Annotated in this window: 47 protein-coding genes and 8 pseudogenes; 29 read left to right on the top strand and 26 right to left on the bottom strand. The window is 68.3% G+C overall.

Features of this window, described 5'->3' with window-relative positions; all coding sequences use genetic code 11:
- Positions 1-85: 85 nt before the first annotated feature.
- Positions 86-295 (bottom strand): hypothetical protein, encoded by a 210-nt coding sequence (locus tag Sfulv_RS28175; protein ID WP_173317243.1) that lies wholly within the window; start codon positions 293-295, stop codon positions 86-88.
- Positions 296-1,932: 1,637 nt separating this feature from the next.
- Here Sfulv_RS28175 and Sfulv_RS28170 point away from each other — a divergent pair.
- The 3 genes and pseudogenes from Sfulv_RS28170 (at position 1,933) to Sfulv_RS30895 (ending at position 4,203) form a co-directional block, all read left to right on the top strand.
- Positions 1,933-2,565 carry a hypothetical protein gene (locus Sfulv_RS28170; RefSeq protein ID WP_173317242.1) on the top strand — a complete coding sequence of 211 codons (633 nt, stop codon included), beginning with the start codon at positions 1,933-1,935 and terminating at the stop codon, positions 2,563-2,565.
- An 824-nt stretch (positions 2,566-3,389) separates the two neighbouring features.
- Positions 3,390-3,575: pseudogene (locus Sfulv_RS30900) on the top strand (transposase); the annotation flags it as partial.
- A 199-nt stretch (positions 3,576-3,774) separates the two neighbouring features.
- Entirely contained in the window at positions 3,775-4,203 is a 429-nt protein-coding gene (locus tag Sfulv_RS30895; RefSeq protein ID WP_246354085.1) for a transposase, read from the top strand.
- 126 nt (positions 4,204-4,329) lie between these two features.
- Here the strand turns inward: Sfulv_RS30895 and Sfulv_RS28160 are convergent, their stop codons facing one another.
- Together Sfulv_RS28160 and Sfulv_RS28155 are read right to left on the bottom strand one after the other, a co-directional pair.
- A complete protein-coding gene (locus Sfulv_RS28160; protein ID WP_173317241.1) occupies positions 4,330-5,097 on the bottom strand; it encodes a dienelactone hydrolase family protein in 768 nt (255 codons plus the stop codon).
- An 899-nt stretch (positions 5,098-5,996) separates the two neighbouring features.
- Complete coding sequence (locus Sfulv_RS28155) at positions 5,997-6,620, bottom strand: TetR/AcrR family transcriptional regulator C-terminal domain-containing protein (protein WP_173317240.1); 624 nt, start codon at positions 6,618-6,620, stop codon at positions 5,997-5,999.
- A 51-nt stretch (positions 6,621-6,671) separates the two neighbouring features.
- Here Sfulv_RS28155 and Sfulv_RS28150 point away from each other — a divergent pair, with 51 nt between their 5' ends.
- The 3 genes and pseudogenes from Sfulv_RS28150 to Sfulv_RS30885 all read left to right on the top strand — a co-directional run.
- Positions 6,672-8,156, top strand: a complete 1,485-nt coding sequence (locus Sfulv_RS28150) for an FAD-dependent monooxygenase (RefSeq protein WP_173317239.1) — start codon at positions 6,672-6,674, stop codon at positions 8,154-8,156.
- A gap of 179 nt (positions 8,157-8,335) precedes the next feature.
- Positions 8,336-8,501, top strand: a pseudogene (locus Sfulv_RS30890) (cytidine/deoxycytidylate deaminase family protein); the annotation flags it as partial.
- Positions 8,502-8,508: 7 nt separating this feature from the next.
- Positions 8,509-8,763 (top strand): annotated as a pseudogene (locus Sfulv_RS30885) (NF041680 family putative transposase); the annotation flags it as partial.
- 308 nt (positions 8,764-9,071) lie between these two features.
- On the opposite strand, the gene Sfulv_RS28140 reads toward Sfulv_RS30885, so the two are convergent.
- From Sfulv_RS28140 to Sfulv_RS28125, 4 genes and pseudogenes are all read right to left on the bottom strand, one after another.
- The gene (locus Sfulv_RS28140) at positions 9,072-9,983 is read right to left on the bottom strand and encodes a class I SAM-dependent methyltransferase (protein WP_173317237.1); all 912 of its coding nucleotides are present in this window, start codon (positions 9,981-9,983) and stop codon (positions 9,072-9,074) included.
- A 231-nt stretch (positions 9,984-10,214) separates the two neighbouring features.
- Positions 10,215-11,318 (bottom strand): NAD(P)-dependent alcohol dehydrogenase, encoded by a 1,104-nt coding sequence (locus Sfulv_RS28135; protein WP_173318286.1) that lies wholly within the window; start codon positions 11,316-11,318, stop codon positions 10,215-10,217.
- Between the two features lie 2 nt (positions 11,319-11,320).
- A pseudogene (locus Sfulv_RS28130) lies at positions 11,321-12,729 on the bottom strand (aldehyde dehydrogenase family protein).
- A gap of 9 nt (positions 12,730-12,738) precedes the next feature.
- Positions 12,739-13,494 carry a (5-formylfuran-3-yl)methyl phosphate synthase gene (locus tag Sfulv_RS28125; RefSeq protein WP_173317236.1) on the bottom strand — a complete coding sequence of 252 codons (756 nt, stop codon included), beginning with the start codon at positions 13,492-13,494 and terminating at the stop codon, positions 12,739-12,741.
- 581 nt (positions 13,495-14,075) lie between these two features.
- Between Sfulv_RS28125 and Sfulv_RS28120 the strand changes: the two genes are divergently transcribed.
- Positions 14,076-14,609: an EF-hand domain-containing protein gene (locus Sfulv_RS28120; RefSeq protein ID WP_173317235.1), complete on the top strand. Its 534-nt coding sequence runs from the start codon at positions 14,076-14,078 to the stop codon at positions 14,607-14,609.
- Between the two features lie 271 nt (positions 14,610-14,880).
- Here Sfulv_RS28120 and Sfulv_RS28115 read toward each other — a convergent pair whose 3' ends face one another.
- The 3 genes from Sfulv_RS28115 to Sfulv_RS28105 form a co-directional block, all read right to left on the bottom strand.
- A complete protein-coding gene (locus Sfulv_RS28115; RefSeq protein WP_173317234.1) occupies positions 14,881-15,330 on the bottom strand; it encodes a DUF6003 family protein in 450 nt (149 codons plus the stop codon).
- Between the two features lie 287 nt (positions 15,331-15,617).
- A complete protein-coding gene (locus Sfulv_RS28110) occupies positions 15,618-16,052 on the bottom strand; it encodes a DUF2267 domain-containing protein (protein ID WP_173317233.1) in 435 nt (144 codons plus the stop codon).
- Positions 16,053-16,402: 350 nt separating this feature from the next.
- Positions 16,403-16,837 carry an Hsp20/alpha crystallin family protein gene (locus tag Sfulv_RS28105; RefSeq protein ID WP_173317232.1) on the bottom strand — a complete coding sequence of 145 codons (435 nt, stop codon included), beginning with the start codon at positions 16,835-16,837 and terminating at the stop codon, positions 16,403-16,405.
- Between the two features lie 124 nt (positions 16,838-16,961).
- Here Sfulv_RS28105 and Sfulv_RS28100 point away from each other — a divergent pair, with 124 nt between their 5' ends.
- A complete protein-coding gene (locus tag Sfulv_RS28100) occupies positions 16,962-17,618 on the top strand; it encodes a type III effector protein (RefSeq protein WP_173317231.1) in 657 nt (218 codons plus the stop codon).
- Positions 17,619-18,211: 593 nt separating this feature from the next.
- Here the strand turns inward: Sfulv_RS28100 and Sfulv_RS28095 are convergent.
- Positions 18,212-18,886, bottom strand: a complete 675-nt coding sequence (locus Sfulv_RS28095; RefSeq protein ID WP_486388587.1) for a lytic polysaccharide monooxygenase auxiliary activity family 9 protein — start codon at positions 18,884-18,886, stop codon at positions 18,212-18,214.
- A gap of 382 nt (positions 18,887-19,268) precedes the next feature.
- Here Sfulv_RS28095 and Sfulv_RS31310 point away from each other — a divergent pair, with 382 nt between their 5' ends.
- The 4 genes from Sfulv_RS31310 (at position 19,269) to Sfulv_RS28075 (ending at position 24,100) form a co-directional block, all read left to right on the top strand.
- On the top strand, positions 19,269-20,039 hold the full coding sequence (locus tag Sfulv_RS31310) for a calcium-binding protein (RefSeq protein WP_173317229.1): 771 nt from the start codon (positions 19,269-19,271) through the stop codon (positions 20,037-20,039).
- Positions 20,040-21,061: 1,022 nt separating this feature from the next.
- Positions 21,062-21,208, top strand: a complete 147-nt coding sequence (locus tag Sfulv_RS28085; protein WP_173317228.1) for a hypothetical protein — start codon at positions 21,062-21,064, stop codon at positions 21,206-21,208.
- A gap of 93 nt (positions 21,209-21,301) precedes the next feature.
- Complete coding sequence (locus Sfulv_RS31640) at positions 21,302-21,754, top strand: transposase (protein ID WP_173317227.1); 453 nt, start codon at positions 21,302-21,304, stop codon at positions 21,752-21,754.
- Positions 21,755-23,254: 1,500 nt separating this feature from the next.
- A complete protein-coding gene (locus Sfulv_RS28075; protein WP_173317226.1) occupies positions 23,255-24,100 on the top strand; it encodes a class I SAM-dependent methyltransferase in 846 nt (281 codons plus the stop codon).
- A 183-nt stretch (positions 24,101-24,283) separates the two neighbouring features.
- On the opposite strand, the gene Sfulv_RS28070 is transcribed toward Sfulv_RS28075, so the two are convergent.
- Complete coding sequence (locus Sfulv_RS28070) at positions 24,284-24,838, bottom strand: hypothetical protein (protein WP_173317225.1); 555 nt, start codon at positions 24,836-24,838, stop codon at positions 24,284-24,286.
- Between the two features lie 1,208 nt (positions 24,839-26,046).
- Between Sfulv_RS28070 and Sfulv_RS28065 the strand changes: the two genes are divergently transcribed.
- The 3 genes and pseudogenes from Sfulv_RS28065 to Sfulv_RS28055 all read left to right on the top strand — a co-directional run bounded on the left by Sfulv_RS28065 (position 26,047) and on the right by Sfulv_RS28055 (position 28,959).
- The gene (locus Sfulv_RS28065) at positions 26,047-26,628 is read left to right on the top strand and encodes a carbonic anhydrase (RefSeq protein WP_173317224.1); all 582 of its coding nucleotides are present in this window, start codon (positions 26,047-26,049) and stop codon (positions 26,626-26,628) included.
- Between the two features lie 14 nt (positions 26,629-26,642).
- Positions 26,643-28,132, top strand: a pseudogene (locus Sfulv_RS28060) (SulP family inorganic anion transporter).
- Between the two features lie 302 nt (positions 28,133-28,434).
- Complete coding sequence (locus Sfulv_RS28055; protein WP_173317223.1) at positions 28,435-28,959, top strand: O-acetyl-ADP-ribose deacetylase; 525 nt, start codon at positions 28,435-28,437, stop codon at positions 28,957-28,959.
- Between the two features lie 428 nt (positions 28,960-29,387).
- Here the strand turns inward: Sfulv_RS28055 and Sfulv_RS28050 are convergent, their stop codons facing one another.
- Positions 29,388-30,536: a carboxylate-amine ligase gene (locus tag Sfulv_RS28050; RefSeq protein ID WP_173317222.1), complete on the bottom strand. Its 1,149-nt coding sequence runs from the start codon at positions 30,534-30,536 to the stop codon at positions 29,388-29,390.
- 626 nt (positions 30,537-31,162) lie between these two features.
- Here Sfulv_RS28050 and Sfulv_RS28045 point away from each other — a divergent pair.
- The 3 genes and pseudogenes from Sfulv_RS28045 (at position 31,163) to Sfulv_RS28035 (ending at position 33,667) form a co-directional block, all read left to right on the top strand.
- Positions 31,163-31,396 (top strand): acyl carrier protein, encoded by a 234-nt coding sequence (locus Sfulv_RS28045; RefSeq protein WP_344571527.1) that lies wholly within the window; start codon positions 31,163-31,165, stop codon positions 31,394-31,396.
- Positions 31,393-32,633, top strand: a pseudogene (locus tag Sfulv_RS28040) (beta-ketoacyl-[acyl-carrier-protein] synthase family protein). Before Sfulv_RS28045 ends, Sfulv_RS28040 begins: the two are co-directional and overlap by 4 nt.
- A gap of 53 nt (positions 32,634-32,686) precedes the next feature.
- The gene (locus Sfulv_RS28035) at positions 32,687-33,667 is read left to right on the top strand and encodes an alpha/beta fold hydrolase (protein WP_173317220.1); all 981 of its coding nucleotides are present in this window, start codon (positions 32,687-32,689) and stop codon (positions 33,665-33,667) included.
- A gap of 494 nt (positions 33,668-34,161) precedes the next feature.
- On the opposite strand, the gene Sfulv_RS28030 is transcribed toward Sfulv_RS28035, so the two are convergent.
- Both Sfulv_RS28030 and Sfulv_RS28025 read right to left on the bottom strand, forming a co-directional pair.
- Positions 34,162-35,724: an FAD-dependent monooxygenase gene (locus Sfulv_RS28030; RefSeq protein WP_173317219.1), complete on the bottom strand. Its 1,563-nt coding sequence runs from the start codon at positions 35,722-35,724 to the stop codon at positions 34,162-34,164.
- A gap of 528 nt (positions 35,725-36,252) precedes the next feature.
- Positions 36,253-36,564 (bottom strand): hypothetical protein, encoded by a 312-nt coding sequence (locus Sfulv_RS28025; protein WP_173317218.1) that lies wholly within the window; start codon positions 36,562-36,564, stop codon positions 36,253-36,255.
- Between the two features lie 842 nt (positions 36,565-37,406).
- Here Sfulv_RS28025 and Sfulv_RS30860 point away from each other — a divergent pair.
- Together Sfulv_RS30860 and Sfulv_RS29865 are read left to right on the top strand one after the other, a co-directional pair.
- A pseudogene (locus Sfulv_RS30860) lies at positions 37,407-37,529 on the top strand (IS5/IS1182 family transposase); the annotation flags it as partial.
- Between the two features lie 187 nt (positions 37,530-37,716).
- Positions 37,717-38,679, top strand: a complete 963-nt coding sequence (locus Sfulv_RS29865) for an exonuclease/endonuclease/phosphatase family protein (protein WP_218578070.1) — start codon at positions 37,717-37,719, stop codon at positions 38,677-38,679.
- Between the two features lie 105 nt (positions 38,680-38,784).
- Here Sfulv_RS29865 and yidD read toward each other — a convergent pair whose 3' ends face one another.
- Together yidD and Sfulv_RS28015 are read right to left on the bottom strand one after the other, a co-directional pair.
- Positions 38,785-38,868 carry a membrane protein insertion efficiency factor YidD gene (yidD, locus tag Sfulv_RS31635; RefSeq protein ID WP_218578096.1) on the bottom strand — a complete coding sequence of 28 codons (84 nt, stop codon included), beginning with the start codon at positions 38,866-38,868 and terminating at the stop codon, positions 38,785-38,787.
- Between the two features lie 146 nt (positions 38,869-39,014).
- Positions 39,015-39,890 (bottom strand): helix-turn-helix transcriptional regulator, encoded by an 876-nt coding sequence (locus Sfulv_RS28015; RefSeq protein ID WP_305961392.1) that lies wholly within the window; start codon positions 39,888-39,890, stop codon positions 39,015-39,017.
- Between the two features lie 531 nt (positions 39,891-40,421).
- On the opposite strand from Sfulv_RS28015, the gene Sfulv_RS28010 reads away from it, so the two are divergent.
- The 4 genes from Sfulv_RS28010 (at position 40,422) to Sfulv_RS27995 (ending at position 44,293) form a co-directional block, all read left to right on the top strand.
- Positions 40,422-40,784, top strand: coding sequence for an STAS domain-containing protein (locus Sfulv_RS28010; protein ID WP_173317216.1), 363 nt, complete (start codon positions 40,422-40,424; stop codon positions 40,782-40,784).
- A gap of 81 nt (positions 40,785-40,865) precedes the next feature.
- Positions 40,866-41,360: an ATP-binding protein gene (locus Sfulv_RS28005; RefSeq protein WP_246353263.1), complete on the top strand. Its 495-nt coding sequence runs from the start codon at positions 40,866-40,868 to the stop codon at positions 41,358-41,360.
- Positions 41,361-42,235: 875 nt separating this feature from the next.
- Complete coding sequence (locus Sfulv_RS28000) at positions 42,236-43,165, top strand: ATP-dependent DNA ligase (protein ID WP_173317215.1); 930 nt, start codon at positions 42,236-42,238, stop codon at positions 43,163-43,165.
- A gap of 195 nt (positions 43,166-43,360) precedes the next feature.
- Positions 43,361-44,293 carry an SDR family oxidoreductase gene (locus Sfulv_RS27995; protein WP_173317214.1) on the top strand — a complete coding sequence of 311 codons (933 nt, stop codon included), beginning with the start codon at positions 43,361-43,363 and terminating at the stop codon, positions 44,291-44,293.
- 1,101 nt (positions 44,294-45,394) lie between these two features.
- Here Sfulv_RS27995 and Sfulv_RS31740 read toward each other — a convergent pair.
- A pseudogene (locus Sfulv_RS31740) lies at positions 45,395-45,566 on the bottom strand (ISAzo13-like element transposase-related protein); the annotation flags it as partial.
- Positions 45,567-45,736: 170 nt separating this feature from the next.
- Here Sfulv_RS31740 and Sfulv_RS27985 point away from each other — a divergent pair.
- Positions 45,737-46,357: a hypothetical protein gene (locus Sfulv_RS27985; protein WP_173317213.1), complete on the top strand. Its 621-nt coding sequence runs from the start codon at positions 45,737-45,739 to the stop codon at positions 46,355-46,357.
- Between the two features lie 480 nt (positions 46,358-46,837).
- Here the strand turns inward: Sfulv_RS27985 and Sfulv_RS27980 are convergent, their stop codons facing one another.
- Entirely contained in the window at positions 46,838-47,317 is a 480-nt protein-coding gene (locus Sfulv_RS27980; protein ID WP_173317212.1) for a DUF2000 domain-containing protein, read from the bottom strand.
- Between Sfulv_RS27980 and Sfulv_RS27975 the strand changes: the two genes are divergently transcribed.
- Positions 47,316-48,176, top strand: a complete 861-nt coding sequence (locus Sfulv_RS27975) for a helix-turn-helix transcriptional regulator (RefSeq protein WP_173317211.1) — start codon at positions 47,316-47,318, stop codon at positions 48,174-48,176. The genes Sfulv_RS27980 and Sfulv_RS27975 overlap by 2 nt on opposite strands.
- A gap of 78 nt (positions 48,177-48,254) precedes the next feature.
- Here Sfulv_RS27975 and Sfulv_RS27970 read toward each other — a convergent pair whose 3' ends face one another.
- Positions 48,255-48,524 (bottom strand): GlsB/YeaQ/YmgE family stress response membrane protein, encoded by a 270-nt coding sequence (locus tag Sfulv_RS27970; protein WP_173317210.1) that lies wholly within the window; start codon positions 48,522-48,524, stop codon positions 48,255-48,257.
- 249 nt (positions 48,525-48,773) lie between these two features.
- On the opposite strand from Sfulv_RS27970, the gene Sfulv_RS27965 reads away from it, so the two are divergent.
- On the top strand, positions 48,774-48,947 hold the full coding sequence (locus tag Sfulv_RS27965; protein ID WP_173317209.1) for a CsbD family protein: 174 nt from the start codon (positions 48,774-48,776) through the stop codon (positions 48,945-48,947).
- 685 nt (positions 48,948-49,632) lie between these two features.
- Here the strand turns inward: Sfulv_RS27965 and Sfulv_RS27960 are convergent.
- Positions 49,633-50,037 (bottom strand): ATP-binding protein, encoded by a 405-nt coding sequence (locus Sfulv_RS27960; protein ID WP_173317208.1) that lies wholly within the window; start codon positions 50,035-50,037, stop codon positions 49,633-49,635.
- 153 nt (positions 50,038-50,190) lie between these two features.
- Positions 50,191-50,568 carry an STAS domain-containing protein gene (locus Sfulv_RS27955; RefSeq protein WP_173317207.1) on the bottom strand — a complete coding sequence of 126 codons (378 nt, stop codon included), beginning with the start codon at positions 50,566-50,568 and terminating at the stop codon, positions 50,191-50,193.
- A gap of 243 nt (positions 50,569-50,811) precedes the next feature.
- Between Sfulv_RS27955 and Sfulv_RS27950 the strand changes: the two genes are divergently transcribed.
- Positions 50,812-51,030 (top strand): hypothetical protein, encoded by a 219-nt coding sequence (locus tag Sfulv_RS27950; protein WP_173317206.1) that lies wholly within the window; start codon positions 50,812-50,814, stop codon positions 51,028-51,030.
- Between the two features lie 327 nt (positions 51,031-51,357).
- Here Sfulv_RS27950 and Sfulv_RS30850 read toward each other — a convergent pair whose 3' ends face one another.
- The 3 genes from Sfulv_RS30850 to Sfulv_RS27940 all read right to left on the bottom strand — a co-directional run bounded on the left by Sfulv_RS30850 (position 51,358) and on the right by Sfulv_RS27940 (position 52,273).
- The gene (locus Sfulv_RS30850; protein WP_246353262.1) at positions 51,358-51,810 is read right to left on the bottom strand and encodes a hypothetical protein; all 453 of its coding nucleotides are present in this window, start codon (positions 51,808-51,810) and stop codon (positions 51,358-51,360) included.
- Between the two features lie 84 nt (positions 51,811-51,894).
- Entirely contained in the window at positions 51,895-51,993 is a 99-nt protein-coding gene (locus tag Sfulv_RS31300; RefSeq protein ID WP_305961406.1) for a helix-turn-helix domain-containing protein, read from the bottom strand.
- A complete protein-coding gene (locus tag Sfulv_RS27940; protein WP_305961411.1) occupies positions 51,962-52,273 on the bottom strand; it encodes a putative transcriptional regulator in 312 nt (103 codons plus the stop codon). Before Sfulv_RS27940 ends, Sfulv_RS31300 begins: the two co-directional genes overlap by 32 nt.
- Before the next feature lie 456 nt (positions 52,274-52,729).
- Here Sfulv_RS27940 and Sfulv_RS27935 point away from each other — a divergent pair, with 456 nt between their 5' ends.
- Entirely contained in the window at positions 52,730-52,903 is a 174-nt protein-coding gene (locus tag Sfulv_RS27935) for a hypothetical protein (RefSeq protein ID WP_246353261.1), read from the top strand.
- Positions 52,904-54,387: 1,484 nt separating this feature from the next.
- Here the strand turns inward: Sfulv_RS27935 and Sfulv_RS27925 are convergent.
- Positions 54,388-55,596: a glycoside hydrolase family 64 protein gene (locus tag Sfulv_RS27925; RefSeq protein ID WP_173317203.1), complete on the bottom strand. Its 1,209-nt coding sequence runs from the start codon at positions 55,594-55,596 to the stop codon at positions 54,388-54,390.
- Positions 55,597-56,015 lie beyond the last annotated feature (419 nt).

Below are 56,015 nucleotides of genomic sequence, written 5' to 3'. Positions count from 1 at the left end.
GTCCTCACCGGCGGGAACAGCAGTACTCGGTGCAGACACCGAACGGTCGCGACCGGCTCGACATGCTCTTCCCCGCAGACCACGGTCAGGCCGTGGTCGTGGAGTCGACGGCTCGTACTGGCATCGCGACGCAACCGGACGCGAGCGGCTCAAGCCCGAGACCGTAGAGCACAGCCGCCCGGCCTGGACGGTGGAGCGCGTCCGGGAAGAACCCCTCCATCTCAACCGCCCCAGCGACATCGCCGTCCCTCTGCTCGCCGACTCGTTCACGGCCGCCAGCGTCGTCCTCGATCACGTCATGTCGTTGATGGCCTGGCCCACCGATACACACGAGCGCGCCCGGGCCTACACCGCGGGCGGGCGTCGCCTCGGAGCGGAGCCGGCGGAAAGGCTCATCGTCGAACTCCGGACAACCACCGGGTCGGCTGCGCCGCAGCCTACCGCCCTTCCCTCGCCGACAACATCCGCGCCGATGCCAAAGGCCGCTACGGCGGCGCGGAGCCCGGGTAGCGGGCCGGCGTCGAGTGGACGCTGCTGTGGATCGAGGACGCCGCCGGTCAGCTGACGGAAGGCAAACCGTAGGCAACGGTCGTCAGGGCGTGTCGCCGGAGTTGTGGCAGCGGCACACCACACCCGGGCCACCCGGTCAACGGTCAGTTCCAGACTGCGGCCACAAACTCCTGGACGGGCACGTCGACTGCGAGTCCGGGTGCGTCATGGACAAGCTGGTGACGTTCCCCGGCGGCCGGCGGCCATGGCCTCCTGAGCCGAGCGGAAGCCGGGGGCGGCGGCAGGCGGACGCGCGGCAGCGGCTTGCTGCTCGCACCGCGCCGGACGCGGGGCAGTGAGAAGTGGTCGTTGAGAGTCGGGACCAGGCTGAGATGCATACGCGGTTGCGTCGTCTCCGCGAGGCAGGAGTCGACGGGTCGATGATCCGGATCGACACGCTGTGCGGGCGACTCGTGCTGCCGACCACCTACCGGCTGAGCCGTTTCGTGAAAGACCCCGCACGAGAGTCCGAACGCAAGCCCCCTGATCATCGATCTGCGGCAGGTCGAGGTGAGTTGACGGATGCCGCGTGGGAGCGAATGGAGCCCTTGCTGCCGCGGCTGGACGGGCCTGGCCCATCCTCGCTGTCGACGGAGACAGCTGATGGTCTGGCGGACACATTGCCTCGCTTCCGAGCCTGGGCTCGCCGTCTCGTGGGGCAGCACGCTCTCACCGCCCAGGTCCCGCCCTGCCCGGGGCTCGAGGTCCTTCAAGGACAGGCGCGGCCCGGCTGCAGCGTACGGTGCCCTCGGACGTCGCAACCAGTCGGCCTTCGGCCTCGCGCAGGACGATGTCGGTGAGCGCCGGGGGCGTAGTCCTGGGTGCGACTCTTGAGGTGACGACCGAACCGGCCCCTGAGCCAGGCGACGTAGCCCTGCGGGTGCCGGTCCCGGGTGCACTCCGCCACTGAGAGTCAGTGGACTGACTCTCAGTGGCGGGGGTCAGGGAGCGCCCATCACGTCCCGAGGCCGCGCCGTGTGGTCTGGCCGCGTGGTGGGGCGGGGCACCTCGTGGGGCAAGGTCACGGTGTTCCGTTGGCCCCGCTCGCGCAGGGGCTGCCCGCGCCGAACGTTCCGCCCGTTCCCCCGGTCCCACCGTGGAAGAGCATGCCCCCGTGGCGTTGCCGCCGGCACCGCCGATCCCGCAGGTGCCATCAACGCTGGCACCCGACTTCACACCGCCGTTGCCGCCGGTGCCGCCGTTGCCACCCGAGTTGAGCATCCCTCCAGAACTCACACCGCCGGCCCCGCCGATGCCCGCGGCACCACCGGGGTAAGCCCCGCCGGAGCTGCCGTTGCCGCCCTTTCCGGCATTACCGCCCTTACCTCCGTTGCCGGAGGCGTTGGTGCCGCCGGCGCCGCCGTTGCCGCCCGTGCCACCGCCATGGCCGATGCCACCGTTGCCGGCGTTGCCGCCCGCACCACCGGTCGATCCACCGACGCCACCCAGGCCGCCCTGGCCGCCGGCTCCGGCGCTGGCACCGGAGTTCCCCCCGGCACCTCCGATGCCGCCTGCACCGGCGTTGGTGCCCGCACCACCCGCACCGCCCGCGCCACCCGCGCCGTTGAGGCCGCCGGCGGCACCGGTGCCTCCGTTACCGCCCGCCGCGCCGCTGGAGCCACCAGTGCCACCGGTGGCACCTGCACCGCCGGATCCGCTGCCCACGCCGAGCCCGCCGTTGCCGCCCGCACCGCCGACCCCGTTGGCGAAGCCCTTGCCGCCGGGGCCGCCTGCACCGCCCGCGCAGTTGCCCGTTCCGGTCGCAGCACCGCCCGCAGTGCCGGGGAAGCCCGCGGGGTGGGCGGCGGTGCCGTTGGCACCCGCAACGCCCGCAGTGCCCGCGGTACAGGCCAGGGCAGAGGCCCCGGCCGGGGTGCCGAAGAGGAGTGCCGCGCCGGCGAAGAGGGTCGGGAGGGCGAGAAGAGCGGTGGTCTGGTTCCTGTTCACGGTGTTCCTCTGGCTCAGGTCAAGCAAGGGTCGATCCGGGGCGCGAAATCAGGCTGGCAAGGCACCTGAAAAGAGCAATTTCTCTCGAACACTTTTCCGCGCCGCATGCCGTGCGGCAGTCCGAGAACTACGCGCTACTTCCATACGACACGCATGTCCAGATATTTGTAATGGAACAAGGCGCGCGATTTCCATCAACAATCACCCGACAGGACAGTACGTCACCCATCGGAGAAAAAATCCCCTCGAAATTTCGTTTAGCCCATATTCGTCAATGTGACCGACCGATATTGATGCGAAGTCGCCATTTTCGAAGTTTCTAGCTCATATAGGCTCTGACCTGCGGGTTCTAGATATCGGCAGTCGAAGAGCACTTCGGATCCTTCGCCACGCAGGACCTGTCGATGCGCGTCACGCAGGGCCGGGCCAGGGAAAACGCGGCGAAACGACACATGTCCTCGACGGCTCGCCTTCCCCTGGCTTGCACGGAGATGGCCGAATCCGCGGAGGTCTGGGCATATGCGGCCCCCGTCTTTGACGGAGAATCATACTCCTCATACACCCCAGACGCAATTATGCCCAAAAATACCAGGAATTAGAGCTGGACCATCGGCACCAGCATCGAAAACCCGAAGCAGGAACAGGACGAAAAACCCGTCAGATCAATGCCGTAACCGTGGTTAAGGGCTGTCCCGTAACTTGGTTCAGAGGTCGGCAGACCCCAGCTCCTCGATCGACTTGTTGGGATTCAGCCCGACTCGCTGGCCCTGACGAGAACGAGCCGAATCAGGTCAAACCGGACTCGCGCAAGCAGGTCTCCTCACTTACGGGATAACCCTTAGACCCTGTCCTATGTGGGTTCAGCTCGTTGATTTGAGCATGGGGCGGGGTACGTGGAGTTGGATGTTCCGGACGGGCTGTGGGAGATCGCGGAGCCGCTGATCCCGCCGTCGAAGGTGCGGCCGCAGGGCGGTGGGACGCAGGACACGCCGGATGAGACGCTGTTCGCCGCGATCATCTACGTGCTGGTCAGCGGTTGCGCCTGGCGGGCGTTGTCGCCGTGCTTCGGGATATCGAAGTCGACGGCCCACCGCAGGTTCCTGATCTGGTCGAGAGCCGGTGTGTGTGGCCGGCTCCACGAGGAAATCCCGCACCGCCTGGACGATGCCGGCCTCCTCGACCTGTCCCGGGCGGTTCTGGACTCCGCGCATATGAGGGCTAAAAAGGGGCGAACTCACAGGTCCGAGCCCCGTGGACCGGGGCAAGCCGGGCTCCAAGATGCACGTCCTGCCGGACGCGAACGGACTGCCCCTCCTCGTCGGTCTCTCCGTGGCGAACACCCACGACAGCCTCGCGCTGAAGCCCATGATCACGGGTCACCAAACGAGACACGACCCTCACCGCGGCCGGTACTTCAAGCCCCAGCGCTTGCATGCGGACAAGGCGTACGACGTTCCTCACCTGCGGAAATGGCTATGGGAAAGCGCATCGGCGTCCGCATCGCCCGCAAGGGCATCGAGTCCAGCGAACGCTTATAGGCGCCGACGACAGGTCATCGAACGCACCATGTCCTGGCTGACCGGATACCGCAGACTCGACCACCGCTACGAACGCCACCCCCGCAGCTACCTGGCTCTTCTCGGCCTCGTCGCCGCCCTCTGCTGCTACAAACGACTCGTCCGACTCACCACACAGGACACGGTCTAAACCGCACCTCAGGGCCATCGCGTTCTGCTACATGACGGGGAGCGCAGCTTCACGAGTACAGGGCCTCCGCGATCGAGCATCCGCCCGAATGCGGTTCTGCTGTGCGGAGTTGAAGGGAGGAGACTGTCAGTGCCTGGCGCCAGCACGCTTAGCTGAGCCGTGCCCCAGATCCTCCGTCACGGGCAGGCACTCGGCGAGCAGGTCGACGACGTCTCGCCAGGCTCGCTGCGCGTGCCGTGGGTGGTAGGCGACGCCGGGGACCACAGGGTGGCCGACCGGCGGGTGGTGGAAGGCGTGCAAGGCGCCGCCGTAGACCGCGAGGCGCCAGTCGACGCCCGCAGCCTGCATCTCGGCGGTGAACGCGTCCCTTTGCGCGGGTGGCATGATCGGGTCTTCCGATCCGACCCCGGCCCACACCGGACAGTGGATGCGCGCGGCCTCGCCCGGTCGGCCCGTGGTGAACCCGTTGACTGTCCCGATCGCGCGCAGGCTGACGCCGTCTCGCCCGAGTTCCAGCGCGATGGCGCCCCCGGTGCCGTAGCCGATGGCGGCGATCCGGTCGGGGTCGGTCCGGGGCTCGGTGCGCAACACGTCGAGCGCCGCGTGGCCGACCCGCCGCATCCGGTCCGGATCAGCGAGCAGCGGCAGGCAACGGGCCAGCATCTCCTCCGGGTCGCCCAAATAGCGCCCGCCGTGAAGGTCGAAGGCCAACGCTACGTAGCCCAGTTCGGCGAGAGCATCGGCCCGGCGGCGCTCGACGTCGCTGAGCCCTATGCCCTCTGGTCCGAGCAGCACCGCGGGCCGGCGGTTGACACCGGCCGGAAGCGCGAGGTGCCCGATCATCGTCAAACCGTCGGCCGGGTACTCGACCGTACGCGTCGTAATCGTCGTCATGAACTGGACTGTAGTGATCGTCGAGCCCGGTCCGGCTGCTGTTCTGCCGCTGGCAGATCAGCGCGGTTATCCCGCTGGAAATCGGCGAGGGCTCACGAAAACCATCACAAACCCCGTCCCGACGGGCAGCGCTGTCGGATCATCTGCCCAGGCCATGGCGTCGGAGGCTGACCCTCGCAGCAGGATGCTGGGGTACACCGGCGCGCTCCCGTGAAGGGTGTCATGTTGTCTTTCGGAGTGATCGAGTCGCGATTCCCCATGGTGGTCGAGGCATCGTGGGGCTCCGGGCGGCCAAGTTGGCTGAGCCATACCAACTGCAACAGGCAACGAACCGTACCCAGACCCCCTGGTTCCGCTGCTCTTACGAATGACCGTTCGAACCCGCGAAGAAGGTAAGACGGGCAACCGTTGCCTCGCCAGATGCGAGTCGTTCGTGCAGGCATGTCGCTGAGTGACAGGCAGTGGGCGCGGATCGAACCGTTGCTGCCGGATCGGATGCCGAGCGGGGCGGGCGGCGGGGGGATCGCCGGCAGGTGATCGACGCGATCGCGTTCGGTTACCGCACCGGAACTCCTTGGACGGACCCTGTCTGAGCACTTCGGTACGTGGAAGGGTGTCCACAACAGACTGCGAAGTGGTCAGCCGACGGCACCTGGAAGAGGGTCTTCACGGCCTTGCTCGCCCAGGCCGACGCCGAGGGCGATCTCGACTGGGTGGTGGCGGTCGATTTCACGATCGGTCGTGCCCACAAGCACGGGGTTGGGGCCCTGGCGTCCCGGTCGAGGAGCCGGTACGAGGGCGGGTATCTCACGGGACACCAGGGTCGAGATCGCAGGGGGCAGACGAGTCCCCGGCGGCTCAGCGAGCGAGGTTCTCTCTGGTCCTCTCCTCGCCCTCGGTCACCTCCGCGCGAGGATCGCGGACAGGCCGAACTCGAAGCGCTCGCCAAATGATTCCGTGTCGAGATGACCGAGGGCCCGATGGAGGGCGGGGTAAGCCGTCTCGGAAACCGCGTCCACCAGACGGCCGTTCGGGGGCTGGCGGGTCGCCGCCTGTTCTTCCTGGGTGAGGCCGAGGGCGAGGTAGATGATCGTCCACGTGGTCCAGGCGCTCTCACGCTCGTCCAGGCCGCCGTCCAGCAACGCGGCCACCAGGGTGTCGGCGAAACGCAGGGTATGTGGTTGGGCGGCGTAGGTGCCGACGACGAGCGTGGCGCCGTCGCGGTGGGCGAGCAGGGCGCGGCGGTACCGGCGGGCCAGTTCGCGGACACGCTCGTCCCAGGAAGCCGGAAGGTCGTCGAGCGGGGCTTCGCCGACGACGGCGTCCGCCATCAGCTCAAGCATCCGGGCCTTGGTCTTCACATGCCACAGCACGGTGTTCATCCGTACACCGAGCCGGTCGGCGACCGCCCGGGTGGACAGGGCGTCCAGGCCCTTTTCGTCCAGCAGTTCCAGTGCGGTACGGATCACCGTTCCCGGGTCCAGCCGCGGGCTGCGGTCCTCACTCGCTTGCCTATTGGTCATTGACCTAGTTTACTGCAGACACAGCTATTGGTCACTGACCTAGGATGGTTCATGGAGCAGCAGGTTGTCATCGCCGGAGGGGGCCCGGTCGGGCTCTGGCTCGCCGCCGAACTGCGGCTGGGCGGGGTATCCGTCACCGTCGTCGAGGAGCGTGCAGATATCGACCAGCGCTCCAAGGCCCTCACCATTCACCCCCGCACCATCGAGATCCTGGCCTCGCGCGGCGTGCACAAGACCTTCCTCGCCGAGGGCTTGCCGATCCCGGGCGGCCACTTCGGCATGCTCGACGACCGGCTCGACTTCCGGGCGATGGAGACCCCGTTTCCGTTCACCCTCGCCCTGCCGCAGGCCCGTACCGAGGAACTGCTGGAGGACCACGCGCTCGCCCTCGGCGCCACGATCGTGCGCGGTCACAGCGTCACGGGGTTCACCGAGCACGCGAAGTCGGTGACCGTGCAGGTGGCCGGGCTGGACGGTCCCTACGAACTCCAGGCGGCGTTCATCATCGGCTGCGACGGCACCCGCAGCACCGTGCGCACCGCCGCCGGCATCGACTTCCCCGGTACGCCCTCCACTGTCTTGGGCTGGCTTGGCGACGTCACCCTCGACAACCCGCCGCGGCCCGGGTTCAGCACCTTCGGGCTCCGGGGCGGGGTGATGGTCGCGCCGCTGCCCGGTGGGCGGTGCCGCATGGTCGGTGTCAGCCCCGACAGTCTCACGACGGAATGGCCCGGCGACCTCACCCTGGAGGAGCTGCGGGCCAAGACCGTCGCCATCACGGGCGAGGACTTCGGGATGCGCGACCCGGTCTGGCTCTCCCGATTCGGCAACACCACCCGGCTGGCGGCCCAGTACCGGCGAGGCCGGATCCTGCTCGCCGGTGACGCCGCCCACCAGCACTTCCCGGCGGGTGGCGTCGGGATGAACGTCGGCATCCAGGACGCGCACAACCTCGGCTGGAAACTCGCCGCCACCCTCCACGGCTGGGCCCCTGACCACCTGCTCGACACCTATCACACCGAGCGCCACCCCGTAGGCGCCCAGCTGATGGAACACAGCCGCGCCCAGACCGCCCTGATGACCGGCTTCACCCCGGAAGGCATCGCCCTGCGCTCCCTGTTCAGCGGGATGATCGCCACCCAGCCGGCACTCGACAAGGCCCTGTCCGAACGTCTCACCGCGCTCGCCGTCAGCTATCCCGCGCCGGACCCGTCAGCCCACCCGCTCACCGGCACCCGCGCCCCTGACCTGGTCTTCACCGGCTCCGAGAACCACCTGTTCTCCCGGTTGCGCCCGGACAGCCACCTCCTGCTCGACCTGACGGCGGGCGTCCTGGCGGACCGGACGCGGCCGGGGCTCGCGGTGCACACCGCAACCCTCGACCGGCCCCCGGCCGCCTGGGCCACCGTGCGCGCCGCCCTCATCCGCCCCGACGGGCACGTCGCCTGGGCCGGCATCGATGAGGACGACACCGCACTGTCCGCCGCCGTGGATCGGGCGCTCGACACCACCCACCGCACTGCGGCCCGCTACTGAGTTTTCAAGGCGGATCGGTGGGTTGCTGGCCAGTCTCGTGGCGGTGCGGCAGGCGACGACGACGAGATGGGGTCGGCGTTGAGTCGTGCGTGACTCGCAGCGGAGCTTGCGGCAGAGGTCGTCGGGTGTGGTGAAGGCGGTGGTGAACCAGTCGTGTTCGGCCTCGTACCGCTTCGGCAGAGCCGCGCCTGGCGGGCGCGAACGGTCTACAGCTCCCTGGAGCCGTGCGCGAAGCGCGCCTCACGGCCCCGGCCCTGCGCCCAGCTCATCCGCGATGCCGGTATCCAGCGTGTCGCCACCGCCTGGCGCGAGCCCGACACCTTCGTCTCCGGAGCCGACGGCACCGAGCTCCCCTTGGGAGAAGCCGGCCGAACCGAACAGACTGACACCCGCCCGCGTCCGCAGAGGCTTCAGATACCTGCACGCGAAGACCGGGTCGCCAGCCGGTACACCGAAACCGTCCCGGCCCGGACCAGGCCGCCCTCCGGGTTCGAAGAACCACCGCCAAGCCACCCGCCATGACGTGGGCAGAGTCCTTGCCACCGGCGAGGCATACAGCCGACCCGCCCACCAAAGGATCGGCACCAAACCCCGCAGGGCAGGCTGACAGACGACGTCGAGCATCAGCACACTGAGCAGATGCGCTACGAGGAGAAAGCGAAGCTCATCACAGCAAGAGCCCTGGTCCCGGTGGCCATCCTTGCCATCTCGCCAGTGCTGCTGACAGCCGGAGCGCCGATCCGTCGCCGATACCTCCGTTACGTCTACCGGGATGAAGCCCCACTGATCCTGGACAAAAAGCAGGGCCGAATCAGCGTCCACTGGTTCGTGGTCACCAGCCCTCTTCTCGAATGGCTCTGCTGGCCCACAGAGTCACTCGCTCGACTCATCTCACGCCGACGTTAAACGACAAGGTCAGGGCTTGTTCGCAAACACCCACCGGTTGCCCTCCAGGGCGTCGTTCTGCTCGGGCAGCGGGCCGCGTCCGTGCCGGCGGGTGAAGTCGAAGGGGACGTGGACGGATGTGGACCAGCCCTTGCCCGCCAGGTCACCCGCGGAGTCGGGCCGCGGTTCCCTGTTGAACAGGTCGAGGAGGTCGATGCCGATCTGCTGTGCCGTCGAGGTGTAGAGCGGGCTGTCGCGGTACTCCAGCAAGTCCTTCTCGAGCTTGACCTCGAACGCCAGAGCGCTCCCCGCCGTGCTCAACCGGTCCACCATGTCGATGAGGTGCGTCTCGGCGACGGCCGGCAGGTAGAACAGCAACCCCTCGGCAAGCCAGACGCTCGGTGCGGTCGTATCGAAGCCGGCGTCGGCGAGTGCTGCGGCCCAGTCGGCGCGGAGGTCGATCGGGATGGTTACGCGCACTGCCTTCGGGGTGGCCGACAGCCCGTCGAGCACCTCGTGCTTGAAGGCCAGCACTCCTTTCCTGTCGATCTCGAAGACCACACACCCGGGAGGCCAGTCGAGCCGAAAGGCGCGTGAGTCCAACCCGGCTCCTAGCAGCACCACTTGACGGGCACTGCTCGTGTGCACCGACCGGAGGAGAAAGTCGTCGAGAACTCTCGTCCGCAGGCCGAAGTATCGTGCGAACCGTCCCCACAGGGGATTCGCGTCCCCGTCCGCGACCTCTTGAATGCGCACAGGCCAGCCGGCGGACGCCGATGCGGCGCGCACGAAGTGCTCCGCGTAGACGTCCCGTACCAGGGTGTCGTGGCGGTGGCTCTCGATCGCCCGTGCCGCGGCGACCAGGAGAGCGGTCACCCCTACACCTCCTTCCACGCCTTCCACGCCTTCCAGACCGGTGTTGTGATGCGTTGTGCCGACCACGTTTCCTCCGTTGGCGAATGGGGGGCCACGAACAGCGAGGGATGGGACTGACGGACCGAGGGTGGACGTCCGCCATCACCGCTCAGGACTTCGTGTTCCCGAGGGGTACCCGAGGGCTCACAGCCCTCTGGCCACACGACACCGCGTCCAGGCGGTGTCATCAGGGGCAACCGGGCCAGACGAGAGCCTATGAGCAGCAAGGCTTCTGGCAGCGGACGTTGGAGGCGTCGGTCAGAGCATCCTCCCTTCCGGAATCACGACGGGTTTGACCACACGGCCCGCTTCGCAGTCGCGTTCGGCCTCGTTGATGTCGGCGAGCGGATAGGTCTGGATGAGCTCATCGAACGGAAACCTCCCGGCCTGCCACAGCCCGGTCAACCGCGGAACCAGGAGTCCCGGTACCGCGTCCCCCTCGCAGATGTGGGAGATCCGTCTCCCCCGGTCCAGCGTCCCCGGTTCGAGCGGCAACGTGGTGTGGAGCCGTGCCACCAGTCCGAGATGGCCGGTCGGGCGCAGAGCCCGGAGCGCGTCGTTGATCAGTTGGACGGAGGCCGTGGTGTCCAGCGCGTAGCACGCGCCGCCGTCGGTCAGTCGCCGGATGCGGCCGGGCAGGTCAGGTGTCGCGGCGTGGAGCGGGATCGCGCCGAAGCGTTCGGCGAGGGCCAGCCGTCCGGGGTGCCGGTCGACGGCCACGGTCACCGCTCCGGAGGCGGTGGCCGCCATCACCGCGGCCAGGCCCACCGCCCCCGCGCCGAAGACGGCGAGGGTGTCACCGGGCCGGGCGGCGAAGGAGTTGAGGACCGCTCCGGCGCCGGTGAGGAACCCGCAGCCGAGCGGACCGAGCAGCTCGATGGGGAGCGAGGGATCGACCCGCACGGCGTTGCGGGCCGGGACCACCGCGTACTCGGCGAACGAGGACTGGCCGAACCACCGGGGGGCCAGTTCGTCCCCGGCCATGTCGGTGAAGCGCGCAGCGTTCTCCTTGCGCCCTCCGAACAGGTTGAGGAAGGCGAAGGAGTCGCAGTAGGCGGGGGCGGCGTCCATGCAGTTGCGGCAGTGCCCGCAGGAGTCGAAGCTCAGCACGACGTGGTCACCGCCGCGCAGACCGGTGTGCGGGCCGCCCGTCTCCACCACGACCCCGGCACCTTCATGGCCGAGCACCGCCGGCAGGGGTGAGCGGCCCGCCGAGCGTCGGACCGCTAGATCGGTCCGGCACATCCCGCACCCAGCGATCTTGACCAGGATCTCGCCATCGGCCGGTCCCGTGTTCAGGCGCACCTCCTCGACGGCGAACCGGCTCTCGTACGAACGCAGTACCGCCGCGCTGAACCTCATGGTCATGCCTCCTCCTGCGGGCGGTGCACGACGAAGGGTCTGAGGTTGCCGTAGAGCCCCCAGGAACCGCCCGCGACACCGACCCCGCTCCTTTTGGAGCCCGCGAAAGGCTGGGCGAGGGACAGTTCGGCATGGTGGTTGATCCATGCCGTTCCGCACTCCAGCCGCTCGGCCACCGCCTCGGCCCGGTCCAGGTCGGAGCCCCACACCGAGCCGCCCAGCCCGAAGTTGGTGCCGTTGGCCGCTTCGACGGCTTCGTCGAGGCTCCCGTACGGCAGCACCGGTACGACGGGGCCGAACTGCTCCTCCGTCACCACCGGGCTGTCGGGCGGGACGTCTGCCAGGATCGTCGGGGCGAAGAAGTAGCCCGGCCGGTCCAGTCGGCGGCCCCCGGCCACGACTCGGGCGCCCTCTGCCACGGCCTGCGCCGTGTAGCTCTCGACCCGGCCCAGTTGTGGGGCGTTGTTGACCGGCCCCAGCTGCGTATCCGGGTCTAGGCCGGCTCCGACGACGACGGCCTTCGCGCGCTGGGCGAGGGCCTCGACCACGTGGGAGTAGAGCCTGGCCGGGGCGTAGACGCGTTTGACGGCCATGCAGACCTGCCCGCAGTTGCGGAACGCCGCCCAGAACAGCCGGTCCGCGATCCGCTCCACTTCCACGTCCTCCAGCAGGATCGCCGCGTCGTTGCCGCCCAGTTCCAGGGTGACGCGGGCGAGTGAGGCCGCCGCCCCCGCGCGACGGCCTGTCCGGTGGTAATCGAACCGGTGAAGGTCACGTGGCGGATCCCCGGGTGGGATGCGAGGCGGGCGCCGAGGGGTTCGTGACCGGTGACGATCGTCAGTACGTCGTCGGGCAGGGCGGCTGCGACGACGGATCCCAGCAGCCGTGTGGCGAGGGGTGTGAAGGGGGAGGGCTTGAGAACCATCGTGTTGCCTGCGGCGAGCGCGGGTGCGAATTTCGCCGACGCCAGCTGGAGGGGGAAGTTCCACGGGATGATCGCGGCGACGGGGCCGAGCGGGCGCCAGCGGACCTCACCGCGTACCGGCCGGCCGTCCGTGATCGGCTGGGACTGCGGGGCAGTCAGTTCGGCGAAGTAGCGCAGGCGGGCCGCCGTGCGGGCGATCTCCTGGTACGACTCGGCCAGGGGTTTGCCCTGTTCACGGGTGAGCAAGGGGGCGAGGTCCGCCCCGGCCACCTCCACGGCGTCGGCTGCCCCGAGTAACGCGGTGGTGCGGGCGCCGGGGTCGGCCCGCCAGGTGTGCCAGGCCGCGTGGGCCCGGCCGACGACGGCGTCCAGCTCATCCGGGTGCTGGTCGGGAGCCTCGTCGAATGGCTCGCCGGTTGCCGGATCGACGACGGCGAAGCGCTTGCCGACGAGCACGGGCACCTGGTGGGACCGGTGCGTGGCCATGGCCGGCGATCAGCTCGCCGCGGTGACGGCAGCCGTGTGCTCTCGGGCGTGCCGGTCCATCTCCGTACGGAAGGCGGCGACCAGCTGCGGCCGGATCCTTCCGGTGTTGCGGTCGCCCCTCTCGCAGACCGCCCCGCGCACCCCCACGATGTCCGTGCCGATGCGGGTCAGCACACCGAGGTCCCCCACCTTCACGCTGCCCGCGAGGGCGGCGAGCAGACCGGCTTCGTGAGTCCGCCGCACGAACTCCGCGCACGCCTCGGGCGAAACGTGGTCGAACAGCGCTGTCCCGTCCTTCACCGCGGTGTCGAGCATCGCCGCGTCGGAGCCGGAGCGCAGAGCGATGTCGGGCAGTGCGAGCGGGTTGACACAGCCGATCCGGTGGGCATCGGCGTAGCCCGAAGCGACGACGAAGGCGTCCGGCCGATAATCCTTCACCGCCCGGACGACCCCTCGCATGACATCGACGGCCTGGTCGGGTGTCGTGCATCCGTAGAGGCCGACCTTGATGTAGGTGGCTCCGGAGACGACCGCGCCCAGTGCCGCCTGGGCCACTGTGCCGGGCTTGTACGGCACGTCCCCCACGGTGGCGGACACCGGCTTGTCCGCGGGGACCGCGTCGCGGATCTCTCTGATGACCCAGGGGAAGTTCGCGCCGAGGGAGCCCTCGTCGGGCTTCTTGACATCCACGATGTCAAGATGTTCCGCCGCCTTCACGCAGTCGAGGGCCTCCTCGACGCTGTCCGGGGAGATGAGGAGTAACAACGTGGGCTCCTTCCCCGCATATCCACCACGCCCGGAGGCAGGAGTGCGGAGTCGCTCGGTTTTCCTGCGGTCTGCTCATCATTGAGGGCGGCCCACGACCGCCGGTAGGGCGTGCGGAGACCGAACGGGGTGCTACCGGTCCGCTCAATGCGCCGTGCACGCCGGTTCCCACCGGCTCCTGTCATGTCGGCGGAGAGGGCGCGCTGTGAGGAGCACGGCCAGGGCCGGGTCGGGCACGTGGCAGGTGGCCTCCAACGGCGGCCGAAACGACGGAGGCCAGGCCGTGGCCGCCCCCGAGGAGGTGCGGGACGGGCTGTCGAGGGGCGGCGACGAGGCCGGTCCATGCAGGATCGGCGCCATCTTCACTCATTCTGTTGACAAGCCGGCTTTCTCCCCGGGCCACCGGACTCCGCAGCCGCATAGTGACAGCACGAAGGCCGACCGGGTCGCCGAGGACACGGCTTCGCCCGTTCCTCACGGTGTGTCACCGCCCCTGCCGACGGCTCGGCGGCAGCCGCCGTACCGGGGCGCCCGTACGGCGCGGCGTCCCCTCATCCTGGACCAACGAAAGGTAAGAGCCCATGCGTAGTGAAGCGGTCAACCGTGTGAAACTCGTTTTCACCTTGCTCGACGCCAACGGCAACGGGGTCCTGGATTCCGATGACTTCGATCTGATGAGCAGCCGGGTCGCCGCGGCCGTGCCCGGAGCCGACGAAGCACGGAAGCAGGCCATGCGAGCCGGCTTCACGCGCTTCTGGAACACGCTGGCCGGCGAACTCGACACCCGTCACGACGGGAAGATCACCTACGACGAGTACCAGGCATGCGTCCTGTCGCCCGAGCGCTTCACAGAGGCGATCCACGAGTTCGCGGCCGGCTTCGCACGCCTCGGTGACCTGGACCGCAGCGGGACCGTCACACGACCGGTGTTCACCGACATGCTGAGGGGGGTCGGCTTCGAGCTGCCGAACATCCAAGCCCTCTTCCAGGCCCTCGGGCCCGATGACGCCGACAGGGTCGGGGTGGACGTCTGGGAAACCGAGATCAGGAACTTCTACGCCCCTGACAAGGGCGGAATCCCCGCGGACCTGCTGGCACCCTCCCCGGCGGCCTGATCCAGTCCGGCCCCCGACGGAACCTCGGGCCTGGACATCGTGCGTGCGGACCGTGTCGGCGGGCGCCGCGGCCAAATCCGGCGCGGTCGGTCGAGTGCCCGATGGAACGGCGCCCCTTCGAGGAGTGCGCGCCGTTCCGTCGGGAGTGCACCGCGCGACGGTGGCGACGGCCCTACCAGCCGCACGCCCGCTGACGTCCCGGCGTCGCAGGTCACCACAGTTCGCTCATCACCATCAAACGTCGCTGCGCGACTCGTGGGCCGAGGTCTGCCTAGGCGTCGGCTGAGACCGAGGGCTGCGATTGGATCAGACCACTGATCTCCTGCGGGGAGAGGCCGGTGAGCTGGGCGATGCGCGGCGCGGGGATGCCGGCGGTCAGCGCGCGGTGCACGAGAGCTTCCCACTCCCGGGTCGTCTCCCGAAAATCGCGGAGGTCGGCTTCCAGCTCCGCGACGGGCTTCGGAGCGCACTCCCGGTGCACCCGCGACGCCTCCTCCTCGCTCAACGGAACGGGCAGGCTCTCCGCGTCTTCCGGAATGAGTGCCTCCGCGTCGGCGGGAAGGATCCTGACCTCCTCCGAGGCAGCGGAGAATCCATGAGCTTGCAGCCACCCGTGCACGGCGGGCGTTTCCGTACACGCCAGAGCACCGACCGCGCCCAGGGCCGCTCCCACCCGGGGGTAGCGGTCGGGGAGAAGGAACAGACGAGCGTCGTGGTCCATCGTGCAAAGTACCTTTCGAGTGACGCGTGGGTGATGTCGTGATAGTAGCCGCGACCTGCACCATCAAGATTCCACGGCGTCCGCTCAGGAGGAGCGAGCAGTCATGCCTCCGCAGAATGACCGGAGGTCAGCACGCGGGCCCGCTTCTTCGCCGGCCGGGGCGGTGACCGGCCACTGCCCACGGCTGCGGCAGGGCCTCGGGCGTCGGCGCCCGAGGCCCTGCCGCGGTCACTCCTCCTCCTCGGCGGCGGCATCGCTCTCCGAGGACACTGCTTCGGGTGAGCCGTTCACGCCGCCTGGATGAGCTCCGCACGGCCGAACAGCAGAGCGTATCCGGAGGGCAGTTGGGCAAGGACACGGTCGAGGAGGTCAGCTCCGGCGAGGTGCCCGACCGTGGCGAGGACAGCTCCGGTGTCCCAGCGCGCGGTGGCGGGAGTGCCACCCGTGCGAGCGGCGAGGTCCTTGACGAAGGCCCAGCTGGTGAGCGGTTCGGGGTCAGGGACCTGGGCGGTGAGGATGAGGGCGGCCTCGGCGGGCAGCCGGGCGGCGAGGTCGGCCCGTGCGTCCCCGCTCAGCTGCCGGCCGAGGCCGGACAGCACGGCGTGGGTGACGGTCTCGGCTCGTTCACGCGTGGGGTACGCGCCCTCGTACCTGATCTTTTCCAGCATCTGGTGGAACGTCACGCCCGATGTGGTGCCGGTCGGTTCACGCAGGGAGAGCATCTGTGGAATGCCTTTCTCGGCGGGCGGCTGGTGCTGTGGCCAGGCGAGGGCCGGAAGCCGCGCTGCTGATCTTGGGGAGAGCTCATTGAGTTACGTGTGCCCGGGTTGGCAGAAGACAGTCCTGGCATCCCGTGGACATCCGCTTGGCGACTGCTCCGGTGTGCACCGCAACGCGGACCGCTCCGAGGAATGATCCGCGCCCCGGTTGAATGGCTGCCGCCCAAGCGTCGGGGGCGAGGTCGGACCTGGCCCGGAGTTCACCTGCCGCACCCGTCCCGCGCTCTGACGAGATGCCTGCGGGGAAGAGCTTCGCCACCCCAGTCCCGCGGGGCAGGTGAGTACGGCCCGGCTCAGGTGACGATCTGCCGGCGGGCGGGCTCCCTACCGATGGCGATCTTGCGGGGCTTGGCTCGCTCGGCGATCGAGATCCGCAGGGTCAGCACCCCCGCGTCGTAGTCAGCCCTGATGCGCTCCGTGTCCAGTGTGTCGCCCAGGACCAGCTGGCGGGAGAACACGCCCAGCGGCCGCTCGGAGAGCTCCACCTGCACGTCCTCGCCAGTCGTGACGGGACGGCGCTCAGCCTTGACGGTGAGCATGTTGCGCTCGACGTCGATGTCGATCGCGTCCTTCGCGACGCCGGGCAGGTCGAGGGCGATCACGTACTCCTCGCCCTCACGGTAGGCGTCCATCGGCATCGCCGACGGCGTGGACCAGGTACCGGAAGCCCTCGTGAGCTGCTGAGCGAGGCGGTCGAGTTCACGGAACGGGTCAGTGCGCATCAACATTGCGAAACACCTCCACTGGTCAGGCAGAAACTGCCAATGCGCTTCGTCTGAGACCGTTGTTGGATGTCATCCAAACGATGACAAGCTCGATGTCGTCCGAAGGGCGACATCTTAAGGAGTCTCCATGAGCCCCTCGCCCTCGCCCTCGCCCGGCGAGCCCATCCCCTTCGCTGCGGCCGTGAAAGCGCTGGCCACTATCGATGAGGCCGTTCGGACCGCTCGGACGGCGGCACACAAACCGGACACGGAGAACGGGCAAGTGGAATCCGAGCAGGTTCTGGCTGCTCTGCTTCTCCTGCGCGAAGTGCGCGACCAGCTGGCCGGATGGGAGCCGGGGTTGATCGAAGCCGCCCGCGCGGCCGGCACCAGCTGGGCCGACCTCGCCCATCCCCTCGGTGTGGCGAGCCGGCAGGCGGCCGAACGCCGTTACCTGCGCGTACGCCCCGGAGTTCCCGGCGCCACCGGCGAACAACGCGTACAAGCCACCCGCAACCACCGCGCCGCTGACCGCACCATCACCACATGGGCGCGGGACAACGCGGCCGACCTGCGCCAGCTCGCCGGCCAGATCACCGCTCTGAGCGATCTCCCCGACAACTCGACCACCCGGCTCGCCGCCGCCCTCGCCGACAACGACGCGGCCAACCTCATCGCCCCGCTGACCGACGCCCACAAGCACCTGACGACCGACCACCCCGGCCTGGCCAACCGCGTCGACACGGTCACCCGCCACACCGACCGACTGCGCCGCGACAGCGACGACCAGCGGACCGCGTTCTGACGTATACGCCTGAACACATCACCCCCGAATGCACGCGAGCGCGGACACGGCGTGCGAGGCTGGTCGTCCCACGGCCTCTCGGTGCTCACCGCGGGAGCGCAACACACCCTGCCGAAGATTGTGTGGGGGCTGCCCTCAGAGGAGACCCGCGTGAGCAGAGCCCTCACGACTGCAGGCGAGTGAGGACTCGCTACCGGATACCGTCCCACTGTCACCGACGGAACGGGTCGCAGTCCCGGTCCCACAGCCCGTACTCAACAGGAACGCCCCACCACAAAGCACCAGTCCGGACCCGGAACCGTATGCCGTCGATCAGTCGCCGCCGAGGACAGAGGGGCGGCCGACCCGCCTTCGCCCCTTCGGCGACAACGGCTCCAGCACCGCCCACTCCTCGTCCGTGAGACCACCACGCCCCATGAACCATGATCAATCATCGCTCAGGACCCACTCTCGATACCGGCCCAGAAGCGCGGGAAGCTCCGTCGGGGCCGGGTGACCACAGGGGTCCCCTGCCCCGACGGAGCTCGGTCGGCGCCGGGCGGCGGGTTACCGGCGCCCTGTCGAGGTCGGTGCCGTGTCCGGCGCTCTCCGGGTCAGCCGAAGTTCACGTCGCTGCACCACATGTAGGTCTGGTCGAGGTGCGAAGCCTGCCAGATCACGAACACGACGTGGTGTCCGGTGTAACCGGAGGTCTGGACGGGGAACGTGATGTCCTGCGCCGGGGCGAAGCGGCCGGTCTGCGTGATGAAGTCGAGGTTGCCCCAGCCCAGGTTCTGGGTCTTGGGGTTGAAGCCCTGCTTGCTCACGTAGACCTTGAAGTAGTCGGCACCGTGGGACGCCTGGTCGTACAGGTGCACCGAGAAGTTGTTGCCGACGTTGGTGGTCTTCCACAGCCCGGGCTTGTTCAGGCTGGCGTTCCTGGAGAGGTTGTTGCTGCAGAGCGTCCCGTCGGGGGTCCGCGCCTGGAACTGGCCCCCGAGGCTTTCGCGGAGCGCGCTCATCCAGTTCCACATGGTGTCAGGATTGGCCTGGAACGCCTGCCAACACATGGGGTCCGTGGTCTGCATGGCCGGGTTGGTGTGGTTGCTGCCCCACGTCTTCCAGCACTGGTACGCGCGGGTGGCGGGGCCGACGATGGTGCCGTGAGCCTGAGCGGGGGCCGACCAGGTCAGTGCGCCGACAACCACGGCGAACAGCATGACGAGCGCCTGGAGAGGCCGGCGGAAGGCCGACCGCGAACGCCCGGTTAAGGGACTCTGTTTGCGCATTGGGGGGAACTCCTTCCAGTTGCGGGGCTGTTATGGGAGCGCTCCCAACGGTAGGACTTCTGAGTGAGATGTCAATGAAGCAAACGGAGTTCATTACGGAGGTCGGCCGCGAGCAGGGAATCTGCCGTGAGCCGGGAGTCGGATTCGCTGCACCAGGATCGAGCTGGCGGACCCTGCCACGGCGACACCGGGAACCGGCCTGACCGAGGAAGCCCAACCATCACATCCGGAGGAACTCCGGCTCACCATGACGCCACGTCAATTTGCGGTCTTGCAGATCCGGACCACCGAAGGAGACAGTCTTCACGACCGGGTCCGCCCTGCCCCCGGCAGTACAGGCCAAGCAGGTCGGTCCACCGTCAGTCCACCGAGATGAGGTCTCATGAAGCGAAACCGAGCCGCCGTCAGCGCGGTCGCCGTGACCCTGTTCAGCGCCGGCCTCGCCGTCGGCCCGGCATCCGACGCGACTGCCAACGAGGCGAAGGCCCGTGTCGGAGCCGACTGGGCGACTCAGTCGATCGTCTTCACCGCCGCCGCAGGGCAGGCCAACGACCTCAACATATTCTCCATGTACACCAGCGACGGGATCCGACGGATCGGCTTCAGCGACGTGGTCCCGCTCGAACCGGGCGATCACTGTGCGTACTCCAGAGCTGAGGACACCACCTCCGTCGTCTGCGAACTGCCCGTCGACAGCCCCCGGCGCGACAGGATCGACGTCTTCCTCGGCGACGGCAACGACACGGCCGCCGCCTTCACTCCCGGGATCGGCACCGTCAGCGGCGGCCCCGGCGACGACGAACTGCACGCCCACACCGCACGCACGGTGCTGGGCGACGCGGGGAACGACATGATCATGGGACCCGCCGCGCTGCTCGGCGGCGACGGCATGGACCACCTGATGGGTGACAACAGCAACCAGCAGATGTGGGGCGGCCGGGGGAACGACATGATCGAGGGCTACGGCGGTGACGACACCGTGCACGCCGGCCTCGGCGACGACCACGCCATGGGCGGGGACGGCCGCGACATCATCCTCGGCGGCCCCGGCAACGACACACTGGACGGCGAAGGCGGCGACGACCTCGTCTACGGAGGCACCGGAAAGGACGCCCTCGAAGGCGGACCCGGCCGCGACATCGTCCTCCCGTAAGCGCGCGTCCATGCCCGCAGGCCCCAGCCTGCGGCGTGAACCGGCTCGGGCGCCGAGACACCGCCGTGGGCGACGGGCAGCCCGAGCCGCGTCAACCGCGAACGCCGCGGACGGCAGGCCCCCGCGCGGCACGAGACGATCCGGCGGCACCGGACCGTCGAACCTGTCGATCGGCGCGGGCGCGAGTCGCCCGGCGCGAGGCCCGCGCAGCTCCGACAGTGACAGTCGCACCGAGGCCGCTGGGAAGCGGACCGCACTCACGCGCGAGGGAGAAGCCCGTCGCTTCCTACTCGCTGTGCGCTCCGGCTCGGGATGTTGCGGTCGATCGTCCGGGGCGGACCGTACCGGCGTCAGCCTCTACGCACAGATCTTGAACCTCGCCGCATGCGCGGCCCGCGCCCACTGGAAGCAGGACACAAGAGTGATGGTGAGCCCGCCGACCACCTCGCGGACGAGCGCCCATGCGAATACCGCGCCTCAGAAGCCGCCGCGGAAGCCGGCATCAGTGTCCCTACTCTCCGCTTCTACCGCGAACGAGGACCTCGTTCCGCCATCACTGTGCGAAGGGCGTGTTGGGCGGTATCCGCATGATCATCTCGACCGACTTCAGGTAGACGTCACACTGCTGGGAAAGGGCACACACTCGACGGCACGGCGGCAGCACTGGAGGCTCTGGAGCATGGGCAGTCCCCGAAGGCTCGCTGAACTCCTTGGTTTCGACCTTCCGAAGAGAGCCACTCCGCCAACGTCTCGCGAGAATACTCAACACGGACATCACGTCGGGGTAAGGGGTCGGCGGCGGAATTGAGGTCGGCTGAGACACGGCTGTCTCTCGGAGAGGGAGGCGTGCGCTACCGCGCGAGAAGTGCGAGGTGAGCGAGGTGGCTTGGCGTGCCCTCATGGGTGCACGTTGCATCCGCAGTTATGGTGGCGGTACCGCGCCAGACCGGCGCGAAGCGATGCCTGGGCATTCCCCTGCCTCTGTGGGGTAGGCGGAGGGCATACCGTCTCAAGGAGGAACCATGTCCGGCCTGATTGCCCGCCTCACGCAGTTCACCCGCAGCCCTCAGGGGCAGCGGGCGCTCACGTCGGCCCGACGTGCCGCAGCCGACCCGCGCAAGCGCGACCAGGCTCGCCGCCTGTTCGGTCGACTGCGGGGACGCCGCTGACGTCGGCGCTTTGACGATGGCGCTGATCCGGGAGTGAGGACCCGCATCGTTCGCCTGATTGTCCTAGCCGGTGTCTTCACATGATCATCGCCGGTGGATCACGGTGTCGTGTTACGTCGCCATGAGCTGTCCTACGCCGAGTGGCAGTTCGTCCGGCCGTTGCTGCCTGCGTCGTTGCGGCGGCGGAAGCGGCTGGACGACCGCAGAGTCCTGGACGGGATCGTGTGGAAGTTCCGCATCGGGGGCGCATGGCGGCACGTGCTGCGAGCGATACGGCCCGAGGGCCACGCTCCGTACCCGTTTCCGCAGACGGGCGGTGGACGGAACGTTCGACCCGATGCTCCAGGCCGTCCAGGCGACAGCCGATGCGGCAGGCGACGTCGACTGACTCGTCTCGGTGGACTCCACGATAGCCGGCGCCCACCGAACGCGGCGGGGGCCCGAAAAGAAGGCACCAGAGCCCGGCCTTCCGCTGCTCCGGAGGCGGTCCGACGCTGCATCTCCCCCACCGGGGAAACGGGCAGCGCCAACCCGGCCACGGCGTAGACCTGCTGGACCAACCCACCCCGGAACCGCACGCGCGCCACAGTGCACATCCCTGGGCCGGGTGGCCTGACCTACACAACCACCGCTCGCCGCCGTAACGGCCAGGTCGTCGCCTCGGTCATCCCCGGGGCGGCTGATGGACGACGGCAAATCACGCGCGCGCTACAAGGGCAGTTCCCGCATGGCCTGCGTACAGATCATCGACCGCAACTGACTGACGGACACCACGAATAAGCCGGTGTCCCCGTCCCGGACGGGCCGGGAGGACGCCAGGCGGGTGGGCGCCCAACGTTGCCTCCGCACCGATCCCCGCCGGGTAAACCCGCACGTCACACGACCGTTCAATGGGCACCGGACGCGCCGGCTGTCGGCGGGCTCAGGTGAGGATCAAGGGAGCGCCGTCGTACGTGCCGCCCTTGCAGACGGGCACGACCCCGGCGGTGATGAGGATGTTTCCGCCCCGAGGAGGCAGCGGATCGGGGTCACGGGGCTGGGCGCTGCGGAGGCTGTGCCCGCGAGGCCAAGCGAAGCTGCTGCGGTGAAGCTGATGGTGGCGAGGAGCAAGGTGATGCGGCGCACGGGGTGTCCTCTCGGTGGGGCGGGCTGGCCGGTGCGAGAGCCATCATGGAGGTGTGGACGGCGGGACGTCGCGTCCTTGGCGGTAAACGGCCGGAAGGCGCCGCGTGGCTCGGGCGTCCGCCGAAGGGGTGACACGACGCTTCGGGGAGCTCCTGGCAGCCGACGGGGGCCCGCTGTACCGGGCCGGTGCGGCGCACGAGCCCGGCCGGTTCTGGAGCACATCGCACGAGCCGACCCTGCTCCCCTGGCATGCATAGCGGCGGGGACAACCCCTCCGAGACACTCGGAGGGATGCTGACGGTGGGCGAGCAGGAAGACGGCGACTGAGGACGATGGGGTGACACGGGTGCGTCGGTTGTTAGCTGATACAGCACTCGTTTGTGCCAGAAATCCTGAAAACAGCGGCGCCCCTCGGCAGAAGCAGGTGGGCTGACGCAGGTGATCAGCAGAGGAGGGGCCAGGCCCGGGCGAGTGGCCGGGGATCGTTCGAGCGGGTACGGGGCGGTGTTCCTCGATCCGTCGGGGCAGGCGGTTCAGCAGGGGCGCGGATGCTGCCATGCCGGTGGCGTTCGAGGAGTTGGCATCGGTGTCGGCGTTCCCCGGTGATTCTGGGGCCGTGCTGAGGGCCGGGCCTGTGGTGGTCGGCGATCAGCCGGTGGCATGTGGCTGCGGGATAGAACGCGGGCGCACCCAGCTGATGGCCCTGGATAGCGATCCGCGTGGGACGGGGCTGACGAAACAGTCACGATCGGTTCTCGGCCTTGCTCGTCCCCGTCTGCCGTGCGCGGCGCTTTCACGGTCGAGACGAGTAGCCCGCACGGACGGCACAGCATCGTGAGGAACCGCGTACGACTACGCGGTGGAGGCGCTTTCAGGAGGTGCGGCACAGTGTCGGACGGTGCTCAGCGGGTTGGTCCCGCCATGCGACCCGTGGTACAGGAGACGTACGGTCCGGCTGATCTCAGCGGCAATCGGATCTTCGCCGGGGGCTTTCTCAACTTCGGGTACTGGCAAGCCGTGGACCTGAGCCTGCCGCTCAGCGAGGTGGAGCGGATCCGCAGCCAGGAGTATCTCTACCGTCATGTTCTGGACTCCTCCGGGCTACCGCGAGGGCCGAGAGTTCTGGAAGTGGGCTGCGGCCTCGGCATGGGATGCGTGGTGACCTTGCAGAGATACGGCTCTGCCACGGTCACCGGCATGGACATTCATCCGGAGCAACTGCGACGGGCGCGCAGCGCGCATGCCGACCTGCTGCGGGAGCAGCCGGTACGGCTGCGGTTCGTCCAGGGGGCTGCGGAGAGCATGCCTCTGGAAGACGGTAAGTTCGACGCTGTCATCAGCGTGGAGGCCGCACAGCACTTCCCGGATCTCGGCGCCTTCGCAGCAGAGACGTGGAGGGTGTTGCGACCGGGTGGCCGGGTGGCTGTCGCCAGCTTCTTCACCGTCGACGACGCGCCCGGTCGGCCGCAGGAACTCGCGCGGCTGCTGGATACGTACGCCAGTGGCCTGGACATCGCGCGGCCGGTGAAGGTGCTCGCAGATGCGTTCACGGAGACCGGATTCACAGATGTGCGCGTCGCGTCGATCGGGCCGCATGTCTGGCCGGGATGGGACCTCTGGCTCAGCCAGTGGTGGGCCCCGGGGACCTGGCCGCGGAACTTTCTGCACGCCTACGAGCAACGTATCCTCGACTACTACCTCATCACGGCAGGCCGGCCTGGGCAGAACACCGACGCCGGAACAGCCACCGGGGCTTCTGGTTCGTGATGGCGGTGCTTGAGCCGAAACGCCGGGTGGACGACTGAACGCTCAACTGGCCAACCACGGCTCCCCGGCCAGCACAGCCCTCAAGGAGGTCCTGTGGGCGGGACGCGCGGCCGCCTTGCTCCCTCACGTCAATCCACGGATCGGTAGCGCGGCAGGGGCACGTCGCCCCTGCCGCGCGGCGTGTCAGGGAAGAATGTTCAAGGTGGCGATTCCGTTGACGGTGTTCAGGCCCGTGGTGGCGCAGGCGGTCAGGCTGAGCTGGGGCTGGACCACTACGCGGACGGCCGCGCTGCCTTGACCGAGACCTGTGGTCACCGAGCCGAGCGAGGTGATGGTGGTCGTGCCGTCTGCTGCGGTGACGACGGTGGAGGAGACGAAGGTGATGGTGCTGCTCTGGCCGGTGTTCCAGGTGTAGGTACGGGTGCTGGTGTTGGTGGGCGGTACTACCGTGAGCAGGCAGCTTTGCTCGCTGGTCGCAGTGTGGGTGCCCGTGGCGCTGCTGACTCCGGTGAACAGGGATGTGCAGCCGTAGTTCTCCGTAGAGGCCGCCGTCGTTTGTCGTGGGGCATTGGTCAGCGGGGGGCTGTAGTTGGTCGTCTGCGATCCGACGGCACAGACGATGCCCACGGGGGCAGCCTGGGCGGCAGTGGGAATGGCGATGACACCGGAGAGGCCGAGACCGAGCGTCGCTGACGTGGCTGTGACTGCCCGGCGCAGCTGCGACGGTATGACAGACATGATTTCCTCCACTGAGTTCGTGTGACGCGGGCAACGAGCATCAAGCCACCGCAAAGGCCATGTCTATGACCCGACTAGGGGCGCATAGGCGCACGACACCGAATCTCATACAGCCCTGCCAAGACAGCCTCACCGATCGGCGCGCCCCTCCTTTCACCGAACCCAGGCACGGGGGCCCACCTCCACCAGGTCACCCATCCAAGGAGCAGCTCTCGTCAGCCCGATCGCCCCTCTCGGACGCCGACAGAGTCCGTACCCAGGGCCATCAACGCTTCTCAACCATGGCAATAAAGCCCAGCAGGTTCGGAAACAGGCACATTGGGCGCAACGTCGCCAAGGAAAGCTTCGGTGACCCAAGGCGGGGTCCGCACGACGGGAGGGCACGGGCCTGGCGTAGACACCGTGCACTGCGAGATCCGCTGCGGTAGCGCAGGCGGTGGGCATCACGGTGACGAGTACGGAGAGGGGCAGGCCCATGAGGGCCTTGGGTCAGGCTGGACTTCCGTGCGGTGCGTTTCCGAACATTTCCCACCGCACCGGAGGTCTCCGTCACCTTCAAGACCTCCGGCTCATCGAGCCTCCTGGCCGAGACCGGGATAGAGGACGATCTCCCGACAGGTCAAGGGCAGGTTCTCGCCACTCAAGACGCAATTTGAGGCTCTCTTCATGTCAATGCCCTCAAGTCGACTCTCCATAAAATTTTGCATGGTTATTATGTTTCTTGGCGGATCGTTGACCAAGCAATGGCAGTCTCTAGAGACGTGAACTGCCCGGGGAGTAGCTCATGTTCCGAGGTGTGGCGCTACGTGCCGCGCTTTCTGGCCTCGTCGGCGTTCCACTCGACCGCCAGCTCTTCCCGCCCTGCGCACCCGCGCACGCAGTTCCTCACACCGTGGCCAAAAGCCGATCCGGTACCAGACCCTCCGGGAAAACGCCGAGCGGCGAGCTCGTTACCTGTCACGACGCCAGTCACCAGGGTGACCCCGCCGGTGTCCCGCCCACGCGTGCCGCGTACCCCACCGCCGCCAGCTCCGCGCCCCACCGTCCTTACCTGGGACAGAGACATCGAGGGCGGGCGGGTCAGGGACACCCCCTACCGCACGCCTCCGCACATCGAGATCTCGACAGCCCCCTGCCCGGCGGCACTTCAGAAGTTCCGCTGTAGGCCCGACGCGCTCCCCACCGCGCGCCAGAAGGAGTCACTGCATATGCAGCCCCTCATCGACAACGCCCGCACGTTCGGACAGCGCTCTGATGAGTTCGCCGAGCTGGCCGAAGGCCAGTCCCCTGAGGTTCTGTTCATCACCTGCGCCGATTCCAGGGTCGTCCCGGCCCTGATCACGGGTGCCCGCCCCGGCCAGCTCTTCGAGCTGCGCACGGCAGGCAACATCGTCCCCCCTTACGGTTCCGGGGCTCCCACCGGGGAGGCGGCCACCATCGAGTACGCCGTGCAAGTCCTCGGGGTCCAGCACATCGTGGTCTGCGGCCACTCCCACTGCGGCGCCGTCGGCGCGCTGGTACGCGGCGACGACCTGAACGCCGTACCCGCCGTGCGCGACTGGCTCAGGCACGCCGCCGAGGAACCCAAGTGTTCCGACCCCGCGGATCCGACGGTCGCCGAGGCCGTACAGAACCACGTCCGGACGCAACTGCTGCGGCTGCGCTCCTACCCGTGTATCGAGCCCCGCCTGCGGGCGGGCCAACTCCGGCTGCACGGGTGGTACTACGAGGTGCACACCGGGGTCGTGCGCCAAAATCGCGCGGAGTCCGACACCTTCGAGGCGCTGTGAAGGGGCTGGTTGCGATGACGAAGCTCCCCTACATGCGGCAGGACTTCGCTGCCTCCATCGTCGTCTTCCTGGTCGCCGTGCCGCTATGCGTCGGCGTGGCGGCAGCCTCCGGAGTCCCCCGGAGCTGGGCCTGGTCACCGGCATCGTGGGGGGCCTGGTCACCGGCTTTCTGCCTGGCAGCAGCCTCCAGGTGTCGGGGCCGGCCGCAGGCATGACCGTGCTGGTATTCGAGGCGGTCAGCGAGTTCGGAGTGGCCGCGCTCGGCGTGATCGTGCTGATGTCCGGACTATTACAGCTGGCCATGGGCTTCCTCAGGATCGGCCGCTGGTTCCGGGCCATATCCGTCTCTGTCGTCGAGGGCATGCTCTGCGGCATCGGCATGGTGATCATCGCCGGGCAGATATACGCGGCGGCAGGTCTGAAGGCCCCGGAAACCGGCATCGGCAAGATCGTCGGTATACCCGGGGTGTTCGGCGACGCCTTCGGCAGCACCGAAGCGCTCGCCTCACTTGCGATCGGCGCGGGGACCATCGCGGTCATCCGACTGTGGAAGGAAATGCCGAAAAAGGTGCAGGTTGTGCCCGGCGCCCTCGCTGCGATCCTGCTGGCCACGGTCGCCTCGCTCGCCTTGAGCCTGCCCGTTGCCACCGTCGAGGTGGAGGGGCTGCTCGGCGTCATCCAGCCGCCCGGCGCCGATGCCTTCGGTGCACTCGCCGGCCCGGCCATCTGGGGAACGATCATCGCGTTCGCGCTGATCGCCTCCGCCGAGTCGCTGTTCAGCGCGGCCGCAGTGGACCGGCTGCACGACGGTCCACGCACCCAGTACGACAAGGAGATGGTCGCCCAGGGCGCGGGCAATACGGTGTGCGGCCTGCTCGGAGCGCTGCCGATGACCGCAGTGATCGTGCGCAGCTCCGCCAACGTCAACGCGGGCGCGAGGACCAAGGCATCCCGTGTCCTGCACGGCGTGTGGCTACTGCTGTTCGCAGTCGCGCTGCCCTCCACGCTGGCTCTGATCCCGCTGCCCGCCCTCGCCGGCATCCTGGTGCACGCGGGCTGGAAGCTGATCCCGTTCCGTCAGATCACCGGGTTGTGGCGGGGATCCAAAGGTGAGGCGCTGATTTTGATGGTCACGGCTGTGTCGATCGTGGCCGTGAACATGTTCGAGGGCGTGCTCATCGGTCTGGCTCTGGCGGTGATAAAGACTGCTTGGGAGGTATCGCACCTGAAGACAGAGGTCATAGACAAAGGCGCCGGTCCGATCCAGGTGTACCTGTCGGGCAATGCGACGTTCCTGCGGCTGCCGAAGATACTCGACAGCTTGGAGGCCCTTCCACAAGACCGGCCGATCGTGGTGGACTTGTCAGGGCTGCAGCACCTCGACCACGCGTGCCGCACGGCCCTGCAGAACTGGGCTGAGCGGCACAGCGCACCCGACACCGACCCGGTGAAGGTCAGTTCCTGGAGCGAGGTGGCCCTCCGGGGCCGGGGTGAGTCGGCTTGAAGCGGGTGGAGGTCAGTTCGCGTCCTGACAGACCCGCCGAAGCGGAGCCCGACTCAACATTCGTCTCGCCCTACCGCAAGGGTCCACGGCAGGTAGCCCCGAGATGCGCTCCGCTGAGTCTCGCGGCGTGGTGGTTGAGACGTTGGAGCGAGCTCTGCGTAGACGCTCAGCAGAGGACGAGGCCGCGGAAGTCCTGGTCGGCACCGCGTTGCAGGACGACGACGCGGGGTTCGTCGAGCACTGTGTGTGCAGGCATGAAGTCGGCGCTGTACCTCTCGTCCGGTGGCTAGGCTCCCGTTGGTATGACGACACGAGCGACGATCACCCTCGTACGCGGGGATATCACCGAGCAGTACGCCGACGTCCTGGTCAACGCCGCCAACTCCTCACTTCTCGGCGGCGGTGGGGTGGACGGTGCAATCCACCGGTGCGGGGGGCCCGAGATCCTCGCCGCCTGCCGTGGCCTGCGAGCTTCGCGCTACGGCAAAGGGCTGGCGACCGGCCAGGCGGTGGCGACGACGGCCGGCCGCCTGCACGCGGAGCACGTCGTCCACACCGTGGGCCCGGTCTGGTCGGGCACGGAGGACCGTTCCGCGTTGCTGGCCTCCTGCTACCGGGAGTCCCTGCGGGTGGCGTCGGCACTGGGAGCACGGACGGTTGCCTTTCCGGCGATCTCGACGGGCATTTACGGTTGGCCGCTCGACGACGGGGCGCGGATCGCCGTGCGCACGGTCCGCGAGGCTGTGCTCCCTCCGGTCACCGAGGTCCGGTTCGTGCTCTTGGGCGAGGAGGCGTACGCCCACTTCGAGGAGGCGCTGACGGCGTAGGCGGGGACCCTTACTCGCGGGAGGTTCGGGCCCGGGACGTCAACATCGTGCGCGGCCGATACGCACGCGCCCTGCCCGTGTCAGTGGCGCGAGGTCCTCTGTGCGCTGTCTTTCCGGTCGGTGGTTGTCGAGGAAAAGCAGGAGCGTGAAGGAGAAGCCGAGGGGCAGAGGGAGCTGGCAGGCGGTCACGGGGGGGCCGGCTGGGGTGGAGGGGGACCGCAGTGGTGGAGGGGGGCCAACTTCGCCGGGCAGTAGGCGGTGCCGCAGGGCCGGTTCGCCTGCAACAGCACCGAGGCAAGGACGCCTGAGGCACCAGGAGCACCGCGCGTACCAGAAGGTTCGTTGAACGCCGGTCAGGCGGTGGGCACCGTCCGACCGCCGGATGTGCCGTCAGAGTCTTCCCACGAGAGGGCCTGCTGCAGGAGCTCTCACTGCACTGTGAGGGGCTCCGTACCTTTGATGCTGGGAGAGGTCGTAGCCTGGATGAGGCCGTCCACGACTGCGTGCAGGCCCGCTTGCGTACCGTTCCAGGAATGCTGGAGGTCGGCGCCGGAGCCCCGGGTGTTCAGCCGTGCCAGGAATGTCTTGACCAGGTCCAGGTCGTTGTACCGCTCCAGTACCGGGCGCACGTAGGCGACGAGCTGTGCCGCCTGGTCTGCGAACGACATGGGTGTTGCGGTCAGGACGTCGATGCCGCTGCCGGTCCAGCCGTCGCGGGCCGCGCGCCAGTACGCGGCGCGCAGCAGCTCGCTGCACACCTGCGGTCCCCGGTCGCCTTCCTCGACCCGGTGGGCGACCGTCACCACTGTGGCCCTGATCAGCGCGGTGAGCGCGACCGTGTCGTCGACGTCCGTCAGGACGTCCATGGAGCGTACTTCCAGGGTCGGCAGGTGCGGATGGGGGCGGATGTCCCAGTACGGCATGCCGGCGTTCAGCATCGCCTCGGAGGCGGCCATCGCGGCGGCCAGCTGTTCGTGATGGGCCAGCGACCTGGCATAGGGCGGAGGGCCCAGGCAGGGGAAGCGGGAGCGGATCACCGACCGCCAGCTGGCATAGCCGGTGTCGATGCCGTGATGGAAGGGGGAGTTGGCGCTCAGCGCCACCAGCAGGGGCAACCAGGGGCGCAGGTGGTTGCCCGCCAGCACGGCCTGCTCCCGGTCGGGAAGGTACACATGGGCGTGGAAGGCGCTGATGTCGAAGTCGTCGAGCATGGCACGGTACTGCTTGAGTCCCGCCCGGTAGCGGGGATGGTCACCCACATCGGGCGCCTGGTCAACGGGCGCGGTGACTGGGGTGCCCGAGGCACACAGCCGCAGGCCCTCCTGCCCGGCCGCCGAGACCGCGGCCGCCCGCACACGGACCAGCTCAGCCCGCAGCTCCCCCATCGTCGTACATGGGCGCGTCTTGACCTCGATCTGGTACCCGGTGAACTCTTCCGAGACCAGGTCCCCCACCTCCAAGACTGCACGCGCCACCACCCGCGGGCCGGCGGATACCACCGACCGCGTTACCGGGTCCACGAGGAAGTACTCCTCCTCCACCCCCACGGTGGGTATTTCCCGCTCCTGAGCGTCCATCGCCTCAGCATCCCGCAGCCACAGCGCCCCTGTCCCGTACAACGCGCCACAGGAAACGGCAAACGCATCGCAGGTTCCGCGGAAGCCCGTCCACTCTGCAGCTTCTGGTCACAGGGCCGGGGTGTGATCAAGGGTCCACGGGCCGCGGCCCACGGACAACTCCGTCAGGTGGCGCGTTCGGTGTCGTCGACGGTCAGGTTCCAGCGCAGCTTGGTGGCCACCCGGTCCGCGATGTAGGTACTGGTCGGTGTCAATGCCTCGACGGAAGCTCGTGCACGGGTACTCGCCCCGTGCGCTGGTCCGGCCGCACGAGGAGCCGGTGCGCGCGGCCGGACCCGTTCGCACACCATCTCCTTCCGTGCGTGCACCACGGTGCAGTGGCGAGAACGCGGCGCCCCCGGAAGCGCACCGGTGCGGTGGCCGGGCGTGCGGCGCCAACGGGATCCGCTGCCGCGCCCATCGACGTGATAATCGGAAGCACCGCACGATTTATCCTGGTATGCAACGTCTTCGATCCAGGGACCGCGACGGGATCGTAACTACCGATCGGTTCGAGCGTTCAGCAACCGGAGCAGCCGATCGCTGTCCGGACACCGACGCAACAGGAGGGGCCCATGGATGCCTGCGTGGATGCCGCGCGACATGTCCAGGACGTACTGATGCAGCACTTCGGGATCGATCCGCAGTCGGTCCCGGCGGACACCCCTCTCCATCAATTGCGTATGGACTCCCTGGCTCTTGAAGAACTGCGGGTAATCATCGAGGAACGGATGGCCATCGACTTGGACGACGTGCATCTGACCTCTCGGCACACCCTCGCCCAGCTCATCGATCTTGTGGGCATCAAGGCGGCCATGTGAAGGCGGCCCGCGGCGCATCGTCCGCGGCGGTGACCGGGGTGGGGCTGGTCACCGCGGCTGGTATCGGTGCCGAACAGACGTGGCACCGGATCACGCGATCCACCGTGCCGTCCGGCGTGGGGCCGCATCCGGCGCTGGAGGGCATGCCCTGCGATTTCGCGTATACCGTCGGCGGGTTCGATTCCGACGCGCTACTGGGGGTGGCGACCTCCCGCTTGATGGACCGTTTCGCTCAGATGGCAGTGGTCGCGGCTCGCGAGGCGGTCGCGGCGGCGGGGCTCAACCGCGACGTATGGGACGGCAACCGGGTCGCGGTGGTCATCGGCTCGGGCCACGGCGGCCTGCCCTTTTACGACGAACAGGCCGCCGTACTCGGTGAACGAGGGCCGCGGCGGGTCTCGCCCAAGGTGGGTTTGCTGACGCCCGTCAGTGGTGCCGCCGACAGCGTGTGTCGCGATCTCGGCGCCGGCGGTCCCAGTTTCGCTGTCTCCACGGCCTGTGCCTCGGGCACGCATGCACTCGGCACGGCCCTGCAACTGCTGCGGGCCGGCGCCTGCGACATCGCCATCGCAGGCGGTGCGGAGTCCGTCGCCAACCGGCTGCTGGTGGCCGGTGCCAATCAGCTGAAAGCCCTGTCCACGCGCCGGGACGACCCGGCGGCGGCCTGCCGCCCCTTCGACGCCGACCGGGACGGTTTCGTCCTCGGGGAGGGCGCCGGAGTACTGGTCCTGGAGTCCCTCGAGCATGCCCGTGCGCGCGGCGCTACGGTCCTGGCCCAGCTCGCCGGGTACGGGGCCGCCACCGACGCCGACGCGACCGTCGCACCCGCCCCCGACGGGGCTGGGCTGGAACGGGCGCTGCGCGCCGCCTTGGCGGACGCGGGGCTCGACGGTGCGGACGTCGACCACGTCAATGCCCACGGCACCGCGACCGTTGTCAACGACCTGGTGGAGAGCGCCGTTATCGCCCGGGTCTGCGGACAAGGCCCTCTCGTCACGTCCACCAAAGCGATGACCGGGCACACCCTCGGGCCAGCGGGGGGATCGAGACCGCGCTGAGCGTGCTCGCTCTGCGCGACCAGCTCATTCCTGCCACCGCCAACCTCACCTCCCTCGATCCTGGTATCCGGGTGGAGGTGGTGGCCAAGGAAGCCCGGCCCGCCCGCCTGGACTGTGCGGTGAAGACGTCGATGGGCTTCGGCGGATTCACCGCCGCCCTTGTGCTCACCCGCGCGTGACCCAGCCGCAACCGGTGCTCCGCCCGGGTATGCGCCAGCAACGTGAGGAACTCATGACCGAGGAAATCGTCCGTTCCCTGACCGTGGACGGGCTGTCGTACTCCTACCGACTGGTGCCAGGACCGCGCACCACCACCGAGCCGGTTCTCGTCCTGGGCGGCGCCCTGCAGGGCATGTACGGGTGGCCTCAGATAGAGGACCGGCTGGGACCGGTGACGAGCGTGATCACCGCCGACCTCCCCGGCACGGGCAGCGCCGATCCACTGACCGTGCGCGACGCACTCCCGCTGCTCTGCCGGGCAATCGAGCAGATCATCGACGACCTCGGCCTGGAGCGCGTCAACCTGTTCGGCTACTCCTTCGGATCGGCCGTCGCCTACCTCTGCGCCCAGCGACAGCCCCGGCGGATCGCACGGCTCGTGCTTGGCGGAGTTCCGACCTCCATGTCCGACGCGCAGTACGCACGGCTGCGTGAGCTGGCCGCTGAGCTGGCGGCCGGGCGGCTCCACGACTTCGCGGCACTGTTCGCCAAGTCGATGCTGTGCATGGACCCCAACCGCCCGGTACTCAACCGCCACTTGGCCTACCGGTATGTGAAGCGGGCCGTCTTCCATACCTACTCCCGCACGCCACACGCCCGGGCCTCACTGGACCACGTCCTCAGCTCGGGACCCGCCCTCCTGGACGGCGGCCTCACCGGGGTGCCGACACTGGTCTTCAGCGGCGAGCACGACACCCTCACTCCGGTGAACGATCAGCGGGCCTTCACCACCACGATCGAGAACAGCAGATTCGTCACCATGCGCGAGTCAGACCACTGGGTCGTACTGGAACGAGCTCACGATGTAGCGGACCTGGCGCTGCGGTACTTCACCGGACAGTCACTGGACGACGCGCAGTATGTGGTGCCGGAGGAAGACAGGGCAGCACATGGCACAGCGCAGGCGTGCCAGGGGAACGCACCGCAGACGGAACACACGCGGGGGTGTGAGGCGGTATCGACATCCTCGTGTCGGAGCGGTAGCGGCGTCTGACCGACGGCGTGCTTGTTCCCGGGGACCCAGTCCGGCGCGTGCTCCTGGCCATCGGGGGACGGCCTTCGGACCACCGGGCTCAGAGGTCTGGCCGGTTACTCTTGCAGATCACTGATCTCACGCTGGCGGAAAGTCCCCACTGCCTTCGGGATCTCTGGGGAGAGTGCCTACGAGCTCACCGTGTCGGCGACCGGGGACGGCGCGGGGGCTCGTCCCGGGCAGCACGGTGGGCAGCGAGCAGCACCGTGCCGCCGACTGCACGCAGCGCGTGATCAAGGATCCGGAGCCGGTCGCCCGCCACTCCGGAAAGATCACCGAAAAGGACCGGCGCCAGCACTTCGTGCTGCACGACCTGCGCCTCGTGCCCGGCACCCGTACAGCCTGGGCCGTCGGCGCAGTCGGAATCCCCCGCACTACTCGTTACGTGCGGCTGCGGAGAGCACTGTCGTCCAAGCAAGCACAGTTCACGCCCCCGCCCCACCCGGAGCGGCGGATCAGCCCGTCGTCACCGCGCCCTCCCGCACGCCGAACCACTCCTCCAGCGCTCTCGCCAGCCCGGCAGTCGACTTCGGGGCTTGCACCCCCGCGTCGGCCGCCCAGGCCGTGAAGCCGTCCGGACGGACGAGGACTGCCGCCAGTTCCGGGCGGGAGTGGCAGCCGGTCGTCAGGGTGTCGACGCGGTCGGCGTATCCCGCGGCGAGGGCCCGGAGCTCCGGGTCGTCGGTGAGGTCGAGCAGGAGCGCCCGGCCGCTGTGGAGGTGGTCCGCGAGGCGGCGGCCGTTGGTGAGTGCGAGGTCCGGGGCGCTGCGGCCGGTCAGAGGGTGCTCGCCCGGCAGCTCGTACCGCACTCCGGCACCGTTGAGCCGCGAGGACAGGTACGTGGTGCCCACGACCGTCTCCGCCAGGTCGCTGACGATCTCGCGCAGTGCCCGGGACTGCGGGTCCGGGCGCATGGCCGCGACCTGGGACCGGGTCCAGTTCAGGACCCACGCGCCGACCGGGTGCCGCTCTGAGGTGTACGTGTCCAGCAGCCCGCTTGGCGCCCGGCCGCCGATCACCGCGGCGAGCTTCCATCCGAGGTTCATCGCGTCCCCGATGCCCAGGCTGAGTCCCTGGCTTCCGAACGCGGAGTGCACGTGCGCCGCGTCGCCCGCCAGGAGCACCCGGCCCTTGCGGTACTCGGTGACCTGGCGGGCGTGGTCGGTGAAGCGTGTCGCGGTCCGCACCCGGGTGATCGTGACTTCCACGCCGGAGACGCGACGCAGCCGCGCCTGGAGGTCCTCAAGGGTGACCGGTACGTCCCGGTCGGGCGGCGGGCCGTCGAACTCCACGGTGACGACGCGGCCCGGCATCGGCCCGTGGGCGTACACCCCGGTGTCCGTGGCGGTCCAGCCGACCTTCAGCTCCTCGGCGCCGGTCATCTCCACGACCGCCTGGTGGCAGGTGGTCTCCGGGGCCGTCCCGGGAAACTCGAACCCCGCAAGCTTGCGGACCGTGCTGCGGCCGCCGTCACAGCCCACGAGCCAGGCGGCTCGTATCTCCTCGTCGGTCGTCCGTACGGTGACGGACCCGTCGTCCGCGTCAAAGCCTGTCAGCTCTGCTCCCCGGCGCACGTCGACGCCGAGCTCGTCCGCCCGGTCTCCGAGCAGCCGCTCGATCTCCTGCTGCGTCACGAGACTGATCTCGGCTGCGGGTCCGGCGTCGCCGAAGACCGGTTCCGTACGGTCGACCAGGTCGGCGCGCAGCATGATGCCGGCGAAGTGCCCAACGAAGCCGAGACCTTGGCCTGTTGCCCCCTTTCCGTGACCGCCGTTCCGCTCGCGCATGAACGCCTGGAAGCGGTCCATCGCCTGTCGCTGCGACTCGGCCAGCGCCGGCAGCATGCCCCGGCGGTGGAGTGCCTCGGCGCTGGGCGTGGTGATCGCCCCGCCCTTGATCGTCGGATCCACTTCGGTGAGGCGCTCCAGGACGGCCACTCGCGCGCCTCCGAGCCGCAGCTCACAGGCCAGCATCAGTCCGACCGGGCCGCCTCCGGCCACCACTACGTCATAGTCCATGGCGCCCACTATGACTCAAGGTCAGATTGACCATTTCACCGCCCTGACCAGCCACAATGTCGTCGAGGTGTCAAGGGACCGGGCGGGTTGGAAGCGGTCGCGGACCCGGGCAGGGAGAGGTCACAGGCGAGCGTCGAGCCGGAGAACCAGACGGGGCGCTCATCGATGTCGGAGCGGTGGCCGGGTGCGCGACCGCGTAACCGACCAGGGGGTGCCGGGGCGTTGTGTCGCTCCCGTACGCATGCCCCGGAATCGTCCAGCCGGTTGAGGAAGTCGGTGTCGCCGGTGACGAGTGCGGTGGGGTCGTTCTGTGCGACGGGCCTGCCCCTGGCGTCGAGGCCGGGGCGGGCGCCACCAGGAGTGAGACGCAGCGCCTCTAGCGTTTCCGGGACTGCATCGACACTGTCTGTTCCAGACTTCTGGGGCTGTACGCCGGTGCCGTCCAAGGCTTGACCGCGTCGTCGTGAAAACGGTTCTGGCCTCAACCGCTGGTGCGGTGAGGCCAGAAACCGGAGGCGCGCTGAGAGGTCAGTGGGAGTTGTCGTCGTAGGGGTCGCGGCTGCCGGACTTGGCCAGGCCGCGGCTGATCATGTAGCCGACTGTCAGGATGACGACGTAGAGCCATGCCTTGTCGGCGCGGAAGTAGTCGGCGTGCCCGTCCTCGGACCCCACCATGGCGGAGGCGATCAGGACTACCACCACGGAGGCGAGGTAGCTGAAGAACTCGGTCGTCTTCAGGGCCGACTTCGTCTCGGTGGACAGTCGGCGGGGCCGGTGGGCGGCCGTCCCTGCGGTACCGGCGTGGGCGACCGGGTTACCGGCCGGATTCGTAGCGCTCATGTCAGGCATCCTTAGCTCGTCGGGCGAAGTACCTGAGGCACTCCGCGGTAGGGGACCGCGTCGAGATCGACGCTGCTGTTCCCCGACTTGCCCCGAAGAGGAGATGTAAACAAGGTATAAAACTTGGATTCGGGGTCATCATGACCTGTCGGTGCGTGATGACGCGGCAGACAGCTCGAGGAAGGCTTCGTACATGTCTGCTCGTCTCTCCCGGCGGACAGGGAGGCGTTCGAAGCCGTGGATCATGCGAAGCTGCCTTCGACGACGAGCGGTAGGTGTCCAGACCTGTTGGGCGCGAAAGACATGTCACGCGCGTGGTCGCGGAGTTAGCCTCCCCCCCGGAGCCGAGACGGCCGACGAGCACACGCGGAAGTGCCGGTGGCTCACCGAATACAGAGACCCTGGAGTCGCCGGACGCCGCGCCCCACGGATGCCCGCTTCCCGCGCCTGATTCACGCTCGTGTCTGCACCGGGTGGACAGTCCTTCACGGTCAGGGTCACCCCGCCGGCTTCCGGCAGCAAGCACATGGCAGTCACACAGGGCGGGAGCCGCGATCGCCACCGTCATCCTTCACGACCTGCCGACAGATCACAGATGACCGATGAACTCATGCAACGTCCATGCGGGGTCTCAACAGTGCGCCGTCGCCTACTGCCGCTCCTCTCCGTGCTGCTGGCAACGTCCGCGTGCAGCGGATCCGCTGTGGATCCGGAGGACCGTCCGAAGCCGCGCTCCAGTGAGGCCGGCACCGAACTCACCGCTTGGCTGCGGGACTTGTGTAGCGCGAACAAGCCGATGGAGTCTGCTTCTCTCGAAGGTCCTCGCGCGGATCAAGGTTCGCCGCCCAGGCAGTTACGGCGGCAGCCCACCCGCTTTCGACAAGGAGCACGACAAACAGCGCAGGGTCGCCGAGCGCTGCTTCAACGTGTACAAGCAGTACCGGGCCGCCGCCAACCGCCACGACTAGACCGAAAGGACCGCGCCCGGGTTGTACCTCGTCAGCGCCGGTTCGAAGAGTTGAGTTTCCGGCGGCGCGTACGAGAGGGATTGCCTACGGCCCGGACGTCCGGAACGCTTCTTCCCGCGGATGCCCGATGTTAATTCCGCCGTGGAACGCTCACGGGCCTGACAGTCGACACGAAGGAGCCGAGATGTCCGAACGCAGCCGCCGCAGCCCGAAGAGAGTTCACCGCGCGCTGGCGGTTCTCACCGCCGCACTGACTACAGCGGTCGTGGGAGGAGCCGGCGTTGCCGAGGCTGACGTCAACACGTCGCCCGACTTCCTCGTGGTCTACAACAACAACGTCGAGAACATGGTACCGGCAACATGCTACGGCGACGACTTCGGCCTCTTCGTCTCCTACCTGAAGAACCGGCCCAAGAGCCCTGACATCTTCACCGTGCAACAGGTATCGAACACCGCTCAACTGGCCGCCCTGACCAAGCGTCTGTCCGACGAACTGCCCGGTACCTACTCTGGCCGGATCGCCATCGCCGAACCGGGCTCGATGGGATACACCAGCACCTGCGGCAAACTGAAGAACCAGCAGACCAACGCGGTCGTCTTCAGGTCCGACCGGCTCACCTTCGAGCAGGCCACCACCTGGCGGTCCGACGCCCCCGCCGACCCGGAAGCGGGTACGGGCGGGTGCCAGAACCTCGAACCGACCACGACCAGCCAGGACCGGGTGCACAACATCGCCGTACGGCTCCACGACACAGTGACCGGAGAGGACGTCACGGCGGCCTCCGTCCACTGGCCGACCGGGACCTGGCACGGGCCCGACTGCGCGGCCGAGAACATGAAGGAGGCCAACGAGGCCGTGGACCGGCTGGGAGGGACCCTCAAGATCGTCGCGGGCGACACCAACGCCCCGCCCGCCTCCGCCAACTGGTGGGACAACGCCCGTGGTTACGGTTTCCGGGACCCGATAGCGGAGAAATGCGGTGCCCGGGACTGCTCGTCCGCCTACAACACCACCACCAACTACCGGATCGATTTCCTTCTGGTCAGGAGCGGAAACGGCTTCAGTAATGCCACCACCGTCACCGAGCAGATGACCGGAGGGAAGTACTCCGGCCACCGCGCAGTCGCCGCCGACGTGAGGTACTGACCGCCACCGCGTATCCCGGCCCGGCAGCCGCACACCGGATCGGGAGAGCCCCGCCGCCGGGCGGCTGCCGGTCGGCACCACAGCAGCCGCTCCAGTCTCAGTCGGCTACCGCGCGGCTGCACCATGTCGGTGCAGCGCCTTAACGGCGAGAGTGGAGCAGCTCGGCGTGTATGAACAGCCCTCCGGCAGCTACGGGCCGGCCGTCGTCCGGTAACAGCGGGGCCTCTCGTACAACGCGCCCGCCGCCCCTGCCTCCCGGGCGGGGGCCACCGGGCGTCGGCGAGCGTGTGGGCTCCTCAGCAGGCTGCAGGCACCACGGGCGCGTGGGCGGGCACTCACCATCGGGTGCGGAGGGTGACGGCGGGGGTCACGCCGTAGAGCCGCCGGTACGCGGCGGCGAAGCGGCCGACATGCGGAAAGCCCCATGTCGCCGCGATCCGGGTGACGCTGGAGGTTTGGGGGTCCGCGGTTCTGAGCGCGACGTGGGCACGGGTGAGACGGACCTGGCGCAGGTGGCCGAGCGGGGTGGTGTCGCTATGACGACTGAAGGCGTACTGCACTGCGCGAGGTGTGACAAAGGCGGCGGCAGCGATGTCTCCGAGACCGATGGCCTTGTGGGCGTTCTCCTCGATGTATGCCTTTGCCCGGCGCAGGGTGTCGGCATGTGCGTCACGGCTGTCGGTGGGATGACCTTCGTCCTGGGTCGCGGTACTGGGGAGCGCGCTCAGGGCGACAGCAGCCAGGTGCCGGGCGGCGGTGGCGACCACCAGGCCATCGGTGGCGGGGCCGGTCAGAACATGGTCCCGCAGGAAGGCGATGGTACTGCCCAAGCGTTTGTTGGCGGTCGTGTCGAGTGGACGTTGACCTGTGAGCTGGACCGGTCCGCGGGCATGGGCGCCCACAGCGGCTACCTCTTCGAGGAGAGCGGGGTCGAACATGGTGATGGTGTAGCGGGCCGAGCGCAGCTCACCGGTGTAGGGGCGGTCCGGAGGGGCGACGAGATAGGTTTCTCCGGGGCCGTAGACGTCGTGTCTGCCGTCCGTGGTGTCCACCAGAGTGCCCTTGTGCACGGTGATCAGGCAGACCTTGTCCAGGGGCTCGGCGTCGTAGGACATGGTGTAGCCGAACGCCAGACGATCGACGACCAAGCCCTCGGCCGAGTTCCGGACGATGCGCGCCTGCGTGTTCTCCGGCCGTCCGCCGATTCGCATAGGCGTGTAAGCCCGAGACAGGAACTCCTCGGTTACCTCAAGGCTCCCGCTGTCGAACCGCTCCGTCTCCATCTTCCCCTCCCCTTTGTGCGGGGCCTGGCCTGGCGTCCCGTGGTTCACGGTACGCCGTCCGTTTACGGACGCGCCACGAGCACGGAACCGGCCGCCGCGGGCCCGGGTGAGGACGGGAGGGGGCCTGCGGCGCCACTGGCCGTCGGCATGGGCACTGATCGAATCGATGAGACGGCAGATGGGCTGGAGGCGCGTTCCGGACGGTGCACCCGGGAATGAGCGAAGCGCGCCTTCCGTCCCCAGGCAACGTTGGCCGCAGGGGGCCGGCGATGTCCATCCGGCGAGTACGCCGTAACGCCCCCGTGCCCAAGAAGGTCAGGAAACGAACCGTTGCAGCCTGTGCCGCGAAGTCCTGGCGGCATCCCGAGACCAAAGGGGTGTTCCGGATCGAAGCGGGGGCATTCCGAGACTCCCAGCCGTTCAGCGACAGCAGGTCGGTCATACGGAGAGAGAGCGGCAATGCCCACAGTTCGCAAGGCTCGGCACCGTAGCGGCAGGGCTGGGCTCAGAGCGTTCGACGCAGAGTTCCAGGGCGAGTGCCTGCTGTACGCGGAGGGAGAGTTCGACGCCGACACCACCAGCTCGCTGGTCGAAGTGCTGGAGGAAGTCCGCCAGGAGCGGGTTCGGCGCATCGTGGTCGACTGTTCAGCTGTCACCTTCGCCGATGTCGCCTTTCTGCGGGCCCTGCTCGACGTCAGCTCCGGCGACACCCAGGTCGTGTTGGCTGCGCCGTCCCTGGCTCTGCGCCGCCTGCTTCGGGCCACCGAAACCGTCGGCCGACTTCCCACGGTGAGTGATGCCGACTCCGCGGTGACCACCTGATTCTCATCACAGCATCGACGCCGGGCCCTCAGCGAACGCCCTCCTCCAAGGAATGGGCGAGTCCGGCATGGGATGGCCGCCATGGGGCAGCTTGATCGTGTGATGGCGAACACAGATGCCCTGGCCACGGGTAGCGGCCTGCCCGGTCCGAGCGTCGTGACCACTGAGAGCGGTGGTCGCGACGCTCGGACCGGGCAGGGCATACCCGAAACCGCAGCCGAAGCGCGTGCACGCGTCACCGCACTCCTCACCAGCACGTTCTCCGATCCGAAGCGCGAGGCGCTCGACGAGGTCGTCGTCGCAGACGTGCTGCTGGTGACGTCGGAGCTGGTCACCAATGCGATCCGGCACGGCAACGGTCTCACCGGTTTCGGAGTCATGGTCGTCGAGGAAGGGCTGCTCCTGGAGGTGGCCGACGCTTCCACGGAGCGGCCGGCCCAGACCGATTCGTCTGCCGCCGGCAACTTCCAGCCTGGCGGATTCGGATGGCCGCTCATCTGCCGTCTCGCTCGAGACGCGACCATTACTCCGACTCCGGACGGCAAACAGATCACCGTCCTCATCCCCCTGTCGTAACTCCACATCTCGGCGCCAGCGGACCACCAGGTTTCGTGATCACGACAGCCGGGGAGACCCACTCCTGCCTGCCGAGGCGATGGCGGCAACCGAAGCGCCGGGTAGCGGCTGCGGTTGCCCTGGGCGGACGTCGCGCAAAAACATGGCCCCACGGCTTGGCACGCACTTCGCACGAGCTCATTGGACCGTGGTGTTTCGTCCTGGTGCATCCATCGGACCGCGCGATACCCGATGGGACACGGCGTTGGTGGTCCCGCGGATGACCGCGGTGCGGCTACCCGCGACGAGGCCACGACAAAGCAGACGCCTTGTGCCCGGGGTGAGGGGGCGGCTGCGAAGGACTCTCCCGTAGTCCCGGGTGGATCAGCGCGCGGGCTCAGATGCATTGCATCGTAAGGCGGAGGGACGCCACATACCGGACCTATGCAGGTGGTCCGACAGCCCCGCGAGGTGCCGTAATGGTCGTCGTGCGCCGACCAGGAATCACGGGGCAGCCCGCACCATCCGCACTCCGCTGCGCCGCAGGGCTGTCGCCCGGGTGCGGCCCACAGGTTCTCGTGGACGATGACGCAACTCCTGCGGTCGCGCAGCGGGGAAAGTACATGGCAGTCGCTTACGGAGTGGTAGGTCCGGTTCGGATTGCCGGTCGGTCGACTCAGCGCGGCCCCCGCCCTTCCCGTCACCCGGTCGGCGTACACGTACACCCCTGCGCACCACCGAAAGGGCGAGGCGACATCGGATCGGCAGGCCGGGACGCTACCGTCCACGCGATGCCGCCCAGCAAGAAGACGCCCTCGGAGAAGGCCACCGGTAGGAAGCGAGCAGAGGGGAGACACAGTGCTTCCCCTCCACCGACCCTCCCGCAGGTCGCTCCGATGCTCGCCACACCAGGTCCCCTTCCGCCCCCGGAGCTTCAGGAGAAGTTCGGGTTCGAGGTCAAGCAGGACGGCCAGCGGGCCACTATCTACCTGCCCGGCGACGGGAGCGTGGTCCTGCGGTCGCGGTCCGGGGCGGACATCACCGCGGCGTACCCCGAACTCGCCCCCTTCGGCTCCGCCCTCGGTCGGCCCGCCGTCCTGGACGGTGAGATCGTCGCCTTCGATGACCAGGGGCGCAGCGACTTCGAGTTGTTGCAGTCCCGGATGGGGCTGTCCGGAGCACCCGCGAAAGCGGCCCGGATGGCACAGCAGGTACCCGCTCACCTGATCATTTTCGACGTGCTCTTCCTCGACGCGACCAGCGTCACAGAGCTGCACTACGCCCAGCGGCGCGCGCTGCTCGAAGGTCTCGGACTCGCGGGTGCGTACTGGTCGACACCTGCTTCGGTCGTGGGGCACGGGGCACAGGCGTTGGAGATGAGCAAGGTCGCAGGGCTCGAAGGGCTCGTCGCGAAGCGGCTCACTTCGGTGTACGAACCGGGTGTCCGCTCCCGGGCGTGGATCAAGATCCGGCACGTCCGGAGCCTGGATGTCATCGTCGGCGGGTGGGTACCCGGCCACGGCCGGCTCGCCGGCCTGCCCGGTGCCCTGCTCTTGGGCGAGTACAGCGAGGGCGGACTCCGGTACGCGGGCAGCGTGGGCACCGGCTGGAGCGACACCGAACGCGTAGCACTGGCCGAGCTCCTCCAGGCCGCCACGACCGGCTCCTGCCCGTTCACCCAGGTGCCACCGATCGCCGGAGCCCGCTGGGTGCTTCCGCGCCTGGTCGGCGAGGTCCGCTACGCCACCCGGACCCGGGCGGGGCGACTGCGCCACCCCTCCTGGCACCGGCTCCGCCCCGACCTCGCCCCCGACGACATCGCCTGACCCGGGAACAGGCGGCAGTTCTCCGGACGCGCCGCATGCGAACCGCCCCGTCACTGTCGGCCTCATGCGGCACCCGGCGGTGGTCGTGTCAGTGGTCATGGCCGGGGCCCGGTTGCGGGCGCCGGCTCGCGGCCCGACGGTGGTCCGGGGGAGCAACTGTTCGCAGCGTCATTCGCCACAGGGCAAGGAGAGACGATGCACGACACCCCTGGTGGGCGCCGAGGCCACCGTACTCCCGGCCTCCCTCTGCGCGGGCGGGTCGCGGTCGTCACCGGTGCCGCTCGTGGCGTCGGTGAAGCCCTCGCGCGAAGCCTGTCCGATGCCGGTATGCGCGTGGCGCTCCTCGGACGGGAGAGGGAGACCCTGGAGGTGGCCGCCGGGTCTCTGCCCGCGCCGAGCATCTGCATCGAGTCCGACATCACCGACCGCGCGGCGCTCGCGGACGCCGCGCGCCGCGTGGAAGCCGAACTCGGCCCCGCAAGCGTGGTCGTGGCCAACGCCGGAATAGCCGTGCGCGGGCCGTTCGACCGCACAGCCGCCGAACTGTGGCAGCGGGTCATCGACGTCAACCTCACCGGCTCCGCCAACACCGCCCGCGCGTTCCTGCCGCAGCTCACCGCCACCCGCGGATACTTCCTCCAGATCGCCTCCACGGCCGCGTTCGGCGCCGCGCCCATGATGAGCGCCTACTGCGCCTCCAAGGCGGGGGCAGAGTCATTCGCTCTCGCGCTGCGCGGGGAGGTCGAACCGGACGGGGTCCAGGTCGGCATCGCCTACCTGCACTGGACCGGAACCGACATGCTCAACGGCATGGACGACGACCCGGTCCTGGCCGCCCTGCGACGGAACCAACCCCGTCCCGCCCGCCGCGTCCACACCGCCGACCAGGTCGCCCGGTGGCTCACCCAGGGCATCACCCATCGCGCCACCCATATCTACGCCCCACCGTGGCTCCGCTGGTGTCAACCTCTGCGTCCCCTGTTTCCCGCGTTCGTCACCCGGATCACCCGGCGCGAACTCCGGGACCACCCCAGTGCGCTGTCCTCCCCCGCCGAAGTCCTGGGTACCGGGGGACGCGTCGACTGGCACTCCTACCAGGCAGAGCGAGGGTTCATGCCTGGATCTTGAGGCGTCCAGATCATGCAGCTGCGGTTGAAGACCTGCACACAGGCGGTGCGCATGGAGCCAGCGTAGCGGGTGAAACCGGATCGCTCCCTGGACCGTGGGCCGGGGCGGCGGTCATCCGGGGAAGCACGCCCATTCGACCCGAGCCGTGGAGTTGAGTGTGGCGACGATCAGGATCCAGATCCAGCGGTCCGCGGCCGGGGAGTGCTGAGTTTCTGGGTGATCCAGCCAGATGCCGTGTCGCGAAGCGGAAGGCGTGCTCCAGTTCGAAGCAGCGGAGAAATGCCTGCCAGAAACGGTCGACGTCGCCCGGAGTGACGCTGGCCTTAACACCCGTGGCGCCCATGACGTGCTCATGCCTCTTCAAGAGCGGCATGGCTGAAGTCCCTGTCGCGCTGCCCTAGAAAGTAGCCTCATATCGCCGTGGAGGGCGCTGTCCCGGTACCAGCTGGCCCACGGGCGCGCGGCGGGCTGCCGCTGGGTGACCGACGAAGCAGCCAGGCCGGGCACCAGGGGTGTGGGGCCCGTGCCCGCTCGCGCCGGGGACCACCGTGGTTCCGCGACGGCCCCGCGCCTCCCTTCCGACAGATCAACCGGACGACCGACTACTACCACTGGAAGTACGGAGCGTTTGGGACGTATCCCTTATGCGTGCTATTGGAGGCATTCCGAGCTTTGTTGTCGGACAGCTGGGCGCGCAGCGGCTGCGGCATACACCACCCTCGCTGGCCGAACGTGTCTGATGGCCTGGGGCATGGAGAGTCGGGCGGGTGAGGTGATACCTGTGGTGGGGACACACTTACAAGGTGTGGACATGCGTGGCAAGGCCCTCGAAGTACAGTGCGGAGTTCCGGTCTGACGCAATGGCGTTGTGGCGGGCTTCGGTCGGCAGGCGAACGTTCCGGGATGTCGCGGCCGGCCCGCACGTCAATATCGAGACGCTGCGGACCCGGGTGCGTGACACCGACGGTCGTCCGGCTGCGTCCAATGTGCCGGCGGATGCCGACGAGCGGGCCCGGCTGCGGGCGGAGAAGGCCCGGCTGCTGCCGGAAACTTCGCGGGGTAGACGGCCTGGCCCTGACCGTGCCACCAGCCTCGGAGCTACTCCGCTGCGAACGTGGCCGTGTAGTGGTCGGTAGCAACCGACCCAGCCGATGTTTCCCGCCAAGTCGTAGATGCCATAAGAGACGGCCTTGCGCAGCTGTGTATCGGCGAAGTCGTGGACACGGACCGGCGCCGGATTGCCGATGGGCCGCCAGGTGCGGCCACGGTTGCGGGCGAAACGTATGATCTTCCCGCGTTCTTTGATTTTGCGGCCAAAGTTTAATGGATCAGTCTATTTAAAGACATATATTCATTCTCTGGGTGCGAAGCGCGGTCAGTGTCTCTACGTTGATGCGTGTCAGTCGGGGAATCTCCCCGACGGCAAACCGAAGGACGTACCCCATGCGCTTCATGCGCACCACGGCCACAGCACGGACCTTCCTCATCACTTCGATCGCCGTAGCCGGACTCACCTTCACTCCTGCCCTCGCCTCCGCCCAGTCCGGTTCGGGCAGCGCCCGGGCGCACACCGCACTCGGGATCCTGGGTCTTCCCGGCGCCAACGGCGTCAACGGTGTCGGGACCAGCGGCGGGCTCGGCGGCCTCGGTGGCACCGGTGGCGCTGCGGGGGCCAACGGCAACGGCGGCAACGGCGGTAACGGCGGCAACGCCAGCGGTACATCGAGCGTCGGCGGCGCCGGCGGTACGGGAGGTGCCGGCGGTGCCAACGGCAACGGTGGTGCCGGGGGCACCGGCGGCGGCGCCACGCTCGGCGGCAAGGGCGGCAAGGGTGGCGTAGGCGGTGTCGGCAACTCCGGTGTGGGCATCGCTGGCGGTAAGGGCGGCAACGGCGGCGCTGCGACGGCAGGAGGCGGCTACAGGGGCGGCCTCGGTGGCGCCGGAGGTGCGGCCAGCCCGGTCTGCCCGGGCCAGCCCGGTGGCAATGGCACCGCCGCCACGTCCACCGCGGACGGCACCACCGGCGCCACCGGTGCGGCCGGCAAGTCCACTCTCCCCTGCTGACGAACCGTCGGCGGTCAGCCCACACTGACCCAAGATCCCGCACTCTTTGACTGCTGTCCGAAACGTGCCCGGCTGAGCAGCTCTCAGCCGGGCACCGTGCTGATCACCGACCAGCGCCGCCAAGTGCCGCCCGTAACAGAAGCGACCGCTGCGCCGTTGGGGCACAGAGGGCGGTGATGATGGAGATCAGGGCGACCGGGGCACCTATCACGGTAGTTGTCACCGTCGCTATCCGCCGACCTGGGGTGCCCACCGCACGGAGCAGGACAACTGTCACCGACGAGGCAGTCTTGTTGCCACCAGCGCTCAGATGGCGCGCTAGTTGCACCGTCACGATTGCCAGCTGAGTTCTGGCCTGTGAGGGCGACAAAGGGTGATCCCATGCTGGCCGTGTCGTCGTGTACGGGGGCGTCTATCGCTCCCTTTGAAAGGTGACACCCCACCCGAGTACCGATTCGGGATCGGCGGATCTGAAGTTACTCAAGGGTGCATTCGCGCACCCTTGAGGACCTTGTCCACCGCGTTGCGCTGCCCGTAAATGGCTATTCCCACCAGATCGAGCTGGTCCTTGCCCACAGCCCGTATGGCCGCCCGGTTGTCCCGGTCGTTGCCCGTGTGGAAAAGATCTGACGTGAACACGGTCCTCGGTAGCGAGCGAGACAGCGCCCGACCGTGCGCGGCGGTCAACATCTCCTTCGTCCCCTCGAAGACCAGCACGGGCTGGCGGAACATCGGCAGGTACGCGGTGTCGTCGGCGTCCGTGTACGGTTCCCCGATCACCTCGGGTGACACCGTGCCGAGCCCGCTGACCAGGAACGCGGTCACATTCAGCCGCTGCCAGGACTCAAGATCCTCGCGCAGCAGGACGGCGATCTTGGTGTCGAAGCGGACAGGCACGTTCTCATCCACTGCACCGGCCTCAGCCCCGGCACCGGTCTCGTTCTCGTTCTCGGTTCTCATGCTTCGAGACTCCAACGTGCATGCCTTCTCCGTCTTGTACGTTCTTAGCGTGACACCCCGGCAGGAGATCTCCGCTTGGCGCCCGCAGGTCGCGGGCGTCGTGGAGGTCTTCCACGCCCACTTCACCGAGCACGCGTACCCCATGCACGTCCATGACGCCTGGACTTTGCTGATCGTCGATGACGGCGCGATCCGCTACGATCTGGACCGTTATGAGCGCGGCACTCCGAGCGACACCGTGAGCCTGCTCCCGCCGCAGATCGCGCACAACGGCTCGCCCGCCACTCCTCACGGCTTTCACAAGCGCGTGCTCTACCTCGACATGACTCAGCTGGACGCAAGCTTCATCGGACCAGCGGTGGACAACACCGACTTCGCCGAGCCGGTCCTGCGCAGACGAGTCGGACAGCTGCACACAGCCCTCGCGAACACGGGAGACGAGTTCGAGGCAGAGAGCCGTCTGGCCTTCATCAGCGAACGACTGCGCGAGCAACTGCGCCCTGAGCCGGCCACTGGCAGCGCTGAGCCCGACCGCGGCATCGCTCAGAGTCTGCGCGATCTCCTCGACGAGCGCCTGCTTGAAGGCGTCGCTCTGAAAGAGGCCGCGCGCCTGGTCCACGCCCACCCTACGCATCTCGTACGTGCCTTCAGCGGCGCCTTCGGCATCGCTCCGCACCAGTACATGATGTCCCGCCGCGTCGACCTGGCCCGGCGTCTGCTACTCGACGGTCAGCCGCCAGGCGAGGTAGCGACCGCCGCCGGCTTCTACGACCAGTCCCACCTCACCAGGCACTTCAAACGGGTCGTGGGCATCACCCCGGGCCGGTACGTCCGTACCGGGACCACCAACCAATGGTGACGCCACGGGGAGGCACAGCGAAGCGGGCACCGGAGGGGAATTCCGGTGCCCGCTGGAGATCAGGTTGGGGGGTAGTGGTCAGGCGCGGTGTCGCTTGCCCGCTACAACTCGGTAGATGACGAGCAGGATGAGCGAGCCAATGATCGCCGACAGCCAGGAGGAGACCTCGAAGAAGCCGTCCATCGGGTCGACGTCGAAGAGGGCCTGGGCGAGGAAGCCACCCAGCAACGCGCCCAGGACACCGAGGATCATGGTGACGAGGATGCCGCCCGGGTCACGGCCGGGGAGCAGGAACTTGGCGATCGCACCGGCCAGCAGTCCCAGGATGATCCAGGCAATGATTCCCATGCGTACGCACTCCAAAAGTAGTAAGGGCCACGGCGCCCGTTGTGGCCGCGGCATCAGGTTGTGAACCGCCACTTGCCCCAGTCCGACCGTTGTAAACGGCGATTCGGAAGCATCGGTCTCACCAAAGTTCAGCGCCGACCGCCATGACCCCTAGCGCCGACCGCCATGACTCCTTCGGATACCGCACGCGGCGTAGCGGGTCTGATCTGGGGCAGCAGACAGTCAGAACAACGACGTGAGGAGAGCGTGATGGGTGCTGCTGACAAGGCCGAGAACACCGCCGACAAGCTCAAGGGCCAGGCCAAGGAGACCGCGGGCAAGGCCACCGGCAACAAGCGCCTCCAAGCGGAGGGCAAAGCCGACCAGGCCAAGGGTGACGTGAAGCAGGCCGGCGAGCATGCCAAGGACGCCATAAAGCACTGAACCTTCTCTTGTCACCACAGGGGTGTGGGCCGCAACCGGTGGTTGCGGCCCACACCCCTGTCCGCTTCCGAACAGAACAGGAATCCAAGCACGCTTCGGGCAGGCGGCTGTCCCGCTCTTCACCGCCGACATGTTCGAACCCCAGCATGCTGGGCGGCCCATCCGGAGTCGGCGAAACCAGTGCAGGTGGGCGAGCGAGCACTTCATGGCCCAGCGTTGGGCCCCGTGCCCTGGATCCGTACTCGGTGCCGCGTCAGGCGAAACAGCGGCTGCACACGGAACGCACGCACCAGACGGCGGTACTTGTACGTGGTCGTAACTGCGGTCCCCAAGCAGCCCTCGCCGGACCATCGTGCCGTTGGGCGCTGATAACGAAGCTGGCTTCTTCACTACCGATGGAGCCAGAAATTCGGCTCGCGCATTGGACGATCCCCGCCGGGTCGCGGGAGGCCGTGCTTGCTGCGCCGCGCTCCAGGGGATGCGGTGGCGGCAAGGGGCCGATCAGCGCGTGTACACCAGAATCAAGATGCCGGTCGCTGCCGCGCTGATCAGCAGGGAGCCAAGACAGCCGATCCGGTTACTGAAGAAGAACATGACGCACGGCTACCCCGCTCTCCCGCGCTCCACGCGTGGAGGCGCTCCCCGTAAAGCCCGTCAAACGGACTGCGGCCTTCTCCCGCGAGAATCACCAAGGCAGGCGTGCACCGACCGTCTTTCCGTCACCTGGGCCGGGCACCGTCTCGAGTTCACCGGCCAGCCGGTTGACCATCTGCAAACCCCAGCCGCCGAACCTGCCCGTGATGTCCGGGGCTCGTAGGCGCGGAGAGACGGGGCTTGTATCACTGACCTCAATCAGCACACCCCCATCGTGCAGAGTGAGACACAGGGAGCAGGGTCCCGGGGCGTGGCGGACGGCGTTGGAGACCAGTTCGCTGGCGACGAGCAGCACCGCGTGCAGGGTGTTCTGGCCGGCTGGGCAGCCGCGAATGCGTTCGGCTTCGGCGAGGAAGCGTGTGGTGGTCTCGCGGGCTTGGGCGGGCGCTTGTGCGGTGCCGTCCAGGTCGATGTGGCGCTGCATGTTCGCGTTCATGGACGAGGTTCCCCCAGAGGGCAGGCGGGCGGCGGCGCGTGGTGCTGGTGATACGCCTGCCCGGCACTGGACTCGATATTGGGGAACGGGCCGAATCGAGGTGAATCCGCATGGCCTCCCTGCCTGACCGCGGATCTCTGGCAGCGGGATTGCTTACGCGGGACCCGACTCGTTGTCCGCTGCGGAAGCGGCAAGCAAGAGGCGTGCCTGCTCAACGGTGGAGGCGATGGTGAAGATGTTGTCCGCGCCAAGCAGAGTCAGCACATACTGAAGCTGCTCCGGGACCGCGGCAAGCACCAGAGCCCCCTTCGCTTCGCGAGCCTGCTGGCGGGCCTCAAGCAGCGCGCTGAACCCTCGCGAGTCACAGAACGAGATGCCCACGCAGTCCAGCACGATCCGCCTGCAGCCCGCCTCGATCTGCTCGCGAACCGCCCGGGCAAGCAGGGTCTCGCTGCCCATGTCCAGCTCACCGGCCAGCGCCAGCACGGCATCCCGCCCGACCACCGCCGGTGTAATCACCAGCCTGTTCACCGGCACCCCATGCCCTCTCATCCGTCTCATCCGTGAAACCACCTGGGGGCAGCCCGCCCGCCTCCGGGCCTCTCCCCAGAGACCGGACCCATCATGTCAGCCACCGCACAGCGACAGGCCCTTACGGCGCCCTCGAATAGAACATCCAGACGGGTCGGGGCCAGTTTGGTTCTCCGACAAGAGGCAGGTGAACAATGCCCAGCACCCAACTGGCGCGGGCAGATGCCCCCCGTACGCAAGGGCATGAGTCCCCAGGAGAGACTGGCCCCGCCCGGTGGCGTTCGCCAGTCCGTCAACGGCATCCTGATCGCTTCCTCACCGGCCGAGATCGGTAGCGTGCCGGCCACGCAGTCGCTCCGGCTTCGCAACGACGGCAACGGTCGGGGGCCGGCCAAGCTGGGCACGGCCCTTGCCTCCGGACGGCAGCACGCCATCGGCATGGACCGTCTGACTCCGGCGTAACCGTACGGCGCGACGGCGCTCGCCAATCGGCCGCAATGCGTCGAGCGCCCCTTTTAAAGAATTTTGCCCCCGCGCCGAAGGGCAGGATATTGCTGTTCGGTTCTCGTCGGCGATTCGCGTGTTCTCCACCCCCCTCTGGATGAAAACAGTCGGCCATCCTCCTTGCACAGACGGCGACTTACCGATTGGCAGGAAACTGTGCGGACAAGCGCCGGTGCATCTTCCCCCGGGGGCCGCACGCCTCTGAAGCGTGAAAGAGAAGGCCATGGAAAGCACTCCACCCTGGATGCAGGAGCTCAGCATACGTGTCGGCGATACGACCCTTCGCTATGTCGAGGCCGGCGGTGGCCCGCCGCTGCTCCTGATACCCGGAAACGGTCGTCCAGCCAGTGACTGCAATCGCGTTCTGCCCGGCCTGGCGGCCGAACATCGTGTCATCGCCGTTGCCTTCCCCGGCCATGGCGACAGCGACGGCAGGAAGGGCAGAAGTGACACGCTCGCAGGACCGGCCGAACTCGCCGACCTGTTGTGGCGTTTCGCGGAGTGGCGCGGCAGCCCGTAGTCCGTGTTGCCTGGCCAGTAGGTGCCGATCTTCACCCCGGCATGAGTGGCGGACGCGGATGGTTTGAGGGTGAAGCGGTTACGCGGATCGGAACCGTGCACGGTGAGGCTGGGAAAGGCCGTGCCGTCCACCGTCGCGGCGAAGGCGGCGCGGGCCGCTTCCAGGGCCAGGTCCTGGTCGATGAGCGCGGCGGTCTGTTCCTCGGTGATGTGCAGCAAACGGCCCGTGTCCAGCCGCGGATTGGGTTGGGGTGAGGGGGCGGCCGCGGTGGGTGGTCCTGCGGAGGTCACGGTTGGCGCCCTTCACTCGGCGTAGTTGTAGACGGTTGCCCGGGATACGCCCAGCAGGTCCGCGATGGTCTGCGCGGCGTCACGCCAGTCGAAGTACCCGTCCTGGCGCAGCTGCCGTACGAGCGTTCTCTTCCCGGCTCAGCGACCTGGGAGTGGCGGCGCGCTTCGCCGACAGCGCTTGTACCGCCTGGCGTAGCTTGCGGGTGTTGCTGTCCCGCAGGGTTTCCAGCGGGTGCTCGCGGTGCTCGCTGTCCGTGGCCACCAGGTTCGGCAAGGCAAGTGTCACCGGCGACAGAGCGGACACGTCGAGGTTCAGGCAGAGAGCGGCGATGTACTCGCCGGCGGCGTTCTTGATCCGCAGGGTTGGCGACCCGCGCTCAGGCGCCGCCATCGGGTGCCGAGAAGACGACGCTGTTGCCTCAGGCGGGCCGTGAGGAAGCGCAGGGCAGAGCTGAGAACGTCGACGCCGGACGGGTAGACAAGCGTACGAAGCCTCCGGTGGAGACGGTTCTCTTGGTCGACACCAGCTACCAGGGGCTTCCTCCATCCGTCAGGCCAACTGCCATCCGACAGGTGAGATCGGCAATGGCTCACTGCACGGCTGGCCGCTGCCCCGCCCCGGGCCGACCGGTGACCTACGTCTTCGATTACGTATTTCTACTGACGCCTCGGGACGGCAGCGTTGGGAGACTCACTCCATGCGCTCCGTGACGGAGCCGTGGTGTCACGCCGGGGAGCTCGCTGACTCCCTACCGGGCAACCGTCGCCAGCTGTCCACCGGGTAGCGAACGCTGTCTGGTCAATAGAGCCCGTCTGAACATTGGAGAGTCCTCCGTTGGTTTCCAAGATGCGAGTCCTTCTGGGCATGCTCGGCCTCCTGGCGCTGGCCCTCGGCGCCATCGCCCTGCTCGCGGCCGTGAATGCCGATGCCACCTGGTTCACGGTCGTTCCTCTCGGCGTCCTCGTTATCGGCGCGTCCGTCTTCCAGTCGCTCGGATGGTTCAACAAAAAGAGCAGGTGACTGGCCTGGCGGGTTCCGGAGGACAGCTGCGGCACCGCGCTGCGTCTGCGGAACGCCCGAGCACGCCACCGCCTGGTAGAAGGGCGCCGTTCACCCAGCGGCGTAGCGCATCTGACTACGGACACTGATCCCCTGCTGGCCTCAAGACCACGACTGACCTTCACCTCCGGACGCTTCAGGTGCCGATCCGCAATCAGGGCGGTCCCCAAGACCCGCGCCCAGCAGATGAATCGATGAGGTCGAAGATGCCGGTCATGTCAGCGGCCGGCGATTCCGCGGACCGCCCGCAGCTGGTGGGGCTCCGCTCGGAACTGTCGTGTATCGCCGGCGCTCTTCGTGTCCCGGCTGTCTCTCCCATCGTGCGAACTCGGCTGTGGGGACGACGCGGACGCGCGTCCAGCCCTGCACACGGCCGTACTGCATGAGGAGAAGCTACGAGGGGAAGTCGCCGCACGCGAATGCTCCAGCGTGCCCGGAGACTTGTCCCTGACCGTCGTCTCCGTTGAATTCGCCCTCGTTCCGGCGCGTAGTGAGAAGCGTCAACAACCCTGCGAGGGAGGTGGATCATGATTATCGAGCTGTCCACCGCCATGCTGCCCGCTGCTGACCGCCTGGCCTACTGGCCTACTGGCACGAAGTGATCAGCCAGACGTACGGGGAGCTCGCCTCCGTCCGCCTCGACGTCTCCACGCCGGCTGACACTTCCGGCCATGGCAGACTCAAAGCCACCGAGCTCGGCGCCCTGCCGGTGGTCACAGCGGCCTCCGACCCTATCCAGGTCCGCCATCCGACACGGAGGATCGACGGGGTCGCCGACGATCACCTCAACGTGTGCGTCCAGGACTCAGGCCGTTTCGTGATCGATCCGAACGGCAACCAGGTCGCACTGCAACCCACTTCCTTCCCGTCCTCTTCCGTGCGCACGTTCTGCAGACACCTCGATCGATGCTGGGCATCTCCCAGTCCGACCTTCCGCGTCTGACCGCCGTACCCCTGCACGCCGATACCGAGATCGCCTCGCTGGTCATCCCCTTCCTCATCCGGCTCGCCACCCAAGCGGGAACACAACCACCCCACCTGACTGACCTACTCACCCGCAACGCGACAGACGGTCATCGCTCACCGCTTCGGTTTCACCAGCCTGCCCCGCTTCAGCCGCGCGTTCCGCGCCGCCTACGGCACATCCCCCGCGACTGGCGCGCCGCCGCTTGCGCGGTTACTCCAACCGGGCACCCCCATGCGTACAAGGCGTGAGAACACCGGCGTACGTGGCCGGCGTTGTTGCTGATGCCCATGGATCGGGCGCAGGTCCGGCGTCAGCACGCCGCCACAGCCTCCCCCTCCCCCGATGAACAGCGAGCTGCCGCCCCGGCCTGCCCGACGATCAGCGAGATCTGGCGGCGGCTCCTGGAGGAGTGCCACGCGGGACGCGGGATGGCCGGGGGGCGCCGACACCCCCGGCCCGGTCGTGGTCCCCGCTCCGGTCAGCTGAACGGGTCGAGCGTGATGTACGCCTGTCGCGGGTCGCCGTCGTGAACCAGCGACTCGTGCGCGCCGACGTCGTCGAACGCGAAGCCGTACGCCTTGCCGTCGGCCATCTGGGCGTGGATCTTCCGGGAGTAGTGGTTGGTGACCGCGTCCTGGTAGAAGCCGGCGCTGCTCGTGTCGGGCTGGTTGGGGTTGGTGAGCAGGGTGGAGCGGTTGTAACCGGCGCACAGGGTACGGGAGATGGGGCCGCGGACCAGGTCGTTCGGGGCGTCGAGCAGCTTGTAGCACCCGAAGATGCTGTCGGAGTCCGGCTTCTGGAAGCTGGTGACCAGGGCGCCGCTGCCGTTGGTGAAGTTCATGACGCCGCCGGAGACCCGGCCGTAGTACTTGATCGAGGGCTGGTTGGCGAAGGGCGTCACGGTGAGCGTCTGGGTCGCGTACTTGGTCCAGACGCGGTTGACGTAGTCGTTCATCACCGTGGCGGGCAGCGCGCCGGCCTCGATGCCGTGGCCGGGGGCGAGGGCCCGCAGGATTGTGCCGTCGGAGCGCGTCCTGATCAGGTTGGCCCAGCCGCCCGGCTGCGCGCGCAGGGCGTTGAAGAACCCGTTGTAACCACCGGGCTTGAGGTGGCCGGTGGTCTTCGTCGTGCCGTCGGGACGCTTCACGCCGACCGCGTACGGGGCGGAGAACATGTCGACCTGCGTGCTGTTGATCCACAGGCCGGAGTCGTTGAGCGTGTACTCCGTCCAGTTGAAGAGGATGTTCGCGTTGGGGTCGCTCGGGTTCTGCACGGCGGGCTGCACCAGACCGCCGGTGGTCAGGCGGAAGACGAGCTTCTGGCCGTAGCTGAAGTACACCCGGCCGGAGAACTTGGGCATCCGGATCGTCAGCGCCTGGCCTCTGGCCGGGCCGGGGATCGACGCGTCCGGCGCGGGGGTCGGGGGGTTGCCACCGGCGGGCCACGGGTGGAACGTGCCGGAGGCGTCGGCCCATCCCTGGCGGCCGGTGGCCAGTTCGGTGCCGATGACGTAGACGTGGACCTGGTCACTCCGGCCGGAGTTGTTGGTCACGGTGAGGGGGATGGTGGCGGGGACGGCGGCGCCTGCGTCGGACGGGGGCGTGGCGACCAGCAGGCCGGCGGCCAGGGCGAAGGCGGCGAGCAGCGAAGCGGGCCTGATCCGGGGTGTGGAACGGGTGACGGACAAGCTCTTCCTCCTTGGTGGAAGTGCCGTGCGGTGGGGGGACACCTTCTGGACGCGCGGCGGGCGGAAGCTCTGTGCGGTGCGCGGGTGCGGTGCACGGTCCTGCCGTGCGGGCGGGGGAAGAGATCCATCCGGGGCGCGTCCTGAGAGCGCTCTCAGGACGTTAGCCATCTGCCAGGGACACGTCAATGATTGATTCCGGTCCCGGTTCGTTTCCGGCCCGGCGCCCGGGCGCCGGTGCATGCCCTCCCGGCCCCGGGCGCCGGCCCGGCCCGGTCGCGGCGGGCGCGAGGTGGGGCGCGGACGGCCACGCGGCGCCGCTCGCGCCTCCCCGCGCGTCAGGGCGGTCGCCCCGCTTCCCGCGAGGTGAGGTGACGCGACCGAGGCGACCGGGGAGCGGTATGGATCGACTCCACGGTTCA

Source organism: Streptomyces fulvorobeus (genome assembly GCF_013167895.1).
Lineage (GTDB): Bacteria > Actinomycetota > Actinomycetes > Streptomycetales > Streptomycetaceae > Streptomyces > Streptomyces fulvorobeus.
This window is presented reverse-complemented; position numbering and strand designations above follow the sequence as displayed.

Coding starts and splice junctions, on each gene's coding strand:
- Sfulv_RS28170 (WP_173317242.1), top strand. CDS start 1,933: ATGGCCGATGCCACCGTTGCCGGCGTTGCCGCCCGCACCACCGGTCGA.
- Sfulv_RS30895 (WP_246354085.1), top strand. CDS start 3,775: ATGCACGTCCTGCCGGACGCGAACGGACTGCCCCTCCTCGTCGGTCTC.
- Sfulv_RS28160 (WP_173317241.1), bottom strand. CDS start 5,097: ATGACGACGATTACGACGCGTACGGTCGAGTACCCGGCCGACGGTTTG.
- Sfulv_RS28155 (WP_173317240.1), bottom strand. CDS start 6,620: ATGACCAATAGGCAAGCGAGTGAGGACCGCAGCCCGCGGCTGGACCCG.
- Sfulv_RS28150 (WP_173317239.1), top strand. CDS start 6,672: ATGGAGCAGCAGGTTGTCATCGCCGGAGGGGGCCCGGTCGGGCTCTGG.
- Sfulv_RS28135 (WP_173318286.1), bottom strand. CDS start 11,318: ATGAGGTTCAGCGCGGCGGTACTGCGTTCGTACGAGAGCCGGTTCGCC.
- Sfulv_RS28120 (WP_173317235.1), top strand. CDS start 14,076: ATGCGTAGTGAAGCGGTCAACCGTGTGAAACTCGTTTTCACCTTGCTC.
- Sfulv_RS28115 (WP_173317234.1), bottom strand. CDS start 15,330: ATGGACCACGACGCTCGTCTGTTCCTTCTCCCCGACCGCTACCCCCGG.
- Sfulv_RS28110 (WP_173317233.1), bottom strand. CDS start 16,052: ATGCTCTCCCTGCGTGAACCGACCGGCACCACATCGGGCGTGACGTTC.
- Sfulv_RS28105 (WP_173317232.1), bottom strand. CDS start 16,837: ATGTTGATGCGCACTGACCCGTTCCGTGAACTCGACCGCCTCGCTCAG.
- Sfulv_RS28100 (WP_173317231.1), top strand. CDS start 16,962: ATGAGCCCCTCGCCCTCGCCCTCGCCCGGCGAGCCCATCCCCTTCGCT.
- Sfulv_RS28095 (WP_486388587.1), bottom strand. CDS start 18,886: ATGCGCAAACAGAGTCCCTTAACCGGGCGTTCGCGGTCGGCCTTCCGC.
- Sfulv_RS31310 (WP_173317229.1), top strand. CDS start 19,269: ATGAAGCGAAACCGAGCCGCCGTCAGCGCGGTCGCCGTGACCCTGTTC.
- Sfulv_RS28085 (WP_173317228.1), top strand. CDS start 21,062: ATGTCCGGCCTGATTGCCCGCCTCACGCAGTTCACCCGCAGCCCTCAG.
- Sfulv_RS28075 (WP_173317226.1), top strand. CDS start 23,255: ATGCGACCCGTGGTACAGGAGACGTACGGTCCGGCTGATCTCAGCGGC.
- Sfulv_RS28070 (WP_173317225.1), bottom strand. CDS start 24,838: ATGTCTGTCATACCGTCGCAGCTGCGCCGGGCAGTCACAGCCACGTCA.
- Sfulv_RS28065 (WP_173317224.1), top strand. CDS start 26,047: ATGCAGCCCCTCATCGACAACGCCCGCACGTTCGGACAGCGCTCTGAT.
- Sfulv_RS28055 (WP_173317223.1), top strand. CDS start 28,435: ATGACGACACGAGCGACGATCACCCTCGTACGCGGGGATATCACCGAG.
- Sfulv_RS28050 (WP_173317222.1), bottom strand. CDS start 30,536: ATGGACGCTCAGGAGCGGGAAATACCCACCGTGGGGGTGGAGGAGGAG.
- Sfulv_RS28035 (WP_173317220.1), top strand. CDS start 32,687: ATGACCGAGGAAATCGTCCGTTCCCTGACCGTGGACGGGCTGTCGTAC.
- Sfulv_RS28030 (WP_173317219.1), bottom strand. CDS start 35,724: ATGGACTATGACGTAGTGGTGGCCGGAGGCGGCCCGGTCGGACTGATG.
- Sfulv_RS28025 (WP_173317218.1), bottom strand. CDS start 36,564: ATGAGCGCTACGAATCCGGCCGGTAACCCGGTCGCCCACGCCGGTACC.
- Sfulv_RS29865 (WP_218578070.1), top strand. CDS start 37,717: ATGTCCGAACGCAGCCGCCGCAGCCCGAAGAGAGTTCACCGCGCGCTG.
- Sfulv_RS28015 (WP_305961392.1), bottom strand. CDS start 39,890: ATGCGAATCGGCGGACGGCCGGAGAACACGCAGGCGCGCATCGTCCGG.
- Sfulv_RS28010 (WP_173317216.1), top strand. CDS start 40,422: ATGCCCACAGTTCGCAAGGCTCGGCACCGTAGCGGCAGGGCTGGGCTC.
- Sfulv_RS28005 (WP_246353263.1), top strand. CDS start 40,866: ATGGGGCAGCTTGATCGTGTGATGGCGAACACAGATGCCCTGGCCACG.
- Sfulv_RS28000 (WP_173317215.1), top strand. CDS start 42,236: ATGCTCGCCACACCAGGTCCCCTTCCGCCCCCGGAGCTTCAGGAGAAG.
- Sfulv_RS27995 (WP_173317214.1), top strand. CDS start 43,361: ATGCACGACACCCCTGGTGGGCGCCGAGGCCACCGTACTCCCGGCCTC.
- Sfulv_RS27985 (WP_173317213.1), top strand. CDS start 45,737: ATGCGCTTCATGCGCACCACGGCCACAGCACGGACCTTCCTCATCACT.
- Sfulv_RS27975 (WP_173317211.1), top strand. CDS start 47,316: ATGCTTCGAGACTCCAACGTGCATGCCTTCTCCGTCTTGTACGTTCTT.
- Sfulv_RS27980 (WP_173317212.1), bottom strand. CDS start 47,317: ATGAGAACCGAGAACGAGAACGAGACCGGTGCCGGGGCTGAGGCCGGT.
- Sfulv_RS27970 (WP_173317210.1), bottom strand. CDS start 48,524: ATGGGAATCATTGCCTGGATCATCCTGGGACTGCTGGCCGGTGCGATC.
- Sfulv_RS27965 (WP_173317209.1), top strand. CDS start 48,774: ATGGGTGCTGCTGACAAGGCCGAGAACACCGCCGACAAGCTCAAGGGC.
- Sfulv_RS27960 (WP_173317208.1), bottom strand. CDS start 50,037: ATGAACGCGAACATGCAGCGCCACATCGACCTGGACGGCACCGCACAA.
- Sfulv_RS27950 (WP_173317206.1), top strand. CDS start 50,812: ATGAGTCCCCAGGAGAGACTGGCCCCGCCCGGTGGCGTTCGCCAGTCC.
- Sfulv_RS27940 (WP_305961411.1), bottom strand. CDS start 52,273: ATGGCGGCGCCTGAGCGCGGGTCGCCAACCCTGCGGATCAAGAACGCC.
- Sfulv_RS27935 (WP_246353261.1), top strand. CDS start 52,730: ATGCGAGTCCTTCTGGGCATGCTCGGCCTCCTGGCGCTGGCCCTCGGC.